Source organism: Methylobacterium sp. A49B, assembly GCF_053346215.1.
The window spans coordinates 1-55,679 of the sequence record NZ_JBKFBO010000085.1; the positions used below are offsets into that span (position 1 = coordinate 1).

The following is a 55,679-nucleotide window of genomic DNA, read 5'->3' on the forward strand; positions in this document are numbered from 1 at the left end:
CAAGACACGGGAGAGTCGGTCGCCGCCAGGCCTGCCCATCGCAATCGAAAGCGCATGCTCGCACGAGCCCGCGCCGTTCCCTCGACACGAACACCGATCCGGCCCCCGCCGCAGCCTCACACAGGCCGCACGCCCGGCGGGACAAGCCGCACACACTTGGCGCGGGGTGGAGCAGCCCGGTAGCTCGTCAGGCTCATAACCTGAAGGTCACAGGTTCAAATCCTGTCCCCGCAACCAAAACAAGCTCGAACGAAGCCCGCCGCGCCCATAAGCGCGGCGGGCTTTTTCGTGCGAGCCGTCTGCGCGCGGTCCTGCTCGGCCGCGAGGCGCCCCGATACACCTGCGACGCCGCGATGCTGGTCTGCGCCTCCGGTGACCGCGTCGCAATTCCGGCCCGCATCTGCTTCGACTACTCGGCACGTTTGGGTTGCGCCGTCTCTTCCGAGTGTCGAGGGCAGGACTACCCCGGACGAAACGCACGGCCCCGGCACGTGCCCGGCTCACTCCTCAAGGATTTCAAGGTCTTCACAGCCGACATGGCCGGGCTCCACCCGTGCGGCGCGGCCAGGTTCGTGGCGGGAGGTCGGAGTGACATATCCATTGCGCACAAATGAAGTTTTATCAAGCAACGCTCTCTCAGGTTGAGCGTTCAGGAACGCACTTCTTACGCGGTCTACGATGAGAGACTCCTATTCTGAATTTAAGACTTGACCGATTCTGGAAAAGCGCTTGTATCAGACATCCGAAGCGCGACGCAGTGCTTGCGTTCTGGCGAGTTTCGTCACCACGGGAAGGCAACGCACACGTCATGGCCCGATCGAACGGCGGCAATAGCCGCTCCGTCACCCTCGCTGCCGAGATCGTCTCAGCCTATGTGAGCCACAATCATGTGCAGAGCGCGGATCTTCCGGATCTTCTCAACGCCGTGCATTCCGCCCTCAGAGAGGTGGGTCGAGCCGGCGGCGGAGCACGGCCGGCCGTCGCCAAGGCGACCCCGCAGGAGATCCGGCGCTCGGTCACTCCCGACTTTCTAATCTCGTTCGAGGACGGGAAATCCTACAAGACGCTGCGCCGGCACCTCACCCTGCGCGGTCTGACCCCGGAGGCCTACCGCGCCAAGTGGGGCCTCGCGGCCGACTATCCGATGACGGCCCAGAGCTATTCCGAGCAGCGCGCGCAGCTCGCCCGCTCCCTCGGCCTCGGCCAGCAGCGGGCGAAGGCCGCTGCCCCGGATGCCGAGTCCGAGCCGGCGCCTCACCCTGCGGGACGGCGCCGGTCACGCAGCCGAGAGGCCGTCTGACACGGGCCGACAGGCTTGCTGCGACAGGCTTGCGGCGAAGGTGTCGCGGGCCTGCCGCAATCGGCCTCGATAGCGTAGGGCCCCGCAGGGCGTGCCGGCCATCCCGATCCGGCCCGCGCGCCCGCCCTGACGCCGGAGCCCTGCATGCTGACCCGCCTCGTCCTGCCCGCCCTCGTCGCAGCCCTGATGGCCGCCGGCCCGGCCGCGGCGCAGATGGCGCGCACGGAGGCCCGGGAGGCCGGGACGGCGAAAGCCGTGCCCCTCAGCAAGGCCGACGTGCAGCTCTCCTTCGCCCCGGTGGTGAAGCGGGCCTCGCCCTCGGTGGTGAACGTCTACGCCTCCCACGTGGACAAGCGCTCCAGCGCCCGGACCAGCGCCATGGAGGAGTTCATGCGCCGCTTCTTCGGCGAGCCGGAGGGCGGCCGCGGGCCCCGGGGCGACCGGGCGCAGCGCTCGCTCGGCTCGGGCGTGCTGGTGGATGCCGACGGGCTCGTCATCACCAACAACCACGTCATCGACAACATGAACGAGGTGCGGATCGCGCTTGCCGACCGCCGCGAGTTCGAGGCCGCCATCGTGATGCGCGACACCCGCACCGACCTCGCGGTGCTCAAGATCAAGGAGCCGCCGAAGGGCCTCGTGCCGATGCCGTTCGGCGATGCCGACGCCCTTGAGGTCGGCGACTTCGTGATGGCGATCGGCAACCCGTTCGGCGTCGGCCAGACAGTGACGCAGGGCATCGTCTCGGCGCTGGCGCGCACGCAGGTCGGCTCGGCGGACTACCAGTACTTCATCCAGACCGACGCGGCGATCAACCCGGGCAATTCCGGCGGCGCGCTGGTGGACCTGCGCGGCCAGCTCGTCGGCATCAACACGGCGATCTACTCGCAGTCGGGCGGCAGCCACGGCATCGGCTTCGCGATTCCCGTGGGCATGGTCAAGGCGGTGGTCGACGCCGCCCGCGACGGGGCGAACGTCGTACGCCGGCCCTGGCTCGGCGCGCGCATCCAGAGCGTCACCCCCGACATCGCCGACAGCATGGGCCTCGACCACCCGACCGGCGTGCTGGTGGCGAGCCTGCAGGCCAAGAGCCCGGCCGAGGAGGCAGGCCTGAAGCGCGGCGACTTGATCCTCACGGTCGATGGCCAGGAGGTCGCCGACCCGGAAGCCTTCGGCTACCGCTTCGCCCTGAAGGGCGTACAGGGCCAGACCCGCTTCGGGATCCTGCGGGGCACGACCCGTCAGACAGTCTCGGTCAAGCTCGCCCCGGCCCCGGAGACGCGCCCGCGCGACGTGCTCAAGGTGAAGACCCGCTCGCCCTTCCTGGGGGCGACGCTCGTCAACACCTCGCCGGCGGTGGCCGAGGAGATGCAGGTGGACTTCCCGGCCGAGGGCGTGGCCGTGCAGGCGGTGGACGACAACTCCATCGCCGCCCGCGTGGGTCTGCAGAAGGGCGACGTGATCCTCTCGGTCAACGGCATGCCGGTTCCGACCACCAAGGATCTCGATCGCGCCACCCGCAACAGCCTCAATTCCTGGGAAGTGGCGATCAACCGCAACGGCGAGATCCTGACCTCGGTATTCGGCGGCTGAGCCCGAAAGGTCCGACTCCCGGCCCGTGACCGTGGGCAAGCTCCGGCGCCCGGCTTGCGCGCCCGGCCGCGCCCGGTGTTGATGCGCGGATGTCCGACCTGTTCGCCTCCGCGGAGCCGCCCTCCGCGCCGGATCCCGGCCGCCCTCCGGGCGCCGAGGCCGCCCGCCCGCTGGCGGACCGGCTGCGCCCGCAGACCCTCACCGAGGTCGTCGGCCAGGAGCACCTGACCGGGGAGGGCGGTGCGCTCACCCGCCTGCTGCGGGGACGCAGCCTCGGCTCGCTGATCTTCTGGGGACCGCCCGGCACCGGCAAGACCACGGTGGCGCGGCTGCTCGCCCAGGGCACCGACCTGCATTTCGAGCAGATCTCGGCGATTTTTTCGGGCGTGCCCGACCTCCGCAAGGTGTTCGAGGCCGCCCGCAAGCGTCGGGTGACCGGGCAGGGGACCTTGCTGTTCGTGGACGAGATCCACCGGTTCAACCGGGCGCAGCTCGACGCCTTCCTGCCGGTGATGGAGGACGGCACCGTCACGCTGGTGGGCGCGACGACGGAGAACCCCTCCTTCGAGTTGAACGCCGCGCTCCTGTCCCGCGCCCGGGTGCTGCTGTTCCGGGCGCTGGATCCGGGCGCCATCGCGCGGCTGCTGGTCCGGGCCGAGGCGCTGACCGGCCAGGCCCTGCCGCTCACCGAGGAGGCGCGCGGCGTGCTGGTCCGCATGGCCGACGGCGACGGCCGGGCGGCCCTGACGCTCGCGGAGGAGGTCTGGCGCTCGGCCCGGCCCGGCGAGACCCTCGACGCCGAGGCGCTACAGGAGATCGTGCAGCGGCGCGCGCCGATCTACGACAAGGCGCAGGAGGGCCACTACAACCTGATCTCGGCGCTCCACAAGACGGTGCGCGGCTCGGATCCGGACGCGGCGCTCTACTACCTCTGCCGGATGCTCGATGCCGGCGAGGACCGGCTGTTCATCGCCCGCCGGCTGGTGCGCATGGCGGTGGAGGATATCGGGCTCGCCGACCCGCAGGCCCTGGTGGTGGCCAACGCCGCCAAGGACGCGTTCGACTTCCTCGGCAGCCCCGAAGGCGAGCTGGCCCTCGCCCAGGCGGCGATCTACCTCGCCTGCGCGCCGAAATCGAACGCCGTCTACGAGGCCTACAAGGCCGCGACGCGGTTGGCCAAGGAGGCGGGCTCCCTGCCGCCGCCGCGCACGATCCTCAACGCCCCGACCAAGCTGATGAAGCGGATCGGCTACGGCGAGGGCTACCGCTACGACCACGACGAGCCCGACGCCTTCTCGGGCCAGGATTACTGGCCCGACGCGCTGGGGCGCCAGCACCTCTACGCGCCCACGGAGCGCGGCTACGAGACAAGGCTGGCCGAGCGCCTCGAACGGTGGGAGGCGCTGCGGAAGGCGCGGCGCGGGGAGGGGTAGGCGGCCTCAAAGATCGAGGGGCGCGTTGTCGATCACCTCCTTCATCACGAAGAAGGTCCGGGTCTGGCGCACCCCCGGCAGGCCGATCAGCGTGGCGCTGTGGAGGCGGTTGAAGTCGGCCATGTCGGAGACGCGGATCTTCAGCATGTAGTCGAAATCGCCGGCCACGAGGTGGCAGTCGAGGAGCACGGGGATCGCCCGTACGGCCGCCTCGAACTCGGAGAAGCTCTCGGGCGTGGAGCGGTCGAGGACGACGCCGACGAAGACCAGGGTGCCGCGCCCGACCCGCATCGGGTCGATCAGGGCCCGGACCGCCCGCACGAACCCGTCCGCGAACAGGCGCTGGATCCGGCGGTGGCAGGTGGCCGCGCTGGTGCCGACCCGCTCGGCGATCTCGGCATTCGCCATGCGTCCGTCCGTCTGGAGGAGACGGAGGATCTTCTGGTCGATCCGGTCGAGCCCTGGCGACATGAACGATTCTTTCGGAAAAGGCCCGCGAGCTGGAACTGTCTGCAGCCAAAAGGATCAGTGGCGCAAGTCATCGGATATCAAATCCGAAAGATCGAGAGCACCTTTCATCGCGAATCGGATAGCTTTTCCTGCGCCTCGAAGACGGAGCCGGGCCTCGCGCCGGGCCGTCGCCGAGGCCTCGCTTCGACGCACCCGGGCGGACCAAGACCGCTGCTGCCTCCGGGGGCGCCCCGAGACCCGGAGAGACCCGATGCTGGACAAGTTCGAGCGCTATCCCCTGACCTTCGGCCCGACGCCGATCGAGCCGCTCAAGCGCCTGACGGCCCATCTCGGCGGCGAGGTCGAGCTCTACGCCAAGCGCGAGGATTGCAATTCCGGGCTCGCCTACGGCGGCAACAAGCTGCGCAAGCTCGAGTACATCGTGCCGGACGCGATCAAGAGCGGCGCCGACACGCTGGTGTCGATCGGCGGCGTGCAGTCGAACCACACCCGCATGGTCGCGGCGGTCGCCGCCAAGATCGGGATGAAGTGCCGGCTGATCCAGGAGGCCTGGGTGCCGCACGAGGACGCGGTCTACGACCGGGTCGGCAACATCCTCCTGTCGCGGATCATGGGCGCGCAGACGCAGCTCGTGGATGACGGCTTCGACATCGGCATCCGCGATTCGTGGAAGCGGGCGCTCGCCGAGGTCGAGGCCGAGGGCGGCAAGCCCTACGCGATCCCGGCCGGCGCCTCGGTGCACAAATACGGCGGGCTCGGCTATGTCGGCTTCGCCGAGGAGGTGCGCCGCCAGGAGGCCGAGATGGGCCTACGCTTCGACTACGTGGTGGTCTGCACGGTGACGGGCTCGACCCATGCCGGCATGCTGGTGGGCTTCTTGGCCGACGGGCGCGCCCGCAACATCATCGGCATCGACGCCTCCTGCACCCCGGCCCAGACCAAGGCCCAGGTCCTCGACATCGCCCAGAACACCGCCGCCCTGGTCGGCGCGGGCGACATCGTGGCCGACGACGTGGTGCTCAACGAGGATTACGCCTACCCGGTCTACGGCGTGCCGTCGAAGGAAACCGTGGAGGCGATCCGGCTCTCGGCCCGGCTCGAGGGCATGATCACCGACCCGGTCTACGAGGGGAAGTCGATGCAGGGCATGATCGACCTCGTGAAGAAGGGTTTCTTCCCGAAGGGCTCGAAGGTGCTCTACGCCCATCTCGGCGGCGCGCCGGCGCTGAACGGCTACAGCTACACGTTCCGCAACGGCTGAGGCCTTCGGCACCGCCGTCCTTGCGAGCGGAGCGAAGCAATCCAGCAGCGCCACGCTTCCTGACGTGGCGCGACCCTGGGTCACTGCGCTGCGCTCGTGATGACGGAGAGGGTCACCGCAACGGGAGCGTTCAAGCGAAACCGAGTGAGGCGGATCGGCCAGATCCCTCACCTCCCTTCGCTCCTCCCTCATCCTGAGGTACGGCGCAGCAGCCTCGGAGGAGGGCTCCAGGGATCGCGCGGCTGGCTGGAGCCCGCCTTCGAGGCCTCCGCTGCGCTCCGGCGCCTCAGGATGCGGTCGCACATGGGAAGGGTCGGGCACGCGCGAATCGTTCCGCCCGCCCTATATGGCGGCGCGGAACCCGCACCGGAGAGGGCAGGGATGATCGCACCGGCACGCGCGCTGCTCCTGGCCGCCCTCCTCCTCCTCGGCGGCCCGCCGGCCCGGGCGGCTTCGGGACCGGCCGTGGAGGGCGAGAACGGGATGGTGGTCTCGTCCCAGCGCCTCGCCTCGGAGGTGGGGGCCGACATCCTGAAGGCGGGCGGCAACGCTGTCGATGCCGCGGTGGCGGTGGCTTATGCCGAGGCGGTGGTGAACCCGTGCTGCGGCAACATCGGCGGCGGCGGCTTCCTGGTGCTCCACGCCGCCGACGGTCGCAGCCGCTTCATCAACTTCCGCGAGACGGCCCCGGCGGCGGCGAGCCGAAACATGTATCTCGACGCCTCGGGCAACGTCGTGAAGGGCGCGAGCCTGCGCGGCTGGAAGGCGGCCGGCGTGCCCGGGACCGTGCTGGGCCTCAACACCGCGCTGTCCGAATACGGCACCCTGCCGCTGGCCCAGGTCATGGCGCCGGCGATCCGGCTCGCCCGGGACGGGTTCGTGCTGACCCGGGGCGACACCGACATCCTCGAATCCGGCACCAAGCTGTTCGCCACGCAAGGAAACGTCGCGCGGATCTTCCTGCGCCCGGACGGGAGCCCCTGGCAGCCCGGGGACCGGCTGGTCCAGGCCGACCTTGCCCGCACCCTCCAGGCCATCGCCGACCACGGCGCGGACGCGTTCTACAAGGGCGAGATTCCCCAGACGATCGAGGCGGCGTCGCGGGCGGGCGGCGGGCTCCTGACAGCGGCCGACTTCGCCGCCTACACGGTGACGCAATCCGAGCCGCTGACCTGCCGCTACCGGGGCGCCACGATCCTGTCGGCACCCCCGCCCTCGTCGGGCGGCACCACGCTGTGCGAGATCCTCGGCATCCTCGACGGCTACGACCTGCGCGCGGCGGGGTTCAATTCTGCCCGGAGCGTGCACCTGATGGTCGAGGCCATGAAGCGCGCCTACGCCGACCGCAACCTGCTGCTGGGCGACCCGGCCTTCGTGGACAACCCCGTGGCGCGGCTCCTGTCGCCGGCCTACGCGGAGACGCTGCGGGCCTCGATCCGGCCCGACCGGGCGACGCCGTCAGCCGAGATCCGCCCGGATCCGGGCCTGGAGTCCCGGGAGCGGGCCGAGACCACCCACATCTCGGTGATGGACCGGGCCGGCAACGCGGCCGCGCTGACCTACACGATCAACGGCTATTTCGGCGCCGGGGTGATCGCCGGCGACACGGGGTTCTTCCTGAACGACGAGATGGACGACTTCACGGTCAAGACCGGGGTGCCGAACCTGTTCGGCCTCGTGCAGGGCACGAAGAACGCGATCGCGGCCGGCAAGCGCCCGCTCTCGTCCATGGCGCCCACGATCGTGCTGCGCGACGGCCGGGTGGCGCTGGTGGCGGGCTCGCCGGGGGGCTCGCGGATCATCACGATCAACGCGCAGACGCTGATCAACATGCTGGATTTCGGCATGGAGCCGCAGGAAGCGGTCGACGCCCCGCGCATCCACCACCAGTGGCTGCCCGACACGGTCTACGCCGAGCCCTTCGCGCTCTCGGCGGACACGCAGGCGATCCTGCGGGGCATGGGTCACACGATCGTCGAGCAGAAGCCCTGGGGCGCGCAGGAGCTGATCGCGGTCCGCGCCGCCGCGCCAATCCTTCCCGAGGCGGCCTCCTCGGGCAACGACGCCTCGCGCACGGAGCGGATGCGGCCGGGCCTGCTCTACGGCGCCAACGACAACCGGAGGCCGGCCGGGGCGGCGGTGGGGGAGTAGGGCGCAGACGCTCAGCCCTCGCCGCCCGCCTCCCGGGCCACCGCGCGGAACCCGATGTCGCGCCGGCAGAACCCCTCCGGCCAGTCGATCCGGGCCACCGCCGCGTAGGCGCGGGCCTGGGCATCCGTGACGCTGTCGCCCAAGGCCGTGACCGCCAGGACCCGGCCGCCATCGGCCAGCAACTGCCCGTCCTCGGCGCGGGTGCCGGCCTGGAAGACGAACACGCCGTCGCCCTCGGCGGCGTCGACGCCGCGGATGACCGAGCCCCGGACCACGGCCCCCGGATAGCCCGCCGCCGCCATCACCACGGTGAGCGCGGCCCGGTGGGCGTCGAATTCCAGGCTCACGCCCGAGAGATCGCCCTCGCAGGCCGAGAGCAGCGCCGGCACGAGGTCGGAGGACAGGCGCGGCATCAGCACCTGGGCCTCGGGGTCGCCGAAGCGGGTGTTGTACTCGATCAGCTTGGGGCCGTCGGCGGTGAGCATCAGGCCGGCATAGAGGATGCCGGTGAACGGGCAGCCGCGCGCCCGCATGCCGCTGAGCGTCGGCGCGATGATCTCGGCCATGACCCGGGCCTCGATCTCCGGGGTGACGACTCGGGCCGGGGAATAGGCGCCCATGCCGCCGGTGTTGGGGCCGCGGTCGCCGTCGAACACGCGCTTGTGGTCCTGCGCGGTGCCGAGCGGGATCGCCCGGGTGCCGTCGCAGAGTGCAAAAAAACTCGCCTCCTCGCCGAACAGGCACTCCTCGACCACCACCTCGGCACCCGGCTCCGCGAACAGGGCGGCCAGCGCGTCCTCGGCCTGGTCCAGGGTCTCGGCGACGGTGACGCCCTTGCCGGCGGCGAGCCCGTCGGCCTTCACGACGATCGGGGCGCCCTGCTGCCGGGTATAGGCCAGCGCCGGCTCCAGTTCGGTGAAGCGCGCGAAGGCGGCCGTGGGGATGCCGCAGGCGGCGCAGAGATCCTTGGTGAAGCCCTTGGAGCCTTCGAGCCGGGCGGCGTCGCGGGTCGGCCCGAAGGCGCGGATCCCGGCGGCCTTCAAGTCGTCCACCAGACCGGCGACCAGGGGCGCCTCAGGTCCGACGACCACGAGGCCGATCGACTCCGCGGCGCAGAAGGCCGCTACGGCGGCGTGGTCCGTGACGGAGAGGTCCGACCGATTGGTCCCGTGACGGGCCGTGCCGGGATTGCCCGGCGCCGTGAACAGACGGGTGCAGAGGGGGCTCTGGGCCAGTCGCCAGGCCAGGGCGTGCTCGCGGCCGCCGGAGCCGATCAGCAGGATGTTCATGCGCACGCCACCATGGGCATAGCTTCTGGGTGAAGCCTGTCGGCGGGGAAAGGCTTTTTTCGGGCTTTCCCCGCTCCGCCCGGAGTTCGCAGCGGTCCACGCCGCTCAGCAGCCGATGCACACGCTCGTGTTGACTCCGCCGCCGCCCCGCCGCGCGATCCCGTGGCGGCCGACATGGCGGCCCACACGGACACCCCGGTAGGGCACATAGGGTCCGTAGCCGTAGGGATCGAACTGGACGTTGCGCTGGATCGTCTGGTTGAGCGTGTTGAAGTCCGTCACCCGCTGCTGGTTGAGGGTCCGGATCTGGCTCTGCAGGGCGAACGACGCGTTGGCGGCGTTCGGGTCGTTCTGCTGCACCTGCGCCGAGGCCGCCCCCGCCGGGAGGGCGAGCGCCAGGGCGAGGAGCGCGCGGGACGCGGCGCGCATGAGTCTCTCCGTGCGATGATCGATCCGACTACAAGCGATCGACGCGCCAGGGTCGGGCCAAGTTCCGGGGCGCGTCAACCCGGCACGACCGGCGCCTTCACCGGAGAGAGCGCGTCGACCTGCTTCGGATCCAGCCCGGTATGGGCCTGCACCAGGGGGTGCGGGGTCAGCGCCAGCCACTGCGTGAGCGAGATGTCGGCGTAGCGCGGGCTCTTGAACATCTCCAGGAAGGTCAGCACCGTGTCGCCGGTGTTCTCGATGTAGTGGCCCATGGCGAAGGGCACGTAGCCCACGTCGCCGGCTTGGTAGTCGAAGGTGCGGGCCTTCGATTCCGAGCCGAACACCGTCATCCGCCCCCGGCCGGAGAGGTAGTATTGCCACTCGTCGCTGTTGGGGTGCCAGTGCAGCTCGCGCAGGCCCCCGGGCTCGACCTCGACGAGGGCGGCGGCGATGTTGGTCGAGGCCGGGAACACGATGGAATCGGTGATGCGCACGCTGCCGCTCTTCGTGCGCAGCGGCTCCTGCGCCAGCATCCGGTGGCTGAAGGTCTTGGGCACCGGCCCGGAGCCGCCCATCCTGTCGGCCGCGAGCGGCCCCGGCATGGGGCCGGGGAAGATGTAGAGCTCCTTCTCGGGGACATTGGCGAACGCGCTCTCCGGCAGGCCGCAGTTCTTGGCGAGCACGTCCTTCGGCGTGTGCGCGAGCCAGTCGGTCAGCAGGAAGGTGGAATCCTCCGAGAAGCCGCCGTCGTCGAACACCAGCAGGAACTCGCAGCCGTCCACCCCGTCGGCCGAGAGGCCCTGGATGGAGTGCGGGATGCCGCCGGGGAAGTACCAGAGGTCGCCTTCGCCGACGTCGTCCGCGAAGGTGCGCCCGTCCTGATCGATCGCGGTGATCCGGGCCTTGCCCTTGATCATGTAGGACCACTCGGCCTCCTTGTGCCAGTGCATCTCGCGGACCACGCCGGCCTTGAGCCGCATGTTGACCCCCGCCATGGCCTTCGAGACCGGCAGCTCGCGGATCGTGGTCTGGCGCGCCCAGCCGCCCTTCTCCAGCCGCATGTGGCTGTCCGCGAACGACCATTTCAGGTTCGGCATGGTGCCGTGGTCGGTGGCGGGCGGCGCCAGGGTGAAGGGCTCCTCGGCGGCCCGGGGGCGGTTCTGCGGGCCCAGGATGTCGGCCCCCTTGCCGCCGCGCTCGGGCGCGACCGGAAGAGCGGATTGCGCCGCCGCGGAGGACGCTGCCATGGCGCCGCCGGCGGCCGCGATGACGGCGCGCCTGGAGATCTCGGTCATTACGGGTCGGTCCCTGGAGTTTTGCAGGGTAACCGGGGGCGGGCTCGGAGGATCCGGGAACGGCCCGCATCCCGCGCTGCGGCATCTCGCCCGGAGCCCGCGCGTCGTCTATGCATTGAATACAGCGCTGGACGCGTTCCGGTCGGCACGCGCCGACGCGGACTTCGACGCGCGGCGCGACCCGGGGGCGAGGATGGCGGACGCGGATCGTTCAGCTGCGGGGGAAGCCCGCGGCTCCGCTTCGGGCGGCCGCCTGTGGCTCGTCCTGCTCGCGCTGGCGGGCGCCGGGTTCCTCGGCTACCGCCACTGGCCGGAACAGTCCCGGGCGGCGAGCCCGCCGCCGGCCGTCGAGACGAAGCCGCCGAGCGTGCGGGTCGCCCGGGCCGTGCGGGCCTCCGGTCCCCTGAGCCTGACCCAGACCGGCACGACGCAGGCCTTCGACACGGCGAGCCTGTACCCGCGGGCGACCGGCTACATCGTCGAGCGCAAGGTCGACATCGGCACGCATGTGCGGAAGGGCGACCTGCTGTTCCGGATCAGCGCGCCCGACCTCGACCAGCAGCTTGTCCAGGCGCAGTCGCAGGTGCTGCAGCTGCAGGCGGCGCTGATCCAGGCGCGCGCGATGGTCGACCAGGCCGAGGCCAACCGCCACCTCGCGGACGTGACCAACCGTCGGACCTCGACGCTCGCCGGTACGGGGATCGAGACCCGGCAGAACGCCGACACGTCCCAGGCCGGGGTGTTGGCTCAGACCGCCAACGTCGACGCCGCCAAGGCCGCCGTCAAGGTCGCGGAGGCCAATATCGCCGCGCAGGAGGCGCAGGTCGCCCGGCTCAAGGTCCTGACCGGCTTCGAGGAGATCCGCGCGCCCTTCGACGGGGTGGTGACGGCCCGCAACAACGATGTCGGCGACGCGGTCACGGCGGACACGAACACTGGCGCGCCGCTCCTGATGCTGGCGCGGGACGACGTGCTGCGCATGGCGGTGAACGTGCCGCTCTACGCCGCCGACGGCGTCCGCGACGGGCTCGACGCCCGGATCGAGGTGGCGCAGATCCCCGGCAAGGTCTTCCCCGGGAAGGTCTCGCGCTCCTCGACGACGCTGCTCTCCGCGGCGCGGATCCTGGTGACGCAGGTCGACATCCCCAACCCGGACGGGCTCCTCCGGGCGGGCCTCTACATCACCATCACGCTGGAGATCCCGCGGGTCTCGCCGGCCGTGACGGTGCCGAACGACGCCCTGATCTTCGACCAGAACGGGACCCGGGTGGCGGTGGTCGAGACAGAATCGGACGGGTGCGCGGTGGCGCGGATGCGCCCGGTCACGATCTTCCGACAGACCCGCTCGGCCCTGGAGCTGCGCTCCGGCCTCACCGGGGACGAGCGGGTCGTGGTGGGGCCGCCGGCGTCCTTGCGCGACGGCGACCGGGTCGCGCCGCAGCCGGAGGGCAAGGCGGGGGCGTGAGGCCGCCGAGGCGGTGACGGAGCGAGACGAACCGGCACCTTCGCTCCAACCCGCTCCCATGCGGAGGGAGGCCTGGCCTCAGCCCTCCAGCCGCGCCCGGCCGTCGGTGCGGGCGAGGCGCGCCAGCAGGTACTCGACCTCGGCCTTCGCCTGTGCGGTCAGCGCCTGCGAGGGTTTGCGCTGCGCGTCCGATGAAAAAATCCCCCGGCGCATGAACACGTACTTGCGCACCGCGAGCCCCAGCGGACCCTGCTGCTGCTCGTAGCGGAGATAGGGGAGGTGGGCGTCGAACAGGTCATGGGCGGCGTCGCGCTCGCCCGCCCGGCCCAGGCGAACCACATCGACCAGCATCTCCGGGAAGGCGTAGCCGGTATTGGCCCCGTCGGCACCGCGCTCGGTCTCGAAATCGAGGAACAGGCCGCCGTTGCCGACCAGGATCGAGATGTGGCGCATGGATCCGTCACGCTCGAAGCCGCGCAGCGTCGAGATCTTCTCCAGGCCCGGCCAGTCCTCGTGCTTGAGCATCACGCAGGACGCGTTCTCGGACACGATCCGGCGGATCACCGCCGGACTCATCTGCACCGAGAAGGTGAGGGGATAATCCTGCAGCACGAACGGCACGTCCGGGCCCACCGCCTCGGCGGCGTTCCGAAAATAGCCGACCACCTGATCGTCGGTGCGCAGGGTGTTGGGCGGGGCGATCATCACGCCGGCCGCGCCGAGATCCATCACCTCCCGGGCGAGGGAGCGCATGGCCGCGAAGCCCGGCGCCGTGACGCCGACGATCACCGGCAGCCGGGTGCGCCCGAGGACGCGCTTGGCCACCGCGATCCCCTCCGCGTGGTCGAGCTTTCCGGCTTCGCCGAGCTGGCCGAGGATCGTCAGCCCGTCGACCCCTGCGGCACCGAAGAAGTCGGTCATGCGGTCGAGGGAGGCCTCGTCGATCCGGCCGTCCGGGTGGAACGGCGTCGGGGCGATCGGCACGACGCCGCTTATGTCGCTGGTGAGGGGCATTCCGGTCTCTTCCTCCGTCGCAGGACGATGCGGGCGGGGACCATAGGCCGGCCTGACGGGAAAATCTTTAGGCTGTCACGCGATGGCAGGGCCACGGGCCGGGATGCCACGACGGGCACCGCGCGTCTTGCCCCCCCCCGCTGAGCTACGGATCCACACATCTCGGCTTGGGGCCAACACATTGAAGGGCGGGCGCTTTTTCCCTCCTCCTGGCGGGGAGGGGATAGGGGTGGGGGTTGGTTCAGAAGGAACCACCGCGCCTCATCCCGCACCACCCCCACGCGGGATCTGCGATCCCCAAACTCCTCCCCACAAGGGGTAGGAGAGCGCGCCCCGGCCAGAGATGTGTGAATTTTGTAGCCCGCAAATGGGGGAGGGTGGGTGCCTCGCAGATCGGGAGCGCCAGTCCTGGCAAACGGCCGCGGAAGGCTGCGCCTCAGGCCCGGACCTTCGTCGGGCGGACAGCCGGTGCGCTGGCGGCAGCCCGGCCCCGCCGGCCCGAGCGCCCGGCCAATGCCACCGAGCCCTGCTGGAGCGCGATGAAGGCGAAGAGCAGCAGGCCGGTGGCGATCTTGGTCCACCAGCTCGACAAGGTGCCGTCGAAGGTGATGGCCGTCTGGATCAGGCCGCCGATCATCACCCCCAGGAAGGTGCCCGGCAGGCCGCCCTGGCCGCCGGTCAGCAGCGTGCCGCCGATCACCACGGCCGCGATCGCATCGAGTTCCACCCCCACCGCCGAGAGCGGCGTGCCCGAGGCGGTGTCGAGGGAGAACACGATCCCGGCGAGCGCGGCGAGCAGGCTCGACAGGGCGTAGACCGCCACGATGTTGCGCCCGACCCGCACGCCCATGAGCACCGTCGTCTGGCGGCTGCCGCCGAGGGCGTAGACCCTCGCGCCAAAGCGGGTCGCGTGGAGCAGCACCCCGCCCGCCAGGAACACGGCCAGCATCACCCCCGCCGTCAGGGTCAGCCGGCCGCCGCCGGGCAGGTGCAAGGCGAGGTCGGAGACCGCGCCGTAGAGGGGCGCGTCGATCGGGACCGACTCGGTGGACATCAGGAAGCCGGCGCCCCGCGCTAGGAACATTCCGGCCAGCGTCACGATGAAAGGCGGCATGTCGAAGACGTGGATCAGCGCGCCCATCGCGGCTCCGAACAGGGCCGCCGCCAGGAGCACGATCCCGAAGGCGGCGAGCGGCGGGATCCCCCAGCGCTGGATGGCCTGCGCCAGGAACACCGTGGTGAACCCCACCACCGAGCCGACCGAGAGGTCGATGCCGCCCGCGATGATCACGAAGGTCGTGCCGACCGCCACGATGCCCAGGAAGGCGCTGTCGGTGAGCAGGTTGCCGACGACCCGGGTGGTCAGGAAGGCGGGGTACTGCGTCGCGCACAGGCCGTAGCCCGCCGCGAACAGGAGCGCGGCGACGAGGACCGGGAGATTGCGGCTCATCGCGGGCTCCGCAGCAGCAGGGTCAGGCCCGCGAGGCGCGGCGATTGCAGCAGGAGCACCGCCAGCACCACCGCGGCCTTGACCACGAGGTTGAGTTCCGGCGGCAGGCCGGAGAGCAGGATCCCGGTGTTCATCGCCTGGATCAGGAAGGCCCCGAGCACCGCCAGCCACAGGCTGAACCGGCCGCCGAGGAGCGACGAGCCCGCCACCACCACGGCCAGGATCGCGTCGAGTTCGAGCCACAGCCCGGCATTGTTGGCGTCCGCTCCCAGGATGTCGGCCGCCGCGACCACGCCCGCCAGCGCCGCGCAGAAGCCGCTCCAGGCATAGACCGCCAGCGTCACCGCGCGTGTGTCGATGCCGGCGAGCGCGCTCGCCCGCGCGTTGCCGCCGGTCGCCTCGATCATCAGGCCGAAAGCCGTGCCGCGCACCAGCGCGAGGGTCACGAGCAGCATCCCGAGGGCCAGCACCACTGGCATCGGCACCCCCAAGAGCGCGCCGCCGCCGAGAAACGCGAGGTCGGGCGAGGCGAAGGTGACGATCCGCCCCTCGGTGATCAGCTGGGCGATGCCGCGGCCCGCGACCATCAGGATCAGGGTGGCGACGATCGGCTGGATGCGCAGCACCGCCACGAGGAGGCCGTTCCACAGCCCGCAGAGGAGCCCCGTGGCCAAAGCCGCCGCGAGCACCAGGGGCAGGGGCTGGCTGTCGGCGAGGCTCGCCGCCACGGCGCCCGCGATCGCCATCACGGCGCCCACCGACAGGTCGATGCCCCCGGTGGCCACCACCAGCACCATGCCGAGCGACAGGAGTGCCACCGGGGCGCCGCGGTTGAACACGTCGATCAGGCTGCCGAACAGGCGCCCGTCCTGCCAGTGCACGTCGAGGAATTGCGGTGCGACCAGCCGGTCGGCCAGCAGCACGGCCAGGAAGGCGAGGAGCTGGGGCGCCCCGGCGCGCAGCGCGCGCATCAGACGGACTCCGCCATGACCGCAGGCGCTTCCGCCGCGATGGCCCGGAGGATGGCGGTGACGTCGATCGCCCCGTCGGCGAGTTCGGCCACCTGGGCGCGGTCGCGCATCACGATCACCCGTTCGGAATAGGTCACGATCTCCTCCAGCTCGGACGAGATCACCAGCAGGGCGAGGCCGGCGTCGCACAGGCTCCGGATCAGCCGGATGATCTCCGCGTGCGCCCCGACATCGATGCCCCGGGTCGGCTCGTCGAGGATCAGCAGGCGCGGCTCGGTGGCGAGCCAGCGCGCCAGCAGCGCCTTCTGCTGGTTGCCCCCGGACAGGAGCCCGATCGGCCGCTCCGGATCGGGCGGGCGGATGTCGAGCTTGGCGATGAAGGCGCGGGCGATCCGGTCCTGCGCGGCCCGGCCGAGGGGCCGGAACGGACCCTTCCGAGCCTGGAGAGCCAGCACGATGTTCTCCCGCACGGTCAGGTCGGCGACGAGGCCGTCGGTCTTGCGCTCCTCCGGGCAGTAGCCGAGGCGGTGGCGCAGCGCGTCCCGGGGGCCGGCGATCCGGGTGGGCTTCCCGTCGAGGAGGATGCGGCCCTGGTCCGGCCGCTCGGCGCCGAACAGCAGGCGGGCCGTCTCGGTCCGCCCGGAGCCGAGGAGGCCGGCGAGGCCCACCACCTCGCCGCCCGCCACCGACAGGTCGACGGGCCGGAGATAGCCGGCCTTGCCGAGTTTTTCCGCGCGCAGGACCGGCGGCCCGGCCTTAGTCCGCCGGCCCCCCGGCCCCGTCTCCACCCGCTCCTCTTCATCGGCGAGGTCGCGCCCCAGCATCGTGTGCACGAGATCGAGGCGCGGGAAATCCGCGGTCTCGCGCTCGGTTACCAGCCGGCCGTTGCGCAGGACCGTGATCCGGTCGGTGATGGCGTAGACCTGCTCCAGGAAATGGGTCACGAACACGATGCCGATGCCTTGCGCGGCCAGCCGGCGCATCACGCCGAACAGCACCGCGACTTCGTGCGCGTCGAGGCTCGCGGTCGGCTCGTCGAGGATCAGCACCCGGGCCGAGAGATCCACCGCCCGGGCGATCGCCACGAGGTGCTGCACCGCCACCGGGAAGCTCCCGAGCGGCGCGCCGACATCGATGGACAGGCCGAACTCGGCCAGCCGCGCGGCCGCGCGCCGCCGCATCGCCCGGCCGCGGACGAGGCCGAACCGGGTCGGCTCGCGGCCGAGAAAGAGATTCTGCGCCACGGTGAGGTTCGGCAGCAGGCCGACCTCCTGGTAGACCGTGGCGATGCCGGCCCGGCCCGCTTCCTCGGCCGAGCGCGGCGCGATCGGCCCGCCGTCGAGCCGGACCTCGCCGGCATCGCGCCGGACGATTCCGGTCACGGTCTTGATGAAGGTCGATTTGCCGGCGCCGTTCTCGCCCAGCAGGGCGTGGATCTCCCCCCGGCGCAGGGTGAAGTCGACCCCCGCGAGGGCCTGGTGCCCGGCGAAGCTCTTGGAGAGCCCGCGGACGCTGAGAAGGGGCGTGTCGGACACGGGCCCGCTCGCAGGGATCACGGCGCCGGGCGCGTCAGTAGCCGAGGCCCTTCTTGCTCTCGTAGACCTTCAACGGGTCGTCGGCCGCCGTGTAGAGCCTCGACTCGGTCTGGATCCACTTCGGCGGGACGGTGCCCTTCTCCTTGTAGGCCTTGAGGGCGTCGAAGGCCGGGCCGGCCATGTCGGGAGTCAATTCGACGGTGGCGTTGGCCTCGCCCGCCGCCATCGCCTTGAAGATGTCGGGCACCGCGTCGATCGAGACCGTCAGGATCTCCCGGCCGGGCTTCAGGCCGGCCTCCTTCATCGCCTGGATGGCGCCGACCATCATGTCGTCGTTGTGGGCGTAGACCGCGCAGATCGCGCGGCCGCCCTCGGCCTTGATGACGCTCTCCATCACCTCCTTGCCCTTGGCGCGGGTGAAGTCGCCGGTCTGGCTGCGCACGAGCTTGAGGTTGGGGTGGGGCGCGAGGGCGGCGTCAAACCCCTTCTTGCGGTTGGTGGCGACGCTGGCGCCGACCGTGCCCTGGAGCTCGACCACGTTGCAGGGCTTGTCGCCGACCGTCCTGGCCAGCCAGTTGCCGGCGACGCGGCCCTCCGCGACGCTGTCGGAGGTGACGGCGGTGAGGTAGAGGTCCTTGCCGGACGGGTCGATGTCGCGGTCGAGCAGGATCACCGGGATCTTGGCGTCCCGGGCCTCCTTGAGAACGGCGTCCCAGCCGGTGGCGACCACGGGGGCGAGCAGGATCGCGTCCACCCCCTGCGCCACGAAGGAGCGGATCGCCTTGATCTGGTTCTCCTGCTTCTGCTGCGCGTCGGCGATCTTGACGGTGATGCCGCGCGTCTTGGCCTCGGACTTGGTCACCGTGGTCTCGGCGGCGCGCCAGCCGGATTCCGAGCCGATCTGCGAGAACCCGACGGTCAGCGAGGCCGCTTGGGCCGCACCGCCGCAGGCTAGAATCAGACTCGCCAGCATGGCCCGGATGGAAACGGTTCCGCTCATGGACATCCCCCCTCGATTGCGGCCGTCGCCTCTTCAGAGCGATCGGCCGGCATATGTACGACATATGCGCGGGAGCACGGATAGCAGGGTGCGGCTTATCTGTCACCGCTGGAGCCGGCGGAAGCCGACGGCGCACCGGATCGGAACGGATCAACTTGTCTGATTTTTTTGAGGCATGCCTGCGCGTGACGTGCGTCTCCCTCCCCCTCTGTGGGGGAGGGAGAAACGCTGAGTCGGTTGCGTGTCCGAGCTAGGCTCCCGCTCCCCCGTTCAGCCGAGCAGCTTATCCAGCGTGATCGGCATCTCGCGCACCCGCACGCCGGTGGCGTGCCAGATTGCGTTGGCGATGGCTCCCACCGTGCCGGTGATGCCGATCTCGCCGACGCCCTTCACGCCGAGGTTGTTCACCACCGCGTCGTCCTCGTGGACGAGAATCGCCTCCATGGCGGGGACGTCGGCGTTCACCGGCACGTGGTACTCGGCGAGGTTGTCGTTGAGGAAGCGGCCGGTGCGCGGGTCCATCTCGGCCCGCTCGTGGAGCGCGAAGGACAGGCCCCAGATCATCCCGCCGTAATACTGGCTCTGGACGAGGCGCGGGTTGATCACCCGGCCCGCCGCGAAGGCGCCGACGAGGCGGCTCACGCGGATCTGGCCAAGATCGGGGTCGACCTTCACCTCGGCAAAGACCGCCCCGTGAGCGTGCATGGCGTAGGCCGCCTGCGCGGCCGGGTCGGCCCCGGCCTTGCCCTGGCCCTCAATGCTCGACCGGCCCGCCCGCTTCAGGATGTCGGTGACGGATTCGCCCCGGCTCGGGTCATCGCGCCGGGTGAGCCGGCCGTCCGCGGCGGTCACGCCGGCATTGCCCGCGCCGTAGAGCGGGGAGGCGGGGTCGTTGGTGGCGAGATCCGTGAGCTGGCGGATCACGTCGGCCGCGGCCGCGTGGATCGCGCCGCCGGCGGTCGCGGTGTGGCCCGAGCCGCCCGCAATGCCGGCATTCGGCAGGTCCGAAGACCCCATCCGGAAGGTGAGGGCGTCCATCCCGATCCCGAGCCCGTCGGCGGCGATCTGCGCGAGCGCCGTCCAGGCGCCCTGGCCCATGTCGATCGCCCCGAGTTCCACCGTGCCGGTGCCGTCGGCACGGATCTCGGCCCGGGCCATGCCTTCGAAGATCAGCGCCGGGAAGGTCGCGGTGCCCATGCCGGTGCCGACCAGGAACCCGTCCCTGTCGCGGGTCTGGCGGGGCTGCAGCGGCCGCCCGGCCCAGCCGAACGCCTCGGCGCCGCGGCGGTAGCACTCCCGCAGGGCCTTGGAGGAGAACGGCTTGCCGGTGATCGGCTCGACCTCGGCGTAGTTGGCGAGGCGGAACTCCAGCGGGTCCAGGCCGAGTTCGTGGGCCATCTCGTCCAGCGCGCTCTCCAGGGCCACGCTGCCGGTGGCTTCGCCGGGCGCGCGCATGAACAGCGGCGTGCCGGTGTCGAGGCGCACCGCCTCGTGGCGGATCGAGAGGGCCGGGCTGGCGTAGAGGGTGCTGGTCGCCCGTCCCGCCGGCTCGAAGAAGTCGTCGAAGCTCGACGAGGCGGTCAGGATGTGGTGGTCGAGCGCCGTGAGCTTGCCGGCCGCGTCGGCGCCGAGGCGCAGGGTCTGCCGGGTCGGGCCGCGATGGCCCATCGGGCCGTACATCTGGGTCCGGGTCGGCACGAGCTTCACCGGCCGGCCGACCAGCTTGGCCGCCATGCAGGCCAGCACCTGCGGCCCGGCCGGCACGCCCTTCGAGCCGAAGCCGCCGCCGAGATAGGGGCTCTCGATGTGGATGTCCTCGGGATTGATACCGAACAGCCCGGCGAGGCGGCCCTGCGACATAGCGAGCGCCTGGGTCGGCATGAACAGCGTCAGCCGGTTCCCGTCCCAGCTGGCCACGGCGGCGTGCGGCTCCATGGCGTTGTGGTACTGGGCCGGCGTCTCGTAGGTGGCGGCGATCCTCTTGGACGCGGCCGCCAGCCCGGCCTCGACATCGCCCTCGGTCTCCACCGGCGGGGCGCCGACGCCGACCGAATCCGGCGTGAAGGCCTCGCCCGCGTCGAGCCCGATCCGCGGCGTCTCGGCCGCGTAGGTCGGGGCGAGCAGCCGGGCGCCTTCCGTGGCCGCCTCCAGGGTCTCGGCGATCACCACGGCGATCGGCTGGTTGGCGTAGCGGACCGTGTCGTTCTGCAGGAGGTCGAGGCGGAACGTGAACGGCCCGTCCTTGGCGTCCGGGTCCTTGGCGAGCTTCGGGGCGTTCCGCGGTGTCATCACCGCCACGACGCCCGGATGGGCCTCGGCGGCGGCCACGTCGAGGCCGGTGACGCGGCCCTTCCCGATCCGGGCGACGCAGAGCGCCGCGTGGAGGGTTCCGGGGGGCAGGTTGTCGGCGGAGAAGCGGGCCTGGCCCGTCACCTTGAGGGGCCCGTCCCGCCGGGTCAGCGGCTGGCCGATGCTGGAGCCGTGGCGGATCGCACCGGCGGGAAGGTTCGAGGCGGGCGTGGAGGTCGCGGTCATGCGGGTCTCCTCAAGACGGGTTCCGGTTGGAGCTTCCGGTCAACGTGGCTCCCGCGGTCATCGCGAACGGAGCGAAGTGACCCAGGGCAGCGCGACATCGCAGGTCGTGACGCCGACTGGGCTGCTTCGCTCCGCTCGCAGGGACGGCGGTGCCAAGCCATCGACCGCGTGTCAGACGATGCCGAACGGAGAGGCGGGGAGCGCCGGAATCCGGGCGGGCGTCCCGGCGGCGGCCTGGGTCAGCGCGCGGATCGCCACCCGTCGGGCGAGCTCGACCTTGAAGGCGTTGGCCTCGCCGGTGGGCTTGGCACCCGCCAGCGCCGCGTCGGCAGCCTTCGCGTAGGCCTCAGGGGAGGGCGCCTGTCCGGCGAGCGCCGCCTCGGCCTCCGCCACCCGCCAGGGCTTGAGCGCCAGCCCGCCGAGGGCGAGCCGCGCTCGGTCGATCGTGCCCCCCTCGAGCGTCAGGGCGGCCGCCGCCGAGACCACCGCGAAGGCGTAGGAAGTGCGGTCGCGGACCTTGAGATAGCGGGCGTGGCCCCGGAAGGACGCCGCCTCGGGGGGCAGCCGCAGGGCGGTGATCAGCTCGCCCGGTTGCAGCGCCGTCTCCCGCTCCGGGTGGTCGCCGGGAAGGTGGTGGAATTCCGCGAGCGGAACCTCCCGGGCGCCGTCCGGACCGGCGATCTCGACCACCGCGTCGAGGGCGGCGAGCGGCACGCAGAAGTCGGACGGGTGGGTGGCGATGCAGTGCTCGCTCCAGCCCTGGACCGCGTGGATGCGGGTGGCGTGCCCGAGCGCCGCGCAACCGGAGCCGGGCGCGCGCTTGTTGCAGGGTGAGACGGCGTCGGTGAAGAACTGGCAGCGGGTGCGCTGCATCAGGTTGCCGCCGACCGTGGCGGCGTTGCGCAGCTGGGCCGAGGCGCCGGCCAGCAGGGCCTCGGCCACCATCGGGTAGGCCTTGGCGAAGCCTGGGTCGTAGGCGAGATCGCTGTTGCGCACCAGGGCGCCGACCCGCGTGGCGCCGTCAGGCAGCCGCTCGATGGCCGACAGGCCGGGCAGGCGGGTGATGTCGACGACCCGCTCCGGGGTGGCGACGCCGCCCTTCATCAGGTCGACCAAGTTGGTGCCGGCGGCGAGGTAGGCGGTGCCCGGAACCTGCCCGGCCGCCACGGCCTCCGGCACGTTCGCAGGGCGGATGTAGTCGAAGGTCCTCACGCCGCGTCCTCCCGCTGCTCCGTCGTCCGGGCGGCCGCGTCCTGAACCGCGTCCAGGATGCCCGCGTAGGCGCCGCAACGGCAGAGATTGCCGCTCATGCCCTCGCGGATGCGCTCGGGATCGGTTCCGGCATGGCCCTCGCGGATCAGGCCGACCGCGCTCATGATCTGCCCGGGGGTGCAGAAGCCGCACTGGAAGCCGTCATGGGCGATGAAGGCCGCCTGGACCGGGTGCAGCCGGTCGCCCTCGGCCAGGCCCTCGATGGTCAGCACCTCGGCGCCGTCGAGGCTCGCGGCGAGCGTGAGGCAGCTGTTGATGCGCCGCCCGTCCACCAGCACCGTGCAGGCGCCGCACTGGCCGCGGTCGCAGCCCTTCTTTGCGCCCGTCAGGCCGAGGCGCTCGCGCAGGAGGTCTAAGAGGGTGACGCGCGGATCGTCGAGGGCGATCTCGCGCTTCTGCCCGTTCAGGGTGAGCCTGAGGGGAATGGTCATGCGGGGGTCCCGGCTTTCTAAGGCTGGAACCGTTACAGATAGCCGGAGCCCCGACCTCGGCGAGACCAAAACACAAGGCGATGTGCGCAACATCACGGCATGTGCAGGTTGCGCCCTTATGCGGACTTGACCGTGACCTCCGTGGCCGACTTGAGGACGGTCTTGCCCTTGGCGGTCTTGATCTCGACGGCGGGCTCGCTCTTCGAAGCCGCGCGCTTGACCGTGTTCCCCTTGATCGTCTTCTTGACGTCCTGGGTATGGACCTTGGTCACCTCCCCCGAGACCGTGCCCTTGCCCCACGTGTAGGTGACATCGTCTCCGGTCTTCACCTTGGCGGTCATCACAACCCTCCGTCCGTGGTGCGGTGACAAGCGGCCCGGGGAGGGCGCGTTCCCGGGTTTCCACGGCCGGAATGCCGCAGCCGCGCATCTCCGAGTCTTTCCACGTCCATTCCAAATCGAGGTGATGCGCGCGCTCGGAAACTGCCCGCGGGATCGTGGCGGGCCCCTGCCAGTGCCGGGGACCCGCGGCGATGCCGGGGAACGCCGGGCCGCCCCGGACCAGATCGGCGACACGACCATGCGCAGCGTCTCGTTCCGCGACCAAGTCGCCTCATTCCCGGCTGCGCGACGATGGCTCGAGGGTGGGGGCGACATCCTCCCCGCCTCGCGACGTGCCGGAACGCTTCGCGCTCCCGGACGATAGGGGAGGCTTCAGCGCCCGACTTCGCGGCGCAGCGCCGCGACCATCGCCTCCACCGTGGCCTGCGCGGTCTCGCCCAGATCGATGCCGGTCTCGCCGGCGGTGACGAGGCCGCGCGCCTCCAGCTCCTTCACACCCTCCGGATCGGCCTCGTGGCCGGCACCGTCCCTGCGGATCACCGAGGTGACCCGCTCGCCGCTGACGAGACGGTGATAGGCCGCGAAGGCGAAGATCGAGAGAGCCTTGTCGGAGAGTCCGTTCACGGCGTCGGCCATCGGTGCAGTCCTCGCGTGCAGGGTTCGTGTGACGAACGCCGCGCGGGGAGCCACGGCTCCCGAAAACCCGTCCGGGTGCGACGACGGGTGCGACCCGCCCGCCGGCGCCGCGTCGCGCCGGGCCCGCCTTCCTGCTAGTCTCGCCATCTCCATGACCGCCTCCATGACAGCACAGACCGACCAGACCGAAGTGGAACCCAGCCCGGAGCCGGCCCGCGGGCCCATGCCCCCCGACCTCGACTATCGCCTGCGTCAGCAGGCGATCCTGTCGGAATTCGGCGTCGAGGCCCTGCGCGGCACCGATGTCGACCACCTGCTGCAGCGGGCCGCGGAACTGTGCGCGCAGGGCATGGGCGCCGAATTCTGCAAGGCGCTGGAATACCGTCCCGGCGCCGACACGCTGCTGGTGCGGGCCGGCGTCGGCTGGGGACCGGACGTGATCGGCAGGGCCCGGATCGGGGCCGACCTCGCCTCCCCGGCGGGCTTCGCCCTCAAGACCGGCCGGCCGGTGATCTCGAACCACCTCGCCGAGGAGACCCGGTTCCGCACGCCGCAGCTCATGGCCGACCACGGCATCCGCCGGGCGATCAACGTGCTGATCGAGAACCGGGACGGTGCGTTCGGGGTGCTGGAGGTGGACGACACCCGCGAAGGCATGTTCGCGGAGGCCGACATCGCCTTCATGCAGGGCTTCGCCAACCTGTTGGGCGGCGCCATCGAGCGCCAGCGCACCGAGAGCCTGCTGCGCGCGGCGCTGGCCCGACAGGACCTGCTTGCCCGCGAGATGAGCCACCGGGTCAAGAACAGCCTCGCCATCGTGGCGAGCCTCCTGGCCCTCCAGGCGCGCGCCGCCGACGAGCCCGCCGTGCAGACGGCCCTGACGGATGCGCGCAGCCGGGTCGAGGCGATCGCGGGCGTCCACGACCAGCTCTGGCGGCAGGGTGACGGGACCGGAGACAAAACGGCCGATGATGGGGAGGGGGTGCCGGGCGAACTCGATCTCGCGCCGTTCCTGGAGAAGCTGGTGGCCAACCTCGCCAGCGGCGCCCCGGATCGACGGCTCGCCTGCACGGCCGCGCCGCATCGGATCTCGGCCGACCGGGCTATCCCGATCGGACTCCTGGTCAACGAACTCGTCACCAACGCGCTTAAATACGCCTATCCGCCCGAGACCCACCCGCAGGGCGGCGAGATCCGCGTCAAGGCTGAGCACCAGCCCGGCGGGCTCGTGGTCGAGGTGTCCGACGACGGCGTCGGGCTGCCGGCGGACTTCGAGATCGGGCGCGCCTCGAAGAGCCTCGGCATGCGGGTGGTCGGCAGCCTGACGCGCCAGCTCGGAGGCAGCCTCACGACACCGGCCCGAGGGCAGGGCGCCTGCTTCCGACTGGACGTACCGTTGACCGAGTGAGCGCGCGGGACGCGCCGCTCATCGAAGCCAGGACTGGACAAATGTCCCGCGCCATCGCGATCTGCGCGACGGGCTCGGCGAGACAGAGCGGATGCAGTGACTGAGACCAGGGATGCGGCGACGATCCTCGCCGAGCGGCTCCACGCCTTTCGGAGCCTGGGCGACAATTGCGAGTTCGGGTTCGTGCAGCGCTACGGCGGAGTCGAGCCCTCCGGCCTGTTGCGCTTCTCCTACACGCCCCTGGAGGACCTGATCCGCGGGCTGCGCTGCGGCTTCTCGGATTTCGGCGTACCGGGCGACCTGCGCCTCTCCGTCAGCGCGGGCGGCACCTATTACTGTCACAGCCTCGCCTACAACATCTGGGCCAATACCGGGCACCCGGACGGCTCGATCGAGCCGGAGGCGTTGCTGGAGCGGGAATACGGCCGGCTCGCCCATCTCAAGCGCAAGTTCCTGGACGATCTCACTGACGGCGCGAAGATCCTGGTGCGCAAGACCGGCCCCGAGACCTCCGAGACCGACTTCGCGCGGCTCGCCGCGGCGGTCCGGGCGCACGGCCCCTCGACGCTGCTGCGCGTGACGGAAGCGGAGCCGGGCTGGCATCCTGAACCGGTCCGGCGCGTCGGCGACCACCTGATCGCCGGGACGGTGCGCCGGTTCGCTCCGGTGGAGCAGGCCTGGGAGGTCGATCTAGAGCCCTGGATGCACCTCGTGGACAGCGCCTACGCGCTGGACCGCGGCGCGGTGCCGACCCGCCTCGACGCCGCCACCTTCCCAGAGGCGCTGCCGCTGCGGGGCGGTCTGCGCCACCATGTCGGCCGGCACCGCGAGACGGCGCTGAGCGCCTATACCCGGGCGGTCGACCCGGCGGGCTTCCGCCGCGACGCGGTCCATGTCTTCTCGAGCTGGGTCTGGATCCCGGAGGATTTTTCCGGGACGCGCATCTTCGCGGCGGCGGGCTACGCGCGGCTCGGTTGGCAGGACGCCGACCTGTCGCGGCGCGGCTGCTGGCAGCGGGTCTGGGCCGCGGGGCGGCTGCGGGCCGAGGCGGCGCAGGAGCCCGTCGGGCTCGGCATGATCGGCACGCGCCGGGACGGCTTCTGGTCGGTGGGCGCGCGCTTCGCCGAGGGACAGATCCCGGGGGAGGAACCCGCGCCGACGCTGCCGATGCCGCCGCGCCGGTTCCCGGGCCGGGCTCTCCTCGGCCGGTTGGTGCCGCGGTTCGCGTGAGCGGGCTCCCTCACGGGTGCTTGTGGATCGGATCGACCCAGTAGACCGTCTCGGGAGCCTCGGCGGCCGCGACGTCGGGCAGGTTGACCACCACCGCCTCGTTGTCGGAGCGCACCAGCACGCAGTGCAGGGGCTCGTCGGTCGAGGCGTTGATCTCCTGGTGGGGCACGTAGGGCGGCACGAAGATGAAGTCGCCGGGGCCGGCCTCCGCGACGTAGTCCAGCCGCTCGCCCCAGCGCATCCGGGCGCGGCCCGAGACCACGTAGATCACGCTCTCCAGGTCACCGTGATGGTGCACGCCGGTCTTGGCATCGGGCTGGATCGCCACCGTGCCGGCCCAGATCTTCTGGGCGCCGACGCGCGCGGCGTTGATCGCCGCCTGCCGGAACATACCGGGCGTCTGCGCGGTGTTGGCATCGAGCCGGTCGCCCGGGATCACCCGCACGCCGTCGTGTTTCCAGCGCTCCGCTGCGCCGGGCGCGTCGCCGTGCGGGGGTTCGTGGGTATGGGTGTGATCATCATCGCTGTCGTGCATGTCGGATCCTCCGGCGCCATCATGACACGGCGGCGCCGGTTTGCGAGGCGCCCGCCGGCCGCCCGGCCTCTGACGAGACGATGATTCGCCTGGGAAAGATGAGCGTCAGTAGAACTCGTGTTCACTTTGGATCACGGGCAGAACACCGATCTTCATCCCCAGGAAAATCGAACACTTCGTTTCCTTGAACGGCATCCGGTCGGTCAGTAAGACCCGTCGCGTGTCCTCCGCCAACAGGCCATCGAACACGCCCATGACCGCTCCGTCCCGTCGCGTCGTCCTGGCCGGATTCTTGGCTGGATCCCTGGCCGAACTCCTGATCCTCGCGGCCGGTGGGCGCGCGGGTGCGGCCGGACAGGCTCTGCGCGTCGTGGCATCATCGGTCCCGCACGCGGAGATCCTGCACTTCGTCAGCGAGACGCTGGCGCCCGACATCCCGCTCAAGGTCATCGAGATCAGCGGCGACCTGAGACCGAACGCGCTCCTGCGCGACGGCGACGCCGATGCCAACTTCTTCCAGCACGTGCCCTTCCTGCGAGCCGAGGAGGCTGCGCTGGGGACCCGCTTCGCGGTCGTGGCGACGGTGCATGTCGAGCCCCTCGGGCTCTACAGCCGGCGCGCCAGAGTCCTCGCCGAGCTGCCGAAGGGCGGCCTCGTCGCCCTCCCGAACAACGTCACCAACGCGAGCCGGAGCCTGACGCTGCTCCAGGAGAACGGGTTGATCCGCTTGCGGCCGGACGGGGAGGGGGCCTTCGCGAGCGTCGACGACGTCGCCGAGAACCCGAAGGGCTTCCGCTTCATCGAGATCGCGCCGCCGCAATTGCCGCGCTCCCTCGACGACGTGGCGCTCGCGGTGATCAACGGCAACTACGCCCTGGAGGCCGGGCTGGAGCCCGCGCGGGACGCCCTGGCGCTGGAGCGCGCGGAGGGCAACCCCTACGCGAACGTCCTCGTCACCACCGAGGCGCTGGCGCAGGATCCCCGAATCCTGCGGCTGGCCGCGCTCCTGACCTCGGCCGAGGTCGCGGCGTTCATCCGGACCCGCTACCGCGGCTCCGTGGTGCCGGTGCGGGCCTGAGCGGTCGGGAACCGATCCGGAGCCCCGGTCTTGCCTACCGGGCAGCACGGGAAGGCGCCCTTCGCGAGGGGCCTCCGCAATGCCCGACCTTCTGCCCGACCGCCGATCCCTTCTCCTCACCCTGGCCACGACCTCGGTGCTCCTGTCGGCGCGGGGCGCGGATGCCGTCGGGGCGCCGGAGCGGATCCCGCTCTGGCCGGGGGAGCCGCCGGGCGGCGGCGGTCCGCAGGGCCCGCTGGTCCGCGACGACAGCGGTGCGGTCAAGAACGTCGCCACGCCCGTGCTGGAGGTCTACGCCCCGGAGACTCCCACCGGCGTGGCGGTCCTCGTGGCCGGCGGCGGCGGCTACGCCCGGATCGGGATGGTCAAGGAGGCCCTGCCGGCCGCGCTCTGGCTCGCCGCGCAGGGCATCACGGCCTTCGTGCTCACCTATCGCCTGCCGCGCGAGGGCTGGGGGGCGGGCCCCCTCGCGCCGCTCCAGGACGGGCAGCGGGCCCTGCGCCTGATCCGCGCCGAGGCCGGGCGCTTCCGGATCGACCCGGCTCGCATCGGCGTGCTCGGCTTCTCGGCCGGCGGCCATCTCGGCGGGATGATCGCGGCGCGCTCCGCGTTCCGGGCGTACGACCCCGTCGACGCGGCCGACGACCTGTCGGCCCGGCCCGACTTCGCGACGCTGATCTACCCGGTGGTGAGCCTGGAGCCGCCCTACGACCGCACGACCACCCGGCATTCCCTGGTCGGCGAGGCTCCGAGCCCGGAGGCGAGCCGGGACTGGTCGCTCCACACGCACATCCGGTCCGGCTGCCCCACGCTGTTCCTGGTGCAGGCCGACGACGATGCCGTCATCAGCCCCGAGCACAGCCGCGTGCTCGACGAGGCATGCCGCGCCGCGCGGGTGCCGGTCGAGTACCACCGTTTCGCCGTCGGCGGCCACGGCTTCGGGATCGGTCGCTCGGAGGCGCCGGTCGCCCTCTGGCCGAGGCTCTGCCGGCTCTGGCTGACGAGCGTCGCGGTGATGCGCTGAGCTTGCCGATCAGCGGATGAATCGGCGGCCTTCGGTCCGGCGTCAGCGGACGCAGTGTATCAAGGACTTAAGGTCATTCCCGATTGCACGTCGATCGAGAGCGCTCCTAACCTGCGCGGTGACCGGCCCCGTTCAACGATGGGCCGCGCGGGAGAGAACGCACATGGCACCCACACCCTCGTCCTCCTGGTCACGCCGCTCGGTCATCGGAGCGGGCCTCGGCGCCGGCGCGGCGCTGCTGGCCCGGCCCGCGCTGGCGCAGACCTACCCGACGCGTCCGATCCGCTTCGTCGTCGGCTACGCCCCGGGCGGGACCACCGACGTGCTGGCCCGCCTCATCGCCGAGCCCCTCGGCCGGCGCCTGGGCCAGCAGGTCCTCGTCGAGAACCGGCCGGGGGCGGCCAACAACATCGGCACCGACGCCGTCGTCCGCGCCGAGCCGGACGGCTACACGATCCTGCTGGCGAACCCGGCCAACGGCATCAATGACAGCCTGTACAAGAAGCTGAATTTCAACTTCCAGCGGGATATCGCCCCCGTGGCGGCGATCACGCGCTCACCCAACATCATGGAGATCAGCCCGAAGCTGCCGGTGAAGTCGGTGGCGGAGTTCATTGCCTACTGCAAGGCGAACCCCGACAAGGTGAACATGGCCTCCTCGGGGGTCGGCACGTCGGTTCACATGTCGGGCGAGCTGTTCAAGGCGATGACGGGCGTGTCGATGGTGCACGTGCCCTACCGGGGCGCCGGACCGGCGATCACCGACCTGCTGGCCGGCAACGCCGACGTGCTGTTCGACAACCTGCCCTCCTCAATCGGCCACGTGCGCGGCGGCAGCCTGCGGGCGCTCGGCGTGACGACGGCGGAGCGCGCGCCGGCGCTGCCGGACGTGCCGACGGTCGCCGAGACGGTGCCGGGCTACGAGGCGAGCGCGTGGTTCGGGATCGGCGCCCCCCGCAAGACCCCGCCGGAGCTGATCGCGCACCTCAACCGGGAGGTGAACGAGGTTCTGGCCGACCCGGCAATGGCCAAGAAGCTCGCGGATCTCGGCGGCGCCCCCCTGCAGCTCACCCCCGAGGCGTTCGGCGCGCTGATCGCCCAGGAGGTGGAGAAGTGGCGCAAGGTCGTGGCGTTCTCGGGCGCGACGGTCGACTGACCAACCGGACGGGCGCGTCCGCGCCAGACCTCAGGTCGGGCCGCCCGTCAACGATCCGGACGCCTCCGGGGCGGTCGCGGTCCGTGCTTTGCGCCGGGACAGCACGCGGATGAGTTGCCAGACCACCATCGCGGCGATCAGCGCGAGCAGGCCCCCCGCGATCGGCCGTGTGATGAACACCGTGAGGCTGCCGCGGCTCAGGAGCATGGCGCGGCGGAAGTTCTCCTCGAGCATCGGGCCGAGGATGAAGCCGAGCATCAGCGGGGCCGGATCCAGGGCGAGGCGCATCATCACGTAGCCCAGGAAGCCGAAGGCCGCCGTGATATAGATGTCGTCCAGGTTGTTGTTCACGCTGAACGTGCCGATGCAGCAGAAGAACAGGATCGACGGGAACAGCACCGCGTAGGGGATCTTGAAGACCGACAGCCAGAACCGCACCAGCGGCACGTTGATGATCAGCAGGAAGCAGTTGCCGATCCACATGCTGGCGACAAGACCCCAGAACAGGTCCGGGTGCTTGGCGATCATGTTGGGGCCGGGCTGGATGCCCTTGATGATGAAGGCCGCCATCATCAGCGCCATCACGGCGTTCTCCGGGATGCCGATGCTCATGAGCGGGATGAAGCTCGTGCGGGCGGCCGCCTCATCGGCCGCCGCCTGACCCGCCACGCCCTCGATCGACCCGGAGCCGATCTCGTGGCGGTACTTGCTCACCTTCTTGTCGACGGCGTAGGCGGCGAATTGCGCGATGGTGGGGCCGCCGCCGGGCAGGATGCCGAGCAGGGAGCCGACAGCGCTGCCGCGCAGCGCGCTCGGCAGGATGCGCTTGAATTCCGGCCAGGTCGGCATGAGGTTGATCCGGCCATTGAAGGGCGTGCGCTCCGAGCCGCTGTCGAGATTCTTTGTGATCTCGGCGATGCCGAAGCAGCCGAGCGCCACGCTGACGAGGCTGATCCCGTCGACCAGGAAGGGCAGGTCGAAGGTGAAGCGCGGCGTCCCGGTCTCCAGGTCGGTGCCGACTTGGCCGAGCAGCACGCCGATGAGGCACATGGACAGGCCGCGCAGGAGGCTGCCGCTGCTGACGACGCTGACGCAGACGAAGCCGAGCAGCATCAGCGCGCAGTAATCGGCGGGTCCGAACAGAAGCGCCACCTCCCCCAGGCTCGGCGCGAGCCCGGCCAGCACTACGATCGCCACGGTGCCGCCGATGAAGCTCGACACGCCCGCGGTGAACAGCGCCAGGCCTGTCTTGCCCTTCAGCGTCATCTGGTACCCGTCAATGCAGGCCACGATGCTGCTCGCGTGCGGGATCCGCATGGTGATGGCGCTGACGCTGTCGCCGTACTGCGCGCCGTAATAGATGCCCGCCAGCATGATGAGCGCGCCGCCCGGCGGGATGGAGTAGGTGAGGGGCAGGAGCAGGCTGATCGTGGCCAGCGGCCCCAGGCCCGGCAGCAGCCCGACCAGCGTGCCGATGACGCAGCCCAGCGCGCAATAGAGCAGGTTTTCGAGGGTGAGGGCGTGCTCGAAGCCGAAGGCGAGGTTCTGGAGGATCTCCATCAGACCAGCCTCAGGTTCAGCCCGAGGAAGCGCTGGAACAGGAAGGCGATCACCGCCAGCCCGGCCGAGATCCCGAGACTGCGCCGCCACGACGGCGCCGTGCCGGCATACGACACGACGAAGACCAGCACGAGGATCGCCGGCAGCATGCTGACGTATCGGGCGACGACGACGAAGCCGCCGAGCCCCAGCATCACGAGGGCGATCTTGCCGACGTTGAACTGAAGCGGCTCCCGGGCGGCGAGACGGGACTGCACGAGCATGAGCAGGCCGAGCACGAGGAGCAGCCCGCTCACGATCACCGGGAACAGGCCTGGTCCGGTCCGCGCCAGCGTGCCGATGGGGTAGCGCAGCGCCCCCAGACCGAAGAACAGGGCGACCGCCACGACGAACGCGCCTCTCGCGAGGTTCTGGTCCGGCATCCTTCTCCTCCACCGTGTCCCGGCCGCCGGTCTGACGCCGGCGTACGGGCGGAGCTTAAGATATTTTCGCCGCGGTGAAGGCCACTCTGGCGGGAAAAAGCTGTCATGGACAGGCATTTGGAGCGTTTTTCGCGGACCCGGACACGGCACCCGGACAGGGATGCGCACGCGTGGAGGGACGGTCCTCCCATCCACGCTTGCTCCCGAGGACCGCCGCGCGGCGCAGGCCTCGGAAGGAGCCCTTCGGACAGCGCGGCGATGCCTGAGCGGGGTCGGGCAGCACGCGCCGTCGCGATCGCAACACGCCTCATGCGGTTGCTTCGCGACCTCTTGTGCTGGAACCCGGTCGCGTTCCGCTGCCGCTCCATGCGTCCGGGAAGCGGCCGGCGCGCTAACGGCTTCGTCCGGCGCCCTCCGACCCGCCGAAAGACTTGGGGCTGTTGCTTGAACCGGAGCCGGGCAGGGGACCTCGCCCGGTCAAGCCGCGAAGCCTCGGGCTGCCTGCCGGTCACCGCCACGGGTCGACCCTGCGCGCCGCCGATACGCCATCACGCGCGCAGGAGAACGATCTCGGGTCACGCCGCGCAGGCCTGCACGGCCCGGGATGCTCCGCTTCGCTCTCGCGAGGACGACCGCACGTGCCGCGGGGAGGGGACTGCACCGCCCTCGCCCGATCGAAGACGCGGCACGGATCCGCGCCGTTGCAGCCGCTCCTGCCCAAGCCGGACGATCCCACCGACCGGATCACCCGGAACCTAAGACCTGCAGACGCTTCGCATCCAGGCGGTCGGCGAATCGCGCGCCAAACGCAGTTCGCGAGCCACGCGCGGAGCCGTCCCAGACCCATGGCCGACGTTCGCATAAGATATATTATGGAACTCAACGCTGAACCCTAGTCGGGTGAGGGAGGTTGGCATGCCAGCCGGACGACTGCGGCAGTGGGTCCGGGCCGTTCCCTGCCCGTGCCCTCTGACGGGACGGTCGCATGCGTTTCTGCCTGCGCGGGCCACGCGCGTCCATTTAGATCTCCCACGGTCGATCTCGGCTCGCCGTGATCGCGCCACTGGATCGGGCGAGGGCGGTCCGAGGCCCCTCCCCGCGACGGCCTCGCAGAAAGATCCCGCGGAGATCTAGCGAAGATCCCGACCGGTCTCCGGCGGTTTCACGCGGCGCACCCGGACAGACGGCGCACGTCGCCCAGGATCCGGCCGTTCGCTGTCCGGCAGGCGATCTGCTCCGACAGCAGGCCCGGCTGGATCCGGATCGCCGCCGGCCGGCTGAGGGCGTCGACACCCTCCAGGAATCCGGCCGCGTCCATCGGGGCGTCCCGGCCGCCCCCGAGGCCGCGCCACCACGCGACCGCCTTCTCCCGCTCGTAGCCGCGCCCCTCGGGCCGCAGGCGCACGCGCCACGCCACCTCGGTGGCGCCGTCCCGCCAGCCGAGCACGAGGTCGAGTCCGTCCGGCGCGGGCTCCAGGCTCAGGGCCGTCACCGGGTGCCAAGGCGCATCCGGGGACGGGGCTTCGGGATCAGGGCCGGTCGGCCCGAGGCCGCCGGCAGAACCGTCGGGCAAAGGATCGCCGGAGTCGGCCGAGAGGATCTGCAGCTCATCGTCCGCCGTGGCCTCGTGCGGGGCGTCCCGGTCCGCATCCACCTCCGGCTCGGTCCAGCAGGCCTCGCAGGTTGAGGCGTTCAGCGCGATCAGAGCGCCGCAGCCGGGGCAGGGCTTGGCGCGCGAGGCCCCCGCCCCACCCAGGCCCTGCGTGGCGCTCCGGACCGTTACGGCGTCCACCGGCCCGTGCATCCGCACCAGCCCGGCATAATCGAGGATCAGCGCGTCGGCCTTGCCGGGGGCGCAGCGGAGCGCCCGGCCGACCTGCTGCACGTAGAGCCCGGTGCTGCGGGTCGGGCGAAGCAGCGCCACCAGATCGACCTCCGGCACGTTGAAGCCGGTACCGAGCACGCCGACCGAGGTCAGGCATCGGATGTGTCCGGCCCGGAACGCCGCCACGATCCGGTCCCGCTCCCGGCGGGATGTCTCCCCCGAAACGCTCTCGCAGGTATAGCCCTCCGCCCGCACGGCGTCGCGCACCGCATCGGCATGGGCAAGGCCCGCGCAGAAGGCGAGCCACGCCCGGCGCCGACGCCCGTAGTCCGCGAGTTCCGACACGGCGGCGCGGGTGATCCAGTCGCGGTTCACCGCGGCCTCCAGCTCCCCCGGGATGTAGTCGCCCCCACGCCGGCCGACACCGGAGACGTCCAGTTGCGTCAGCGTCGCCTTCGAGACGAGGGGGGCCAGAAAGCCGCGCTGGATCAGCGTGAACGTGTCCGCCTCGTAGGCGATGCCGGCGAAGAGCCGGTGCGCACCTTCGTCGAGGCGGCCCGAATCGAGGCGGTAGGGGGTCGCGGTAAAGCCCGCCACGCGCAGCCCGGGGGTCATCGCCCGCAGGCCGGCCAGGAACCGGCCGTAGCGGGTGTCGGCGGCGCGGGGGATCAGATGCGCCTCGTCGACGATGACGAGGTCGCGCGGGCCCACAGCGTCGAGACGGTCGGCCACCGACTGGATGCCGCAGACCAACACCTGCGCGTTGGCCTCCCGCCGCCCGAGTCCGGCGGAGAAGATTCCGGCCGGCGCTTCCGGCCAGAAGTCCGTCAGCTCGCAAAAGTTCTGGGCGACCAGCTCGCGGCTGTGGGTGACGATCGCCACCCGGGCGAGGGGGTTCTCCTCCAGGGTCTCCCGGGCCAGCGCCGCGATCACGAGCGCCTTGCCGGCGCCGGTGGGCAGCACGATCAGGTGGCCGGGCGCCGCCTCGTCCGCCCCTCCCCGCGCCCAGGCGGCCGAGAGCGCGTCGAGGCTGGCGCGCTGGTAGTCCCGCAGGCGCAGCATGGCGGCGGTCTAGCCGGCTGCGCCGGCCCTGTCCGTGGCGGCGGGGTCACGGCGCAGCAGGTAGATATCCATGATCCAGCCATGGCGGACGCGCGCCTCTGCCCGGATCCGGCGGATCTCGTCGCCCACATCGCCCAGCCGGCCGGAAACCAGAATCTCGTCCGGACCGCCGAGATGGGCGCCCCAGTAGATGGTCAGGTCCGGGTCGAGATGGCCGAAGGCCGGGTCGCCGTCGAGCATCACCACGACGCTCTCCGCCTCCGCCGGCCATCCCGCAGCGAGGCGCCGGCCGGTGGTGATCAGCACCGACCCGCCGATGCCGTTCAGCGGTACCCCGTGGCGGGCGGCGAGCACCTGCACGCTGGACAGGCCTGGGATCACCGTGTGGGTGAAGGCGACCTGCCCGCGGGCGGCGATACGGTCGAGGATGCGCAGCACGCTGTCGTAGAGGGCCGGATCGCCCCAGGCCAGGATCGCCCCCACCGCCCCCGGCGCCAGATGGGTCGCGAAGGCCGCTTCCAGCCGCTCGGCCCGGGCCGCGTGCCAGGCCGCGACGGTGCTGCCGTAATCGACCGGGCGGCGCTCCCGGGGCGGATCCTCCACGGCGATCACCAGATGGGGTTTCCGGATATGGGCCGCGCAGATCCGCCGACGGATCTCGACGAGGTCGGCGGTCTCGGCGCGCTTGTCGAGGACGAACACCGCGTCGACGTCGGCGAGCGCCCGTACCGCCTGGAGGGTCAGGTGCTCGGGATCGCCCGTGCCGATGCCGATGACCCGGATCTGCCTATCCTGCATGCCGTCCTCCGCCGGGGCGGGGAGAGCCGGCGCCGGCCCTCCCCTACAAGCGCGCGTCGGCTTTGGCGAGGATCGCCCGGGCGATGGTCAGGTCCTGCAGGGCGATGCCGGAGGAATCGAACACGGTGATCTGGTCCCGGTCCGTCCGGCCCCCCTCCCCGAGCCGCAGCACGTCGCCGAGCGCCGTGAGGCCTCCTTGAGCCAGCGCGGAGGCGTGCTGGAACTCGCCGATGGTGCGCGACTGCTCCGGCAGGTCGCAGAACAGGGTTGCACGCTCCAGCAGGGCCGGGGGCAGTTCCTGTTTGCCCTTGGCATCCGCCCCCATGGCGGCGACGTGGGTACCGGGGCGGACCCAGCCGACCTCGAAGAGCGGCGCGCGGGCCGGCGTCGCCGTGACGATCACGTCGGCGGCCGCGCAGGCCTCCTGGGCGGAGGCCGCCCGCACTGCGATCCCCGAGGCCCCCTGCCCTGCCAAGCGCGCGGCGAACCCCGCGACCTTGGCGGCGTCCCGGGCGACCACCAGCACGGTATCGATCGGCAGGACCCGGGCGAGCGCCGCGCACTCGAACTCGGCCTGGTTGCCGGCCCCGAACACCGCCAGCACCGCCGAATCCGGCCGCGCCAGGACGCTCGCCGCCACCGCGTCGGCGGCGGCGGTCCGGTAGGCGTTGACGCGGCCCGCCTCGATCACCGTATCGACGCGGCCGACATCCTGATCGAACAGCAGGATCACCGAATTATGCCGCGGCAGGCCCCGGTCCGGATTGCCGGGCCAGAACGAGCCGACCTTCAGGCCGGCATAGTCGGCGGTCGAGCCCGACTTGATCGAGAACCGGTTGGCCGTCTCCGAGCCGTGGCCGAGCACCGCCGGGAACAGGGTCGTGCCCGGCGCCACCGCGGCGATCAGCGCCTCGCGGGCCGCGTCGAACGCCATGGCGTGATCGACCAACGCGGCCGATTCCTCCTCCGAGATGAAGCGCATGGCGTGAAGATCTCCAAAGTCATGGTTTCAAAAGGTCGAGACCTTTTGCGGGTGCAGGGCAGAGCCCTACTCTCGGGCGAGGCCCGAGCGTCGGGGCCCTGCCCCGATATCCCGCCGAGGGGCCGGGGCCCCTCGGAAACCCCTACAGGGTCATGCCGCGGGCAGTCACCGGCCAGATCGCCTCGACGCGGCCGTTCCGCACGCCGACATACCAGTCGTAGACGTTGACCGTCGGGTCGCAATGGCCGGGGATCAGCTTCAGGCGCTCGTTGAGCGTCAGCACGTTGCCGGGATCGCTGATCACCCCGTGCTCGTCCGAGCACTTGACGTACTCGACGTCGTCCCGGCCGAAGACCACCGGCAGGCCGCTGTCGATGCTCTGCGCCTTGAGGCCGGCATCGCAGATCGCGACGTCCGCCTTCGCCTTGCTCATGATCGCCGTGTAGATGAACAGGCTGTTCTCGAACTCCGCGATCGGCCGCCCGTCCGCGTCCTTCACCCGCTGGTAGTCCGCGTCCATGAAGACGTAGGAGCCGCACTGCAGCTCGTTGTAGACGCCGCTGCCGCCCTCCATGGCGAAGCTGCCGGTGCCGGCCCCCGCCACGATGGCGCAGTCGAGCCCCTCGGCCTTGAGCAGGTCGACGGTGCGCTTCGTCTCGTCGATCGCCGTCTGGATCAGGGCCTTCCGCTCGCCGAAATCGCGCACGTGCTGGGCCTTGCCCTGGTAGGCCTGCAGGCCCGCGAAGCGCAGGCCCGGCGCCGCCGCGATCTTCTTCGCGATCGCCAGAGCGGGCTCGCCCGGCGCGACGCCGCAGCGGCCGGCGCCGACGTCGATCTCCACGAGGCACTCGAGGGTGACGCCGTACCGGACCGCCGCCGCCGAGAGGTCGTCGACGTTGCCGAGGTCGTCGACGCAGACCAGCACCCGCGCGCGGGTGGCGAGCGCCGCGAGCCGCTCGATCTTCTTCGGCGCCACCACCTGGTTGGAGACCAGCACGTCGCGGATGCCGGCGCTCACCAGCGCCTCGGCCTCGCTGACCTTCTGGCAGCAGACGCCGCAGGCCCCGCCCCGCTCGATCTGCAGGACCGTGATGTCGGACGACTTGTGGGTCTTGGCATGCGCCCGGTGGCGCAGGCCGTGCTCCTTCATGAAGCGGCCGAGCGTGTCGACGTTGCGCTCGAGGGCGTCGAGGTCGACCAGCAGGCAGGGGGTATCCACCTCCTCGACCGGCATCCCGACGGTGGCGGGGATGTTGTTGCGCATGGTGTATCCTCCTGATCGCGTGCGGATCTCGTGGCGGGGGCCCCGGATTACGGAGCGAGGCCCAGAAGCTCGGCGATGCGCGGCGTCGCCTTGATGCCGGTGCCGGTGAGCACCACCACGGTGGTCTCACCGGGCCGGATCGCGCCGCGCGCGGTGAGGTCGGTGAGCGCGGCCGCCGCCATGGCGCAGGTGGGCTCGACGTAGAGGCCCGAGCGGGCGAGCTCCATCAGGGCCGCCTCGATGGATTCCTCGGAGACCGCCACGGTGCCGCCGCCGGACCGGCGGAGCGCCGCCAGCACCTCCCGGCCGCGGACCGGCTGGGCGATCGAGGCGCCCTCCGCGAGGGTCGGGCGGGGCGTCACCGGCACGAAATCCTCCGCGCCGGCCTCGAAACCCGCGTGCAGGGGGGCGCAATGGGCGGGCTGAACCGCGTAGAGCCGCGGCAGGCGGGCGATCTCCCCCCGGCGCAGCAGCTCCGAGAAGCCGATGTCGCAACCGAGGATGTTGCTGCCCGCCCCGCACGGGATGATCACGGCGTCGGGCGCGGCGAAGCCCAGATCCTCCCACAGCTCGTAGGCGAGCGTCTTGGTCCCCTGGAGGAAGTGGGCCTGCCAATTGTGGCTGGCGTAGAAGATCGACGCCGCTTGGCCGACCGCGGCGTCGGCCGTGTCCTGGCGGGTGCCGGGGATCAGCTCGACCTCGGCGCCGGCGGCCCGCATCTGGACGGTCTTGGCCGGCGAGGTCGAGGCCGGGACCAGGATCTTGGCCCGCATCCCGGCGGCGGCCGCGTAGGTCGCCACCGCGGCGCCGCCGTTCCCGGAGGAATCCTCCAGCACGGCGTCGATCCCCTGCTGGCGCAGGATCGACAGCATCACGGCGGCGCCCCGGTCCTTGAAGCTGCCGGAGGGCGCGAACCACTCGAGCTTGAAATGGGCGTGGCCGCCTCGCCAGGGCCGGCGCACCAGCGGGGTGCAGCCCTCCCCGAGCGTGACGGGGTCGGCCACCGGCACCGGCAGCGCGGCGGCGTAGCGCCAGAGGGAGCGCCGGCCCGTGTCGATCTCCCCGCGCCCGATCCCCGGCAGGTCGGTGATCATCAGCGGACCACCCGTCTCCGAGCGCCAGCGGGGCGTCTCGATCGGGTAGGTCGCGCCGGTGGCGGGGTCGAGATAGGCGACGGACGGGGGCATAGCGGCTCGGTTCCGGGGCGGCTCGGGAGGATAATACAAAATAATCTTGGTCGGCGCGCCTCCCTTTCCGGGGAGAGGACGGCGCGCCGCAATCCGGGCCGAGGCGGGTCGAGATGGGCGGCGCCCTTCGAAACCCGGGAGGCTCAGGCCACGAGCGGCAGGACCGTCGACTCCGGGGCGTGCTCGGCGGCGATCGCCCCGGCGACGAGTTCGGCGGTGGCGCCCGAGAGGGTCCAGCCGAGATGGCCGTGACCGGTGTTGTAGAAGACGCCAGGCCGGCTGCCACGGCCAACCTTGGGCAGCATGTTCGGCAGCATCGGGCGCAGGCCGCTCCAGGCGACCACCCGGTCGGTGTCGACCAGGGGGAACTGCTCCCGGGTCCAGTCGACCAGCGGCTGGATCCGGTCGTGGCGGATGTCGCGGTTGAAGCCGTTGAACTCGGCGGTGCCGGCGACACGCAGGCGCTCGTCGCCGAGGCGGCTGGTGACGATCTTGGCCGCCTCGTCGAGGATGCTCACCTCGGGCGCCGCCCGCTGCGCTTCCGGGGTCAGCAGGTTCACGGTGATCGAGTAGCCCTTCACCGGATAGACGTTGACCCGGTCGCCCAACATGGCGGCGAAGCGCCGGCTGGCGCAGCCCGCGCAGATCACCACCGCGTCGGCCCGCAGGATCTCCGCGTCGCCGGCCGGCTGATCCGCTCCACGCCACCTGACGGCGTAGTCCCCCTCCTCCGGCGCGATCGTCGCGACGTCGGCGTCCTGGATGAAGCGGACGCCCTTGCGCGCGCACGCGGCCGCGAGGCCGCGGGTGAATTTGTGGATGTCGCCGGTGGCGTCCGACGGCGTGAAGTAGCCGCCGTGATAGGTGCCGGCGAGCGTCGGCTCGATGGCGCGGATCTCCTCCGGGGTCACGGCATAGCGCTCGAGACCCCCCTCCCGCAGCAGGGCGTTGACCGCCGTGGCCTTCTCGAAGCTCGCCCGGTCGCGGTAGAAGTGCAGGATGCCGCGGGACTTCAGGTCGAAGTCGATCCCCTCGGCCTCCGCCATGGCGAACAGGGCCTCCCGGGCCTTCAGCGCCAGCCGCACGGTCTGCACGGTGTTCTCGCGGTAGTGAACGATCTCGCGGACGAACTCCGCCATCCAGGACAGCTTGTGCCAGGAGGGCTTGGGATTCATCAGCAGCGGCGCGTCGCGGCGCAGCATCCAGCGCAGGCCCTGCATCACCGTGGAGAGCTTGTTCCACACCTCGGCGTTGCAGGCCGAGAGCTGGCCGCCATTAGCGAAGGAGGTCTCCATGGCGGCGTAGCGCTGCCGGTCGAGGACGGTGACGCGGTACCCGCGCTGGGCGAGCGCGTAGGCGGTCGTCACGCCGGTGATGCCGGCGCCGATCACGGCGATGTGGGTCATGGGTGGGACTCCGGAACGTCTGGACGCGGGAAGGCCGCCCTCGAGCGGTCGGCCGGTTGCGCGCCCCATCTGTCCCGGTGCCTGAGAGCTTGATCCGGCTCGGCCCTGGCGAGGCGAAGCGCGGACGTCCCCTTCGGCGGGTGCCCACGGGTTCGCCCGCTGCACCACTCTCCAGATCGCCCTGACGACACGGTTCCGGTGCCTGAGAGTTTCCGGGGCGGTTGCTCCGTCGGCGCCGGGCCTCCCTCTGGTGGGGATGATCCCGGTCTCTCCCGCATCGTCGCGATGGGCTGTCCCCTGGATACGCCGATTCGGCCGCGGCCGAGAAGCCCGGATTCCCGGCACCCTGCCCGTTCCTCGGACAGCCTGTGCGCGCTGTCACCGGTCCGGCGAAATCCCTGGGCGGCGTTTCCCGGCGCCATCACCCGGCCGAGGCCGCCCGGCCCGGATGGCCCGGAGCGGCGGGCCCGGAGCGGGACCATGCGGGACCATGCGGGCACGTGCGGGCCTGCGCCCCCCTCGTCCCCGTCTTGCTCGCGCGCGCGCCGATCACGATAAGCATCCGGGCCGATGCGACCGGCTCCCGTCACCCGTTGTTTCCGGAGGATCCGCCATGGATTGGACCGCGTTCGCGCAGGAGTGGTGCGAGGCCTGGAATGCGCACGACGTGGAGCGCGTGCTCCTGCATTTCCACAACGACGCCGTCTTCACGTCACCGGGCGCCCTGAGGCTGCAGCCTGGCTCCGCCGGCATCGTGCGGGGGAAGCCGGCCCTGCGCCGTTACTGGTCGGAAGCCCTGTCGGTGATCCCGGACCTGCACTTCACGATCGACCATGTCTTCGCCGGGATCGATACCCTGGTCATCCAGTACAGGAATCAGAAGGACGTCAGGGTCAGCGAGGTGCTGATCTTCGAGGACGGCAAGGTGCGCTCCGGCCACGGAACGTATCCGATCGGCATCGCGAATCCCGTCGGTGCGGTCACGGCGTGAGCGCCCGAGAACGCCGGGACCGATCCGCTCGGATTTTACTATTGATAAACCAGAATTTAGCCTGAAACCCGCCTCAATGCGCGAATTCAGGCGCGACGGATAGTATATAAAATCTGTATTAAGCCTCATCACGCAGGATCTGCCGACAAGACACCTTCCTCGATATCGGGCAGGCGGCGCGATGGCGAAGTGGATACCCGGCGCGGCGGTGTTCGGATTGCTGTGCCTGATGATCATCCCGGCGCCCGGGATCTGGGGTGTGCTGATCGGGGCCGTCTGCGTGCTGGCGATCGTCGGCAGCCTGTGCATGCTGCTCCTGGACCGGACGGCGACCGCCCTCCTCGCCTGGCGCCAGCGCACCCGTCAGGTGCGCCGGAACCGGGCGGTGGTGCATGCCGGGTCCGGGACGGCGCGGAAGGCCTGACCGCCCGGCAGCGGGGCTGGATTCGGCACGGCATCGGTGCAAGGTCGCGCGGCGCCGCGATCACGGCGTTACGCCCAACCGGGACGGTCCGATGAAGCTCCTCTACTCCCCCGCCTCCCCCTACGCCCGCAAGGTGCTGGTCGTCGCCCACGAGACCGGGCTGATCGACCGGATCGCCGTGACCGCGGCCGGGGCCTCCCCGACCGGGCCCGCCCCGGAGGTCGCCGCCCACAACCCGCTGGGCAAGATCCCCGCGCTGGTGCTGGAGGACGGCACCGCCCTCTACGACAGCCGGGTGATCTGCGAGTATCTCGACGGCCTCTCGGCCGGGCCGCGCCTGTTCCCCGAGGGGGCCGCCCGCTGGGACGCGCTGACCCGGCAGGCGCTGGCCGACGGCCTGCTCGATGCGGCGCTGCTGACCCGCTACGAGCGCGTCCTGCGCCCGGAGGAGCGGCGCTGGGACGCCTGGGAGGCCGGCCAGATCGGCAAGATCCGGTCGGCGCTCGACCGGTTCGAGACCCTGGTGGCCGGCGGGCCGGCCCTCGACATCGGCACCGTCGCGATGGCCTGCGCGCTGGGCTACCTCGACCTGCGCTTCCCCGACCTCGCGTGGCGGGAGGGACGGCCGGCCCTCGCTGCGTGGTTCGCGGAGTTCGAGCGCCGGCCCTCCATGGCAGCCACCGTGCCGAAGGGCTGAGATCCCACCGCCGGGTCCGGCTACGGCCGGGCCCGGTCGACGGCCGCGTAAGGGTTGGTCGAGCCGAGCGGGTCGGCGAGGAAGTCCTGGACCGTCCCGGCGCCGGTGCCGAAGGTGATGAGCAGGAAGCCCCCCGCCAGCGCGAAGTTCTTCAAGAAGTCCCAGAACAGCTCGCGGCCCTTGCCGCCGGCCCAGAAGTCGCCCGGCGCCCAGAACTGCTTCCACAGGAGCGCGGTCACGCCGCAATAGCCGGCCAGCACGAAGGCGGCGGCCCGGTCGGCGGTGCCGGTCAGGATGCAGAGCGACATCCCGATCTCGACGGCGAGCCCGACCAGGATCAGCGCCGTGGCGGGGGCGGTGGCGTGCACGGCCTGCCGCGCCTGCCCGACCGCGCCCCGGAAGTTCAGGATCTTGTCCAGCGCGCTGAACGGCAGGAACAGCAGCACCAGGAGCAGGCGGACGCCGAACGCGATCGCGACGCTGAGGCTGGCCATGCGGTAAAGACGACTCCGACCCGGCCCCGACGGCCCATCCCGCATCTAGGGCGGGTTTCCGCTCGCGGACATGGGGTTCCCAAAGGGCCGAGACCCTTTGGCGGGGTGCCGGGGCGGAGCCCCGGCCTCGCGCCTCGCGCGACACCGGGCAAGGCCCGGCCGCAGGGCTCCGCCCTGCACCCGCGAAAGGTCCCGACCTTTCGAAACCGGGATCTCAGCCCCGGCAGTCGCGGATCAGCCGTCGCACGAAGCCCGCGCAGGCTTCCAGTTCGTCCCGGGTGACGTACTCGTCGGCCCTGTGGGCGCGGGCGATGGAGCCGGGGCCGATCACCACGGCGGGGACGCCGCCGAGCCGCTCGAACAGGCCGCCCTCCGTGCCGTACGAGACCTTGGCGTGCCCGTTCCGGCCGGCGAGCCGCTTGGCCAGGGTCACGATCGGCGCCTCCGGGTCGGTGTCGAGGCCCGGATAGTCGATCAGCGGCTCGACATCGACGCCGCAGGCCGGATCGACCGCCCGCATCAGCGGCACGAGCGTATCGGTGGCGTAGGCGATCGCCGCCGCCGCCAGCGCCCCGGCATCGTCCGCGCCGATCGCCCGGTACTCGAACGCGACGCTGCAGGTGTCGGGCACGATGTTGAGCGCCGTGCCGCCCTGGACCACGCTCGACAGGCCCGTGGTGTGGGGCACGTCGTAGAGCGGGTCGCGGGCGCCGTCCCGGACGAGCGCCTCGGCGGACAGCCGGACGTGCTCGATGAACCGGGCGGCGTACTCCACCGCGTTGACGCCCTGGGGCGCCAGGGCCGAGTGGCTGGCCTTGCCCCGGAAGGTGAGCCGGGCGGCCGACTTGCCCTTGTGGCCGACCACCACCTCCATCCCGGTGGGCTCGCCCACGAAGCAGCCCAGCGGACGCGGGACGCGCTCCAGCATCCGGGCGATGAGCGGACGCACCCCCAGGCAGCCCACCTCCTCGTCGTACGAGATCGCGATGTGGATCGGGGTGGCGCGCGCGCCCGCGACCATCTCGGGCAGGAGCGCGAGGCAGACCGCCAGGAACCCCTTCATGTCGGAGGTGCCCCGCCCGTAGAGCCGGCCGCCCTCCTCCCGCAGGCTGAACGGGTCGGACGTCCAGGGCTGGCCCTCGGCCGGCACCACGTCGCTGTGGCCGGAGAGCACGTAGCCGGGGCGGGTCTCGAAGGGGCCGACGCTCACCAGCAGCGCCGCCTTCCGGCCGGTCGCGTCCGGGACCCGCTCCACCGCGGCGCCGTGGCGGCGGCAATACGCCTCCGCCCAGTCGATCAGCGGCAGGTTCGAGCGGGCGCTCACCGTGTCGAAGGCGATGAGCGTCTCCAGGAGCGCCACCGGGTCGGATGCGGGGGCGGGCCGGTCGGGCACTGACTCTGGCATGGGCCGTTCGCGCTCGCGTTGTCTCGGGTGCGGGTGTCAGGCCTTCTACGGGGTTTTGGGCGGTCTGGGGATCCCGGGGCCCGGGAATCCAAGGCGCGCAGGTGCGCCGCGGCGGTCTGCGGAACCGGAGGGCCCGTCCCGGCGTAGCTGCCGGTGCAGGCCCCTCCCGACGAGCCCGAACCATGCGCGCCGGTCCCAAGCCGATCCAGGGAATCCTCCGAGAAAGGCTCCGAGAGGCGCTCCGAGAAACGCTCCGAGGCGCTCGCCACGCGGCCCTGATCCTTCCGGTCGCGCTGCTGGCGGCTTCTTCGGTTGAGGCACGGCCCCATCCCGGACGGCATCACCCGCGGGCCGCCTCCGACATGGACCGGACCCTGGCCCGCATGGCCGGGGAGGCGCGGCGGGACTGGCGGGTCTGGCAGGCGCCGAGGCCCCTCGCCCGGGTCTTCGCCCCGGCCACGCGGGAACGGGTCGCGGCGCCGCCCTTCACGGGCTGGGGCTACGGCGGCACGATCCCGGGGGCGTGGCCCGGCTTCTGACGCCGGACGGGTCCGGTGCAGGCTGCCGGTACCCTGCCGGGCTTGGGGGTTCACACATCGGGATCGGGATCGTTGTCCGGTCGACAGGTCTGGCGATCCAGGCATGGCACGCGCCCTCCCTCCCCCCTCTGCGGGGGAGGGAGGCCCCTGCGTCAGCAGGGGTCGGGCCGGGACGCAGTCCCGCAAGGGGGGAACCCGGCTTCCGGAAGGGGCGCGCGTTTCATGAAGGCCAGCGTTCAATCCTGCACCGTCGCGCTCCCCTCTCCCGACGCCCTTCGGGGGCCACCCTCCCCCGCAGAGGGGGGAGAGCGCGCTGCGGAGCCGTTCGGTCCTTCTCCGATGGGGACGTGAGACCATCGTAGCTCTGCCGCAACGGGCTCCGGCGCGCTGATTTGAGGCCGACCGCGTGCATATTTGCAACTCTCGATAGTAATAGTGCGGCGCCGGGGCCCGATACTGGCTTGCTGAGGTCTGCCGTGCGTGCTCAGAAGGTGTCCTGGCAGAGCTTGGCGGTGCGAAGTCCGTCGGCTGGCACAGGCTGGATCCGCAGGAGGTCGGATGCAGGCGATCGCGCGATCCGACTCTCCTTCTGCGGCGCCCCCGGCAGCCGCGCAGGCCGATCCCGCGCGCCGGGCCGGTCTGCGCCGCCGGGCGCCGCCGCGGCTGCGCGTCGTGCTGGCGCTGGGTTTCGGCACCCTCGGCTTCCTGGCCACCCTGGCGCTCGCCGCCCTGGTGAGCCGCGAGGCGACGCGCCGCCTCGAGGCGGAGGTCGGCGGCCAGCTCGCCGAGATCGCCGGCCAGATGGCGCGGAGCCTCGACCTCGGCATGTTCGAGCGCTGGCGCGACATCCAGATCGCCGCCGCCTCGGACAGCCTGCGCGATCCGGGGGCCGGCACGGCCGCCAAGCGCGCCCTCATGGAACGGATGCAGGCGACCTACCCGGCCTACTCGATCATCGGGCTGATCGACGCGGACGGGCGCGTCGCGGTGACCAGCACCGGCGCTCTGGAGGGCGCGGACGTGTCCGGCCGGGACTATTTCCGCGCGGGCCGCGCGGCGCCCTTCGTGGGGGACGTGCATCCGGCCAAGCTCCTGCAGGCGGTGCTGACCCCCGGTGGACCGGGATCGGGCGGGACGCGCGCGCGAGAACCCCTGCGCCTCGTCGACGTCGCGGCCCCGGTCCGGGCGGCGGACGGACGCCTCGTCGGCGTGCTGGCCGCGCATCTCGACTGGACCTGGGCGCGCGACATGGCCCGCACCCTCGAAGGCTCGCTCCGGGGCCACCGCGAGGGCGCGGAGATCCTGATCCTGTCCCGGGACGGCGCCGTCCTCCTGGGGCCGCCGGGCCTGCAGGGGGATTCCCTGCCTTCGCCCCAGTCCCCGACCCTGACCCAGGCCCTGCCCCAGGCCGTGCCGGCCGGCGGGCGTCCCCTCGATCGGCAGGGTACCAGCCGGGTCGGCCCCTGGCCGGACGGGGCCGCCTATCTGAGCGCGCAGGCGCGCACGGCCGGCTACCGCGACTATCCCGGCCTCGGCTGGCAGGTGGTGGTGCGCCAGTCGGCCGACCGGGCCCTGGCCTCGGCGACGGCGCTGCGCGAGAACATCCTGGTGGCGGGCAGCGCGGTGGCGCTCGCGGCGGCTTTGCTCGCGTGGCTGCTCGCCGGCCTGATCGCCCGGCCGCTGCGGGAGCTGGCGGGCGCGGCCGGCGCGCTGGGCCGCGGCCAGCCGCTGCCGGTGCTGCCCCGCTCCCTGGTGCGCGAGGGCACGATGATCGCCGAGGCCCTGGAGGCGGCCGCCGACGAGCTGGCCCGGCGCGCGCAGGCCCACCGGCTCCTGATCGACGAACTCAACCATCGGGTGAAGAACACCCTCGCCACCGTGCAGTCGATGGCCGCGCAGAGCCTGAAGAACCTCGGCGGCGGCGCCGCGGCCGGGCGGGACGCCTTCGAGGCGCGGCTGCTCGCCCTGTCGCGCGCCCACGACGTCCTCACCCGCGAGAGCTGGACCAGCGCGGGCCTGCGCGGCATCGCCGATCAGGCCCTGCGCCCGTTCCTGGGTGAGACCGCCCTGGGCGAGACCGCCGACGACGCGACGCCGCGCATCACCCTGGCGGGCCCCGACCTGCGGCTGCCGCCCGAGGGGGCGCTGGCGCTGACGATGATCCTGCACGAGCTGTGCACCAACGCGGTCAAGCACGGCGCCCTCTCGGTTCCGGGCGGCCGCGCGGCGCTGTCCTGGGTGCGGGAGACCGATGCCGGCGCCCCGACCCTGCGGATCACGTGGCGCGAGCGCGGCGGCCCGCCCGTGGCGCCGCCCGCGCGGAGCGGCTTCGGCACCCGCCTGCTGGAACGCGGCCTGGCCGGGCGCGGCACCGCCAGCCTCGCCTACGAGGCGGCGGGATTCGTCTACGTGGCGGCGAGCCCCCTGCCCGCCCCGCCCGCGGAGGCCGACGCGACCCCGCCGCGGCCGCGCCCGGCCTGAGGGATCCGACGGGCCTCCGCGGCAGGCCCCGCAGCCGCCCGCAGCCGCCCGCGGCCACGCTGTGATCGACCCGCCCCCGGCCTCCGGCCCGAACCCGTCCGGTGGCCGGCCTCGGCGCCGCCGTCTCCGCGCGGCCACATGATCTGGACGGCGCCGTATCGCATCCCATTCCTTCGCCTGCCCCATGATGACGGACCCGCGTCGCAGCAGGCCTTTGCGCTGACAGCGCCGAATCCGCTTTAATCCCGTCGTCGACGGCGTGCGGTGTCCATGGTGTGCGTCCACGCACCAAGTAATACCAAGAGAAAGGATTAAAATTTTTGTCGTTTTACTGTGCCGAAGCGCACATACTCTTCGAAATACGACGCTTATGTTCGGATCATCGGCTCGGGATGCGGTGTCCTCGGCCAGACGACGAACATGCGAGGTAACGCGATGACCACACCACGGCACCTCCCGACCGGCTCCCGTTTCGGCTTCACCCGCGGCCTTGCCCTGGGGCTCCTGGCCGGCGCCCTCGTCCTGCCGATCTCCGCCCAGGCGGGCGAGGGCGGCGACGGCAGCCGCCAGGTCGCCGGCGGCGGCCACATGAGCTCCTACGTGAACGATCCCCATCACGACCCGCGCTCGCTCCACTCGCAGCGCCTGGGGACCGGGCAGCTCCTCGGGGCGCCGATGCTCCACGACCGGGCCGGACCCGCGATCGCGCGCCGCAACCTCGTCGATCCCCACTGGGCGTCCGGGACCGCGCAGCGCCGCCGGATCGCGCGCTGAGGCGGCGCCGGGGGGCCCCGGCAGCCTCCGGCCCCCCACCCGGGCCTCGGGCCCGGTCGATCACACGGACACGCCGTCCGAGACACCGCCGGCCCCCGCGAACGGGCCGGCGGCGCGCCGCGGCGCAGGCCGATCTCCCCACTCCGTCCAGCACCAGGGACCCTTCATGGACAGCATCATCCAGGGCATCGCCAGCTTCCAGGGCAGCGTCTTCCCCGGCCAGCGGCAGATGTACCAGCAGCTGGTGCGCGACGGTCAGCACCCGAGCGCGCTGATCATCGCCTGCGCGGATTCCCGCGTCGCCCCCGAGCACATCACCCGGGCGGGGCCGGGCGACCTGTTCGTCTGCCGCAACGCCGGCAACATCGTGCCCCCGGCCTCCGACGTGATCGGCGGCGTCTCCTCGGCGATTGAGTACGCCGTGGTGGCGCTGGGCGTGCGCGACATCGTGGTCTGCGGCCATTCCGATTGCGGCGCCATGAAGGGGCTGATGAACCGGGACCTGCTCAAGCGGATGCCCAGCGTCGCGGCCTGGCTGCGCCACGCCGAGGCCGCCGAGCGGATCGTCTGCGAGGCCTATCCCGAGGGGATGGACGCGCAGGCCCGCCACCACGCCCTGGCGCTGGAGAACGTGGTGGTCCAGCTCGCCAACCTGCGCACCCATCCGAGCGTCGCCGCCGCCCTCGCCAAGGGCTCCCTGCGCCTGCACGGCTGGTTCTTCGAGATCGAGACCGGCGCCCTCCTGGCCTATGACGGCGCGAGCGGTCGCTTCCGGCCGATCGGCGAGGCCGACATCCCGGTGGCGCAGGACGCCGCCGCCGCTGGCCGCCTGCAGGCCGCCTGACCATGCGCATCCCCTCCGGCCTGACAGCCGCCCTCGCACCGGGGGGAGCCGTCCGCGCGCGCCTCGCCCGGGACCTGCCCGCCTCCGTGGTGGTCTTCCTCGTGGCGCTGCCCCTGTGCATGGGCATCGCCATCGCGTCCGGCGTGCCGCCCGAGCGCGGGCTGATCACCGGCATCGTCGGCGGCATCGTCGTCGGGCTCATCGCGGGCTCGCCGCTCCAGGTCAGCGGACCGGCGGCGGGCCTCGCGGTGATCGTGTACGGCTTCGTGCAGGCGCACGGGCTCGACGCGCTCGGCCCCGTCCTGGTGGCGGCGGGCCTCCTCCAGCTCGCCGCGGGCGCCCTGCGGGTCGGCGGCTGGTTCCGGGCGATCTCGCCGGCCGTGGTGCACGGGATGCTCGCCGGCATCGGCATCCTGATCGTGCTCGCCCAGATCCACGTCCTCACCGACGCCCTCCCCCGGGCGAGCGGCCTCGACAACCTCGTGGCGATCCCGGCGGCGTTCTTCAACTTCGTCAGCGGCGCCGGCGACCGCACCGGCGCCGTCGTGGTGGGCGGGCTCACCATCGCCGCCATGATCGCCTGGGAGCGCCTGCGCCCGGCCCGGCTGCGGCTCCTGCCCGGGGCGCTGGTCGGCGTCCTGGCGGGCAGCCTGGTCGCCGGGCTCGGGGACTTCGCGGTCAAGCGCGTGGTGGTGCCGGAGGCGATCCTCTCCGGCCTCGCCCTGCCGGACGCGGCGGCCTGGGCGCGGCTCGCCGAGGCCGAGATCCTGATCATGGCGCTGGTCATCGCGGTGATCGCCAGCGCCGAGAGCCTGCTCTCGGCCGCCGCGGTCGACCGCATGCACGACGGCCCGCGAACCCGCTTCGACCGGGAGCTCGGCGCGCAGGGGATCGGCAACCTGATCTGCGGGCTCCTCGGCGCCCTGCCGATGACCGGGGTGATCGTGCGCTCCTCGGCCAACGTCCAGGCCGGGGCGGTGAGCCGGGCCGCCACGGTGATGCACGGGACCTGGATCCTGGCCTTCCTGGTCGCCCTGCCCTGGCTGCTGGCCCTGGTGCCGACCGCGAGCCTCGCCGGGATCCTGGTTGTCACCGGCTGGCGGCTGGCGAGCCCCGCCCACGCCCTGCACCTGGGGGCCCGCTACGGCTGGCTCACGGCGGCGATCTGGCTCGCCACGATGGCGACCGTCGTGGCGGTGGACCTGCTCACCGGCGTGCTAACCGGCCTCGCGCTCAGCCTCCTCCAGGCCCTGCCGAGCCTGCGCAAGGGCCGGCTGCGGATCGAGCACGCCGCGGCCCGCGAGGTGCCCGGCGTGCCGGAGCTGCGCCTGTCCGGGGCGGCGACGTTCCTGCAGCTGCCGAGCCTCACGGCGGCGCTGGAGCGCACCCCCACGGGCGGCGAGGTCCGCCTCGCCACCGACAACCTCGCGGCCATCGACCACACCTGCCTGGAGATGATCGGCGACTGGGCGAGCCGGCGCAGCGCCGCCGGGACCCGGGTCGCGGTGGTCGGCGGGTCCGGCGTGCCCCACGACCGCCTCGCCGCCGCGGTGGCGGCGCCGGAGCGGTAGGGCCGCCGCGGCGGGGACGGGGCCCGGACGCGGAGACCCGCGGGCGCCGTCCCCGCCAGCCCCCGCCAGCTTATGCCGGCCCGCGCCGGCACACGCCGGCGGCTCCGAGCCGTGCCCGGTCGCGTCGCACACGGTGCCGAAGGCCGGGACGCCCCGGGTCGGCGGTCCAACGCGTCCCCTCATCCTGAGGTGACGGAGCGCAGCGCAGGCCTCGAAGGCGGCCTCCAGCCAGCCGCGCGATCCCCGGAGCCCTCCTTCGAGGCGGCTGCGCCGCACCTCGGGATGAGGGGGCAGGATGGACTTGAGCAGAACACCGACCCGGCGGGTCTATCGTGTCCCGCACCGAACCGGAATCCACCGCGGCGGAGAGCGCTCCAGCGCTGTCGGCGTGAGACGATTGGCCGTCGCACCGAAGTCGTGAGCCCGCCGACACCGGGCCGGCCGCGCGCGACGCGGTCCGGATGGCCTGCCCCGGCTGAACCGGAATCCTTCCGGAGATGCGCGTCGAGCTCCGGATGGTGAGATAGATTTAAATCTCATCACATCATCATCCGATTATAGGCTATCTTCGGAAAATATTAATCCTGAATGTTTGTGCGCCCTTAACGGCCGGCTGTCACACTGGAGGAGACGGCCGGTCCGAGCGATCGGTCGGCGGAATCGTTCTCGACACGGAGCTTCCCCGATGCTCAAGGTCCTCGCGCTTCCGGCCGCCTGCCTGATCCTGTGCGGAACTGCCATCGCGCAGGACGGGCCCGGACTGGCGCCCTTGAATCCGCCCGACCGCGCGCAGCCGGTCCCGGTGAACGAGCCGGAGCAGACGTCCAGCACCGCACCCACCACCGTGCCCAGCGGCGCCGTCGGGGTGCGCGGCCCGGACGGGGAGCGCGCGGAGGTCGCCGGCCCCGCCCTGCGCGGTTCCGATCCCGCCGCGGCCCGGACCGTCGCCGCCCTGAAGGGGCCCTCCGGCGGGCCGCGGCCCTGGTGCGCGCAGGAGCGCCGGGTCGGAACCGGGGCGGGCTTCTGCCTGATCAATTGAGCCGGCCGCGCCCCTCCCCTCAGGACGCCGCGTAGACCGAGACCTCGTCGAAGATCTCGTCCGCGCCCGGCGCGGAGTCGAGGGAGGCCACGAGCAGGACCAGCACGGCCGCCGCGACGGCGGTCGCGGCGAGCAGGCGCGTGACCATCTCCGCATGCGCCCGCGCGGCGTGGATCACCGCGCAGCCCAGCACGAAGGCCAGGGCCTGGGCCGCCGGCGCGGCGAGGACCGCCGTCATCGGGCCCGCGCCGGGATCCGGTCACCGGAACCCGCCCGGTCCGCACCCGTCTCGACCATCCCGTCGCGCCTCGTCCCGTCGCGCCTCGTCCCGTCGCGCCCCATGCCGTCATGCCCCATGCCGCCGCGCCCTCTGCCGCCGCGCCCTCGTTCGCCCGGGACCGCGCCGCCGTCAGGATGCAGGTTTCGCGGCCCGCGACGACCCCGAAATGGAGGAGGCGCGGGGCCGGGCGCCGTCACGCTTTCGTGACGGGTCCGCTCAGGCCGGCGGCGCGAGCGCGTAGGTCGCCTCGCCGACGCGGCGCAGGGGCCCGTCGGGGCCGGCCCGCTTCCACAGGCGGGTGTTGAGGGCGGCCACGGGATCCCGGCCCGGCACGGTGAAGCCCCGGCCGGCGAGCACCGCCAGGATCTCGGCCGCGTGCAGGGGCCGGCCCGCCTCCGCGAGCGCCGCGCAGGCGGCCCCCACCAGGGCGCGGCCGTAGCGGCGGGCGCCGGCCGCGTCCTCCGCGAAGGGAATGGCCGGCGGGATCGCGCCCAGCGCCCCGGATCCTTCGGCCCTTCCGGTCCCTTCGGCAGACCCGTCGCGAGGTCTTTCTGCAGCGACTTCTGCAGTGTCTTCTGCAGCGTCCTCGACTTGCGGCGCGGAGCGGAGCTCGGCCCGCGGCCGGGCCGGGGCCGCGGGGACCCGGCGCGCCGACGAGACGACGTCGGGCGGCGGGTCGCCCCACCCGGCAGGCGGCCCGTCCGGACCCCGTGGTCGCGGATCGCGGGACGCGCCCGGGGCGATCTTCAGGCGAGTCTCCGGGCGCGTCTCCGTCTCGCCGGCATCGGTCCCGGTGCCGGCGAGACGGCGCCCGAGTTCGAGGTAGAGCACGAGATCGGCGATCTCCCGGTCGAGGGCCTCACGCCGCCGCCGCAGGAGGGCGAGGCGCGCCTCGATCTCGGCTTCCGACAGGCCCACGCGATATTCCCTCCGTACAAAGGGAATGGGTAGCCGCTTTCAGGGCCTGAGGGAAGATGCCGACGAAATGTTCCCTCTCGGAACCCGGAATATTCCATGTTCCCTAGCGGCGGGTCCGCATTCCCTTGGCGGCCGGGCGCGGCGGCACCAGCAGCGCCCCCGGATCGGCCGGGTGCAGGGTCAGGCCGCCGTCGTCGAGCACCAGGGGCAGCCGCGGAAAGACCTCGCGCAGATGCGCCAGATCCGCCTTGAACGCCTGCCGGAAGCTGCGGATCGACGCGTTCTCGGCCCCGAACTGCGCGTGCAGGTTGGCCCAGGTCAGGCGCAGCGGGCGCTGGAGCGACCGCAGCCGGTAGCCGGTCCAGAACAGCAGGTCGAGCTTGCGCGCCGAGCCCGAGAAGGCCCGGGCCGCCCGGACGTCCACCGGCAGGGCGTGGCGGATCAGGGTCTCGTAGAAGTCCGGATCGAAGCGCACGGTGCGCCCGGCCTCGTCGTCGCCCTCCCCGGCCCGGGGGCGCCACAGTTCGAGGCTGCGGAACGGCGGGACGTTGAGGGTGGTGGCGCTGTCGCGCCCGTCCCACAGGCCGATCTGCATGGAGCAGGCGGCGAGCCGGTTCAGCTGCTCCTTGAACTGGCGGATGGTGCCGCGCTCGCCGCCCGTCACCGCGAAGCCCATCTCGCGCATGAAGCCCGACAGGGTCTCGGCGACCTTCACGGTGGGGCTGCGCTGGCGCACCGCCTCGGTGCAGAGGTGGAGCAGGACCAGCCGGGCCTTCGGCCCGTAGGGCAGGCCCTGGGGCGTGAAGGCGCCGGTCGCGGGGTCCTTGATCCGGCCGGCGATGAGGTTGAGCGAGTTGCGCCCGTAGGTGCGGGAGAACTCGCGCACCGGGCCGGGATCGCGGTAGGGCAGGCCGCACAGCGCCAGCACTGAGTGGATGTGCTGCAGGCTCGACGGCAGCGCCGGCTCGCTCTCGATCACCAGCCGGACCGCGTCGCGGCGGCGCTGGTCGCGGGAGAGCCCGGCGCGGCGGACCTCCTCCTCGCCCAGAACCGCCGCCTGCGCGTCCCGCTCGCGCTGGCGGTGCAGGACGTGCTCGACGATCTGGGCGAACAGGAAGCCGCCGCGCGCCGCCTCGACCTCGGCCCGCAGGTCCGGATCGTGGATCCCGGCGATCTTCTCCTCGATGCCCATCGCCCTCGACCCGCGTCGCAGGGGCGCGTCTCCGCCGGCCGGGGGAGGCGCGCCCGACCCTGCCATGCCACGATTCGCCCGTGGGAATCCCAGCCCGGAGCCGGCTTGTCCCGGCAATCCCCGCTTCTCAGGGGCCGCGCAGGGATCACGCAGGGGCCGCGCAGGCGTCGTTCAGAGGCCGTGCCCGCCGGGCCGTGCTGCCGGGGGCGGCGCGCAGACCTGCATACGGGCCGGACCGCCGCGCCCGCCCGACGCAGAGTCCGATACGGTCCCGGCCCGCATTCCGTCCCCGTTATCCACCGGCCCGGGCGCGAATCCGCGCCGAATCCGATACGCGGCCGCGCAGACTCCGATACGGCGCTCCGCCGAACCGGCGCAGAATCGCATGCACGCCCACGCAGAGTTCGATGCGCAGCCACGCAGAGTGGGATACGGGATGATGCCTCAAGTCTCTGGCAGATCAGGAGGAATTGGCACCGCATATAACTTGCCGAACTGACTCTCTGAGAGTCTCTTCTTGATAATCTTCCTAGTGTCGTGGATCCCGTTCTTTCTGACGAACACCAGGTTCTTCGATCGGTCTTGAACAGGGAATGAAGGGAATGAACCGTCCTTGTCCACACCGCTCCGGCCCGACGCCCAACCGCCATCCCCGGCCGGTGCTGTGCCGCCGTGAGGCCGCGGCCCCCGCGGCGCCGGCTTGACGCGGGCCATGCCGCCCGGTTTCTCGGACCGACTCCGCCGGAACCCTCTGAGAAGGCCGCACCGATGCCCCGCTATCCGGACGCGCTCCGATGACGGACCGCCGCAACGACGGACGCCCGCCGGGATCCGGTCCGCCGAAAGCCCGCCCGCCGGGTTTCCGCCGCCCGGGCTTCCGGCCCGGCCACCGCCCCGCCCCCGCCGGGCCCCCTCGGGAGCCCGCCGCCGAGGGGGCCGCCGTGCTGTACGGCTGGCACCCGGTGGTGCAGGCCCTGGGCAACGGCGCGCGCGGCCTGCACCGGCTCCTCGCCACCGAGAACGCGGCCGCCCGGCTGGAGGCCGAGTTCGGCGGAGCCCTGCGGATCGCCCCCGAGCTGGTGCGGCCGAGCGAGATCGGCCGCCTGCTCGGCCCGGACGCGGTCCACCAGGGCCTGTACCTCGAAGCCGAACCCCTGCCCGCCCCCGGCCTCGACGACCTGCCCGCCGACGCGCTCCTGCTGGCGCTGGACCAGATCACCG

50 protein-coding genes, 1 tRNA gene and 2 riboswitches (1 of these 53 running past the window's edge) are annotated in these 55,679 nt (G+C 71.9%); of the genes, 22 read left to right on the plus strand and 29 right to left on the minus strand.

Features of this window, described 5'->3' with window-relative positions; translation table 11 throughout:
• Nucleotides 1-160: 160 nt before the first annotated feature.
• From ACLBX9_RS11735 to ACLBX9_RS11750, 4 genes are all read left to right on the plus strand, one after another.
• A tRNA-Met gene (locus tag ACLBX9_RS11735) sits at nucleotides 161-237 on the plus strand.
• Between the two features lie 571 nt (nucleotides 238-808).
• Entirely contained in the window at nucleotides 809-1,300 is a 492-nt protein-coding gene (locus ACLBX9_RS11740; RefSeq protein ID WP_010686432.1) for a MucR family transcriptional regulator, read from the plus strand.
• A 144-nt stretch (nucleotides 1,301-1,444) separates the two neighbouring features.
• Nucleotides 1,445-2,893, plus strand: a complete 1,449-nt coding sequence (locus ACLBX9_RS11745) for a Do family serine endopeptidase (protein ID WP_447719037.1) — start codon at nucleotides 1,445-1,447, stop codon at nucleotides 2,891-2,893.
• 89 nt (nucleotides 2,894-2,982) lie between these two features.
• Complete coding sequence (locus tag ACLBX9_RS11750; protein ID WP_447719038.1) at nucleotides 2,983-4,326, plus strand: replication-associated recombination protein A; 1,344 nt, start codon at nucleotides 2,983-2,985, stop codon at nucleotides 4,324-4,326.
• Between the two features lie 6 nt (nucleotides 4,327-4,332).
• Here ACLBX9_RS11750 and ACLBX9_RS11755 read toward each other — a convergent pair whose 3' ends face one another.
• Nucleotides 4,333-4,797: an Lrp/AsnC family transcriptional regulator gene (locus ACLBX9_RS11755; protein WP_447719039.1), complete on the minus strand. Its 465-nt coding sequence runs from the start codon at nucleotides 4,795-4,797 to the stop codon at nucleotides 4,333-4,335.
• Between the two features lie 250 nt (nucleotides 4,798-5,047).
• Here ACLBX9_RS11755 and ACLBX9_RS11760 point away from each other — a divergent pair, with 250 nt between their 5' ends.
• Nucleotides 5,048-6,058, plus strand: coding sequence for a 1-aminocyclopropane-1-carboxylate deaminase (locus ACLBX9_RS11760; protein WP_447719040.1), 1,011 nt, complete (start codon nucleotides 5,048-5,050; stop codon nucleotides 6,056-6,058).
• A gap of 381 nt (nucleotides 6,059-6,439) precedes the next feature.
• Nucleotides 6,440-8,209 carry a gamma-glutamyltransferase gene (gene ggt, locus ACLBX9_RS11765; RefSeq protein ID WP_447719041.1) on the plus strand — a complete coding sequence of 590 codons (1,770 nt, stop codon included), beginning with the start codon at nucleotides 6,440-6,442 and terminating at the stop codon, nucleotides 8,207-8,209.
• Between the two features lie 11 nt (nucleotides 8,210-8,220).
• Here the strand turns inward: ggt and purD are convergent, their stop codons facing one another.
• The 3 genes from purD to ACLBX9_RS11780 form a co-directional block, all read right to left on the minus strand.
• Nucleotides 8,221-9,498: a phosphoribosylamine--glycine ligase gene (purD, locus tag ACLBX9_RS11770; RefSeq protein ID WP_447719042.1), complete on the minus strand. Its 1,278-nt coding sequence runs from the start codon at nucleotides 9,496-9,498 to the stop codon at nucleotides 8,221-8,223.
• 105 nt (nucleotides 9,499-9,603) lie between these two features.
• Entirely contained in the window at nucleotides 9,604-9,927 is a 324-nt protein-coding gene (locus ACLBX9_RS11775) for a hypothetical protein (RefSeq protein ID WP_010686425.1), read from the minus strand.
• 74 nt (nucleotides 9,928-10,001) lie between these two features.
• Nucleotides 10,002-11,222, minus strand: coding sequence for an oxalate decarboxylase family bicupin (locus ACLBX9_RS11780; RefSeq protein ID WP_039894443.1), 1,221 nt, complete (start codon nucleotides 11,220-11,222; stop codon nucleotides 10,002-10,004).
• A gap of 193 nt (nucleotides 11,223-11,415) precedes the next feature.
• Here ACLBX9_RS11780 and ACLBX9_RS11785 point away from each other — a divergent pair, with 193 nt between their 5' ends.
• Nucleotides 11,416-12,687 carry an efflux RND transporter periplasmic adaptor subunit gene (locus tag ACLBX9_RS11785; RefSeq protein WP_447719043.1) on the plus strand — a complete coding sequence of 424 codons (1,272 nt, stop codon included), beginning with the start codon at nucleotides 11,416-11,418 and terminating at the stop codon, nucleotides 12,685-12,687.
• A gap of 78 nt (nucleotides 12,688-12,765) precedes the next feature.
• On the opposite strand, the gene ACLBX9_RS11790 is transcribed toward ACLBX9_RS11785, so the two are convergent.
• The 10 genes from ACLBX9_RS11790 to ACLBX9_RS11835 all read right to left on the minus strand — a co-directional run bounded on the left by ACLBX9_RS11790 (nucleotide 12,766) and on the right by ACLBX9_RS11835 (nucleotide 23,872).
• Nucleotides 12,766-13,701, minus strand: coding sequence for a dihydrodipicolinate synthase family protein (locus ACLBX9_RS11790; protein WP_010686422.1), 936 nt, complete (start codon nucleotides 13,699-13,701; stop codon nucleotides 12,766-12,768).
• Between the two features lie 436 nt (nucleotides 13,702-14,137).
• Nucleotides 14,138-15,151: a galactofuranose ABC transporter, permease protein YjfF gene (gene yjfF / locus ACLBX9_RS11795; RefSeq protein WP_010686421.1), complete on the minus strand. Its 1,014-nt coding sequence runs from the start codon at nucleotides 15,149-15,151 to the stop codon at nucleotides 14,138-14,140.
• Entirely contained in the window at nucleotides 15,148-16,122 is a 975-nt protein-coding gene (locus ACLBX9_RS11800) for an ABC transporter permease (RefSeq protein ID WP_447719044.1), read from the minus strand. The genes yjfF and ACLBX9_RS11800 overlap by 4 nt, the downstream gene beginning before the upstream one ends.
• Entirely contained in the window at nucleotides 16,122-17,657 is a 1,536-nt protein-coding gene (locus tag ACLBX9_RS11805) for a sugar ABC transporter ATP-binding protein (RefSeq protein ID WP_447719045.1), read from the minus strand. The genes ACLBX9_RS11800 and ACLBX9_RS11805 overlap by 1 nt, the downstream gene beginning before the upstream one ends.
• Nucleotides 17,658-17,691: 34 nt before the next feature.
• Nucleotides 17,692-18,657: a galactofuranose ABC transporter, galactofuranose-binding protein YtfQ gene (gene ytfQ / locus ACLBX9_RS11810; protein ID WP_447719046.1), complete on the minus strand. Its 966-nt coding sequence runs from the start codon at nucleotides 18,655-18,657 to the stop codon at nucleotides 17,692-17,694.
• 270 nt (nucleotides 18,658-18,927) lie between these two features.
• Nucleotides 18,928-21,192: a xanthine dehydrogenase family protein molybdopterin-binding subunit gene (locus ACLBX9_RS11815; RefSeq protein ID WP_447719047.1), complete on the minus strand. Its 2,265-nt coding sequence runs from the start codon at nucleotides 21,190-21,192 to the stop codon at nucleotides 18,928-18,930.
• 171 nt (nucleotides 21,193-21,363) lie between these two features.
• A complete protein-coding gene (locus tag ACLBX9_RS11820; protein WP_447719048.1) occupies nucleotides 21,364-22,404 on the minus strand; it encodes an FAD binding domain-containing protein in 1,041 nt (346 codons plus the stop codon).
• On the minus strand, nucleotides 22,401-22,895 hold the full coding sequence (locus tag ACLBX9_RS11825) for a (2Fe-2S)-binding protein (protein ID WP_010686415.1): 495 nt from the start codon (nucleotides 22,893-22,895) through the stop codon (nucleotides 22,401-22,403). The genes ACLBX9_RS11820 and ACLBX9_RS11825 overlap by 4 nt, the downstream gene beginning before the upstream one ends.
• Before the next feature lie 116 nt (nucleotides 22,896-23,011).
• Nucleotides 23,012-23,236: a DUF2945 domain-containing protein gene (locus ACLBX9_RS11830; protein ID WP_447719049.1), complete on the minus strand. Its 225-nt coding sequence runs from the start codon at nucleotides 23,234-23,236 to the stop codon at nucleotides 23,012-23,014.
• A gap of 372 nt (nucleotides 23,237-23,608) precedes the next feature.
• Nucleotides 23,609-23,872: a hypothetical protein gene (locus tag ACLBX9_RS11835; RefSeq protein ID WP_010686413.1), complete on the minus strand. Its 264-nt coding sequence runs from the start codon at nucleotides 23,870-23,872 to the stop codon at nucleotides 23,609-23,611.
• Between the two features lie 223 nt (nucleotides 23,873-24,095).
• On the opposite strand from ACLBX9_RS11835, the gene ACLBX9_RS11840 reads away from it, so the two are divergent.
• The gene (locus ACLBX9_RS11840) at nucleotides 24,096-25,280 is read left to right on the plus strand and encodes a sensor histidine kinase (protein ID WP_447719096.1); all 1,185 of its coding nucleotides are present in this window, start codon (nucleotides 24,096-24,098) and stop codon (nucleotides 25,278-25,280) included.
• Between the two features lie 96 nt (nucleotides 25,281-25,376).
• On the plus strand, nucleotides 25,377-26,510 hold the full coding sequence (locus ACLBX9_RS11845) for a hypothetical protein (protein ID WP_447719050.1): 1,134 nt from the start codon (nucleotides 25,377-25,379) through the stop codon (nucleotides 26,508-26,510).
• Nucleotides 26,511-26,520: 10 nt separating this feature from the next.
• On the opposite strand, the gene ACLBX9_RS11850 is transcribed toward ACLBX9_RS11845, so the two are convergent.
• Together ACLBX9_RS11850 and ACLBX9_RS11855 are read right to left on the minus strand one after the other, a co-directional pair.
• Complete coding sequence (locus tag ACLBX9_RS11850; protein WP_447719051.1) at nucleotides 26,521-27,045, minus strand: cupin domain-containing protein; 525 nt, start codon at nucleotides 27,043-27,045, stop codon at nucleotides 26,521-26,523.
• A gap of 105 nt (nucleotides 27,046-27,150) precedes the next feature.
• Complete coding sequence (locus ACLBX9_RS11855) at nucleotides 27,151-27,300, minus strand: hypothetical protein (protein ID WP_010686409.1); 150 nt, start codon at nucleotides 27,298-27,300, stop codon at nucleotides 27,151-27,153.
• Between ACLBX9_RS11855 and ACLBX9_RS11860 the strand changes: the two genes are divergently transcribed.
• The 3 genes from ACLBX9_RS11860 (at nucleotide 27,299) to ACLBX9_RS11870 (ending at nucleotide 30,303) form a co-directional block, all read left to right on the plus strand.
• Nucleotides 27,299-28,123, plus strand: coding sequence for a MetQ/NlpA family ABC transporter substrate-binding protein (locus tag ACLBX9_RS11860; protein ID WP_447719052.1), 825 nt, complete (start codon nucleotides 27,299-27,301; stop codon nucleotides 28,121-28,123). The two genes, ACLBX9_RS11855 and ACLBX9_RS11860, sit on opposite strands and share 2 nt — an antisense overlap.
• 79 nt (nucleotides 28,124-28,202) lie before the next feature.
• On the plus strand, nucleotides 28,203-29,147 hold the full coding sequence (locus ACLBX9_RS11865; RefSeq protein ID WP_010686407.1) for an alpha/beta hydrolase: 945 nt from the start codon (nucleotides 28,203-28,205) through the stop codon (nucleotides 29,145-29,147).
• Between the two features lie 163 nt (nucleotides 29,148-29,310).
• Entirely contained in the window at nucleotides 29,311-30,303 is a 993-nt protein-coding gene (locus ACLBX9_RS11870) for a tripartite tricarboxylate transporter substrate binding protein (protein ID WP_447719053.1), read from the plus strand.
• A gap of 30 nt (nucleotides 30,304-30,333) precedes the next feature.
• Here the strand turns inward: ACLBX9_RS11870 and ACLBX9_RS11875 are convergent, their stop codons facing one another.
• The 8 genes from ACLBX9_RS11875 to ACLBX9_RS11910 form a co-directional block, all read right to left on the minus strand.
• Complete coding sequence (locus tag ACLBX9_RS11875) at nucleotides 30,334-31,863, minus strand: tripartite tricarboxylate transporter permease (RefSeq protein WP_010686405.1); 1,530 nt, start codon at nucleotides 31,861-31,863, stop codon at nucleotides 30,334-30,336.
• Nucleotides 31,863-32,285, minus strand: a complete 423-nt coding sequence (locus ACLBX9_RS11880) for a tripartite tricarboxylate transporter TctB family protein (protein ID WP_010686404.1) — start codon at nucleotides 32,283-32,285, stop codon at nucleotides 31,863-31,865. The genes ACLBX9_RS11875 and ACLBX9_RS11880 overlap by 1 nt, the downstream gene beginning before the upstream one ends.
• A gap of 1,162 nt (nucleotides 32,286-33,447) precedes the next feature.
• A complete protein-coding gene (locus ACLBX9_RS11885; protein WP_447719054.1) occupies nucleotides 33,448-35,172 on the minus strand; it encodes a DEAD/DEAH box helicase in 1,725 nt (574 codons plus the stop codon).
• Nucleotides 35,173-35,181: 9 nt separating this feature from the next.
• A complete protein-coding gene (gene cobF, locus ACLBX9_RS11890) occupies nucleotides 35,182-35,970 on the minus strand; it encodes a precorrin-6A synthase (deacetylating) (RefSeq protein WP_447719055.1) in 789 nt (262 codons plus the stop codon).
• Nucleotides 35,971-36,013: 43 nt separating this feature from the next.
• Nucleotides 36,014-36,952: an ornithine cyclodeaminase family protein gene (locus tag ACLBX9_RS11895; RefSeq protein WP_447719056.1), complete on the minus strand. Its 939-nt coding sequence runs from the start codon at nucleotides 36,950-36,952 to the stop codon at nucleotides 36,014-36,016.
• A gap of 142 nt (nucleotides 36,953-37,094) precedes the next feature.
• Nucleotides 37,095-38,216: a DSD1 family PLP-dependent enzyme gene (locus ACLBX9_RS11900; protein ID WP_447719057.1), complete on the minus strand. Its 1,122-nt coding sequence runs from the start codon at nucleotides 38,214-38,216 to the stop codon at nucleotides 37,095-37,097.
• A 47-nt stretch (nucleotides 38,217-38,263) separates the two neighbouring features.
• On the minus strand, nucleotides 38,264-39,403 hold the full coding sequence (locus ACLBX9_RS11905) for a pyridoxal-phosphate dependent enzyme (RefSeq protein WP_447719058.1): 1,140 nt from the start codon (nucleotides 39,401-39,403) through the stop codon (nucleotides 38,264-38,266).
• Nucleotides 39,404-39,546: 143 nt separating this feature from the next.
• Entirely contained in the window at nucleotides 39,547-40,809 is a 1,263-nt protein-coding gene (locus ACLBX9_RS11910) for a D-amino acid dehydrogenase (protein WP_447719059.1), read from the minus strand.
• A gap of 67 nt (nucleotides 40,810-40,876) precedes the next feature.
• A riboswitch (glycine riboswitch) is annotated at nucleotides 40,877-40,986 on the minus strand.
• A gap of 3 nt (nucleotides 40,987-40,989) precedes the next feature.
• Nucleotides 40,990-41,094: riboswitch (glycine riboswitch) on the minus strand.
• Between the two features lie 328 nt (nucleotides 41,095-41,422).
• On the opposite strand from ACLBX9_RS11910, the gene ACLBX9_RS11915 reads away from it, so the two are divergent.
• From ACLBX9_RS11915 to ACLBX9_RS11925, 3 genes are all read left to right on the plus strand, one after another.
• Nucleotides 41,423-41,800, plus strand: coding sequence for a nuclear transport factor 2 family protein (locus tag ACLBX9_RS11915; protein ID WP_447719060.1), 378 nt, complete (start codon nucleotides 41,423-41,425; stop codon nucleotides 41,798-41,800).
• Between the two features lie 181 nt (nucleotides 41,801-41,981).
• Nucleotides 41,982-42,224: a hypothetical protein gene (locus tag ACLBX9_RS11920; protein WP_447719061.1), complete on the plus strand. Its 243-nt coding sequence runs from the start codon at nucleotides 41,982-41,984 to the stop codon at nucleotides 42,222-42,224.
• 91 nt (nucleotides 42,225-42,315) lie between these two features.
• Nucleotides 42,316-42,921: a glutathione S-transferase gene (locus ACLBX9_RS11925; RefSeq protein WP_447719062.1), complete on the plus strand. Its 606-nt coding sequence runs from the start codon at nucleotides 42,316-42,318 to the stop codon at nucleotides 42,919-42,921.
• Nucleotides 42,922-42,941: 20 nt separating this feature from the next.
• On the opposite strand, the gene ACLBX9_RS11930 is transcribed toward ACLBX9_RS11925, so the two are convergent.
• Entirely contained in the window at nucleotides 42,942-43,415 is a 474-nt protein-coding gene (locus ACLBX9_RS11930) for a DoxX family membrane protein (protein ID WP_039894435.1), read from the minus strand.
• A 214-nt stretch (nucleotides 43,416-43,629) separates the two neighbouring features.
• Nucleotides 43,630-44,820: an acetylornithine deacetylase gene (gene argE, locus ACLBX9_RS11935; RefSeq protein ID WP_447719063.1), complete on the minus strand. Its 1,191-nt coding sequence runs from the start codon at nucleotides 44,818-44,820 to the stop codon at nucleotides 43,630-43,632.
• A 182-nt stretch (nucleotides 44,821-45,002) separates the two neighbouring features.
• On the opposite strand from argE, the gene ACLBX9_RS11940 reads away from it, so the two are divergent.
• The 6 genes from ACLBX9_RS11940 to ACLBX9_RS11965 all read left to right on the plus strand — a co-directional run bounded on the left by ACLBX9_RS11940 (nucleotide 45,003) and on the right by ACLBX9_RS11965 (nucleotide 52,068).
• Nucleotides 45,003-45,359, plus strand: a complete 357-nt coding sequence (locus ACLBX9_RS11940; protein ID WP_447719064.1) for a hypothetical protein — start codon at nucleotides 45,003-45,005, stop codon at nucleotides 45,357-45,359.
• Between the two features lie 558 nt (nucleotides 45,360-45,917).
• The gene (locus tag ACLBX9_RS11945; protein WP_447719065.1) at nucleotides 45,918-47,840 is read left to right on the plus strand and encodes a sensor histidine kinase; all 1,923 of its coding nucleotides are present in this window, start codon (nucleotides 45,918-45,920) and stop codon (nucleotides 47,838-47,840) included.
• Nucleotides 47,841-48,275: 435 nt separating this feature from the next.
• Nucleotides 48,276-48,614, plus strand: a complete 339-nt coding sequence (locus ACLBX9_RS11950; RefSeq protein WP_010687363.1) for a hypothetical protein — start codon at nucleotides 48,276-48,278, stop codon at nucleotides 48,612-48,614.
• 166 nt (nucleotides 48,615-48,780) lie between these two features.
• Nucleotides 48,781-49,458, plus strand: coding sequence for a carbonic anhydrase (locus tag ACLBX9_RS11955; protein ID WP_010687364.1), 678 nt, complete (start codon nucleotides 48,781-48,783; stop codon nucleotides 49,456-49,458).
• Nucleotides 49,459-49,460: 2 nt separating this feature from the next.
• Nucleotides 49,461-51,029, plus strand: a complete 1,569-nt coding sequence (locus ACLBX9_RS11960) for a SulP family inorganic anion transporter (RefSeq protein ID WP_447719066.1) — start codon at nucleotides 49,461-49,463, stop codon at nucleotides 51,027-51,029.
• 685 nt (nucleotides 51,030-51,714) lie between these two features.
• Nucleotides 51,715-52,068, plus strand: coding sequence for a hypothetical protein (locus tag ACLBX9_RS11965; protein ID WP_010687366.1), 354 nt, complete (start codon nucleotides 51,715-51,717; stop codon nucleotides 52,066-52,068).
• A 19-nt stretch (nucleotides 52,069-52,087) separates the two neighbouring features.
• On the opposite strand, the gene ACLBX9_RS11970 is transcribed toward ACLBX9_RS11965, so the two are convergent.
• From ACLBX9_RS11970 to ACLBX9_RS11980, 3 genes are all read right to left on the minus strand, one after another.
• On the minus strand, nucleotides 52,088-52,306 hold the full coding sequence (locus ACLBX9_RS11970; RefSeq protein ID WP_010687367.1) for a hypothetical protein: 219 nt from the start codon (nucleotides 52,304-52,306) through the stop codon (nucleotides 52,088-52,090).
• 258 nt (nucleotides 52,307-52,564) lie between these two features.
• A complete protein-coding gene (locus ACLBX9_RS11975) occupies nucleotides 52,565-53,266 on the minus strand; it encodes a hypothetical protein (protein ID WP_447719067.1) in 702 nt (233 codons plus the stop codon).
• 103 nt (nucleotides 53,267-53,369) lie between these two features.
• Nucleotides 53,370-54,458, minus strand: coding sequence for a replication protein RepA (locus ACLBX9_RS11980; RefSeq protein ID WP_447719068.1), 1,089 nt, complete (start codon nucleotides 54,456-54,458; stop codon nucleotides 53,370-53,372).
• A 794-nt stretch (nucleotides 54,459-55,252) separates the two neighbouring features.
• On the opposite strand from ACLBX9_RS11980, the gene ACLBX9_RS11985 reads away from it, so the two are divergent.
• Nucleotides 55,253-55,679, plus strand: the 5' portion of a protein-coding gene (locus tag ACLBX9_RS11985) for a TrmH family RNA methyltransferase (RefSeq protein ID WP_447719069.1). 425 nt of this gene lie beyond the right edge of the window; 427 of the gene's 852 nt are visible here — the first part of the coding sequence; it begins with the start codon at nucleotides 55,253-55,255; its stop codon lies beyond the right edge, outside the window.

Coding starts and splice junctions, on each gene's coding strand:
- ACLBX9_RS11855 (WP_010686409.1), bottom strand. CDS start 27,300: ATGGGCGTGTTCGATGGCCTGTTGGCGGAGGACACGCGACGGGTCTTA.
- ACLBX9_RS11865 (WP_010686407.1), top strand. CDS start 28,203: ATGCCCGACCTTCTGCCCGACCGCCGATCCCTTCTCCTCACCCTGGCC.
- ACLBX9_RS11910 (WP_447719059.1), bottom strand. CDS start 40,809: ATGACCCACATCGCCGTGATCGGCGCCGGCATCACCGGCGTGACGACC.
- ACLBX9_RS11800 (WP_447719044.1), bottom strand. CDS start 16,122: ATGCGCGCGCTGCGCGCCGGGGCGCCCCAGCTCCTCGCCTTCCTGGCC.
- ACLBX9_RS11850 (WP_447719051.1), bottom strand. CDS start 27,045: ATGCACGACAGCGATGATGATCACACCCATACCCACGAACCCCCGCAC.
- ACLBX9_RS11905 (WP_447719058.1), bottom strand. CDS start 39,403: ATGCCCCCGTCCGTCGCCTATCTCGACCCCGCCACCGGCGCGACCTAC.
- ACLBX9_RS11940 (WP_447719064.1), top strand. CDS start 45,003: ATGCGCGCCGGTCCCAAGCCGATCCAGGGAATCCTCCGAGAAAGGCTC.
- ACLBX9_RS11955 (WP_010687364.1), top strand. CDS start 48,781: ATGGACAGCATCATCCAGGGCATCGCCAGCTTCCAGGGCAGCGTCTTC.
- ACLBX9_RS11790 (WP_010686422.1), bottom strand. CDS start 13,701: ATGCCCCTCACCAGCGACATAAGCGGCGTCGTGCCGATCGCCCCGACG.
- ACLBX9_RS11740 (WP_010686432.1), top strand. CDS start 809: ATGGCCCGATCGAACGGCGGCAATAGCCGCTCCGTCACCCTCGCTGCC.
- ACLBX9_RS11895 (WP_447719056.1), bottom strand. CDS start 36,952: ATGCGCTTCATCTCGGAGGAGGAATCGGCCGCGTTGGTCGATCACGCC.
- ACLBX9_RS11860 (WP_447719052.1), top strand. CDS start 27,299: ATGACCGCTCCGTCCCGTCGCGTCGTCCTGGCCGGATTCTTGGCTGGA.
- ytfQ (WP_447719046.1), bottom strand. CDS start 18,657: ATGAGCGGAACCGTTTCCATCCGGGCCATGCTGGCGAGTCTGATTCTA.
- ACLBX9_RS11920 (WP_447719061.1), top strand. CDS start 41,982: ATGGCGAAGTGGATACCCGGCGCGGCGGTGTTCGGATTGCTGTGCCTG.
- ACLBX9_RS11755 (WP_447719039.1), bottom strand. CDS start 4,797: ATGTCGCCAGGGCTCGACCGGATCGACCAGAAGATCCTCCGTCTCCTC.
- ACLBX9_RS11840 (WP_447719096.1), top strand. CDS start 24,096: ATGCCCCCCGACCTCGACTATCGCCTGCGTCAGCAGGCGATCCTGTCG.
- ACLBX9_RS11945 (WP_447719065.1), top strand. CDS start 45,918: ATGCAGGCGATCGCGCGATCCGACTCTCCTTCTGCGGCGCCCCCGGCA.
- ACLBX9_RS11775 (WP_010686425.1), bottom strand. CDS start 9,927: ATGCGCGCCGCGTCCCGCGCGCTCCTCGCCCTGGCGCTCGCCCTCCCG.
- ACLBX9_RS11875 (WP_010686405.1), bottom strand. CDS start 31,863: ATGGAGATCCTCCAGAACCTCGCCTTCGGCTTCGAGCACGCCCTCACC.
- yjfF (WP_010686421.1), bottom strand. CDS start 15,151: ATGAGCCGCAATCTCCCGGTCCTCGTCGCCGCGCTCCTGTTCGCGGCG.
- ACLBX9_RS11960 (WP_447719066.1), top strand. CDS start 49,461: ATGCGCATCCCCTCCGGCCTGACAGCCGCCCTCGCACCGGGGGGAGCC.
- ACLBX9_RS11980 (WP_447719068.1), bottom strand. CDS start 54,458: ATGGGCATCGAGGAGAAGATCGCCGGGATCCACGATCCGGACCTGCGG.
- ACLBX9_RS11780 (WP_039894443.1), bottom strand. CDS start 11,222: ATGACCGAGATCTCCAGGCGCGCCGTCATCGCGGCCGCCGGCGGCGCC.
- ACLBX9_RS11830 (WP_447719049.1), bottom strand. CDS start 23,236: ATGACCGCCAAGGTGAAGACCGGAGACGATGTCACCTACACGTGGGGC.
- ACLBX9_RS11835 (WP_010686413.1), bottom strand. CDS start 23,872: ATGGCCGACGCCGTGAACGGACTCTCCGACAAGGCTCTCTCGATCTTC.
- ACLBX9_RS11930 (WP_039894435.1), bottom strand. CDS start 43,415: ATGGCCAGCCTCAGCGTCGCGATCGCGTTCGGCGTCCGCCTGCTCCTG.
- ACLBX9_RS11750 (WP_447719038.1), top strand. CDS start 2,983: ATGTCCGACCTGTTCGCCTCCGCGGAGCCGCCCTCCGCGCCGGATCCC.
- ACLBX9_RS11925 (WP_447719062.1), top strand. CDS start 42,316: ATGAAGCTCCTCTACTCCCCCGCCTCCCCCTACGCCCGCAAGGTGCTG.
- ACLBX9_RS11785 (WP_447719043.1), top strand. CDS start 11,416: ATGGCGGACGCGGATCGTTCAGCTGCGGGGGAAGCCCGCGGCTCCGCT.
- ACLBX9_RS11965 (WP_010687366.1), top strand. CDS start 51,715: ATGCTCAAGGTCCTCGCGCTTCCGGCCGCCTGCCTGATCCTGTGCGGA.
- argE (WP_447719063.1), bottom strand. CDS start 44,820: ATGCCAGAGTCAGTGCCCGACCGGCCCGCCCCCGCATCCGACCCGGTG.
- ACLBX9_RS11760 (WP_447719040.1), top strand. CDS start 5,048: ATGCTGGACAAGTTCGAGCGCTATCCCCTGACCTTCGGCCCGACGCCG.
- ACLBX9_RS11950 (WP_010687363.1), top strand. CDS start 48,276: ATGACCACACCACGGCACCTCCCGACCGGCTCCCGTTTCGGCTTCACC.
- ACLBX9_RS11815 (WP_447719047.1), bottom strand. CDS start 21,192: ATGACCGCGACCTCCACGCCCGCCTCGAACCTTCCCGCCGGTGCGATC.
- cobF (WP_447719055.1), bottom strand. CDS start 35,970: ATGCAGGATAGGCAGATCCGGGTCATCGGCATCGGCACGGGCGATCCC.
- ACLBX9_RS11970 (WP_010687367.1), bottom strand. CDS start 52,306: ATGACGGCGGTCCTCGCCGCGCCGGCGGCCCAGGCCCTGGCCTTCGTG.
- ACLBX9_RS11745 (WP_447719037.1), top strand. CDS start 1,445: ATGCTGACCCGCCTCGTCCTGCCCGCCCTCGTCGCAGCCCTGATGGCC.
- ACLBX9_RS11885 (WP_447719054.1), bottom strand. CDS start 35,172: ATGCTGCGCCTGCGGGACTACCAGCGCGCCAGCCTCGACGCGCTCTCG.
- purD (WP_447719042.1), bottom strand. CDS start 9,498: ATGAACATCCTGCTGATCGGCTCCGGCGGCCGCGAGCACGCCCTGGCC.
- ACLBX9_RS11900 (WP_447719057.1), bottom strand. CDS start 38,216: ATGCGCAACAACATCCCCGCCACCGTCGGGATGCCGGTCGAGGAGGTG.
- ggt (WP_447719041.1), top strand. CDS start 6,440: ATGATCGCACCGGCACGCGCGCTGCTCCTGGCCGCCCTCCTCCTCCTC.
- ACLBX9_RS11825 (WP_010686415.1), bottom strand. CDS start 22,895: ATGACCATTCCCCTCAGGCTCACCCTGAACGGGCAGAAGCGCGAGATC.
- ACLBX9_RS11870 (WP_447719053.1), top strand. CDS start 29,311: ATGGCACCCACACCCTCGTCCTCCTGGTCACGCCGCTCGGTCATCGGA.
- ACLBX9_RS11915 (WP_447719060.1), top strand. CDS start 41,423: ATGGATTGGACCGCGTTCGCGCAGGAGTGGTGCGAGGCCTGGAATGCG.
- ACLBX9_RS11880 (WP_010686404.1), bottom strand. CDS start 32,285: ATGCCGGACCAGAACCTCGCGAGAGGCGCGTTCGTCGTGGCGGTCGCC.